Origin of the sequence: Amycolatopsis coloradensis, from assembly GCF_001953865.1 — a bacterium.
GTDB lineage: Bacteria > Actinomycetota > Actinomycetes > Mycobacteriales > Pseudonocardiaceae > Amycolatopsis > Amycolatopsis coloradensis.
On the sequence record NZ_MQUQ01000005.1, the window covers coordinates 114,678 to 171,051 of the forward strand.

Below are 56,374 nucleotides of genomic sequence, written 5' to 3' on the forward strand. Positions count from 1 at the left end.
GCCATGCCGACGACGCACGCCGCCGTCGCCGCCGGGTCCAGCCCGCCCAGCGCGCCGGTGATCGCGCTCGCGATCCGCGCCGCGGCTTCGGCGGGCGCGTGGGAGTTGGGATTCGCCCCGCCCGCGCGTCCGGAACCGAGGACGGCGCCGGAGGCGTCGAGCGCGATCGCTCGCGTCGACGTGCCTCCGGCGTCCACGCCTACACAGTGCCCACCGCCGCCTCCGCGGGGGAGAGCGCGTCGGCTGTGCGTCACCGGGTCTTGGTCACCTTGAGCAACCCGCGGGGGCTGTCCGGGTCACCGCCGCGCGCCAGCGCTAGGCCGAGCGCGATCCGCTGGATGGGCAGGATCTCCAGGATCGGGGCGACCTCTTCGGCCGAAGGGGCGACACCGATCCGCAGTGCCGCGGGGACGTCGGCCGAAGCGGAACCGACCGCGAGCACGTCCGCGCCGCGTTTGCCGACGGCCTCGAGAACCTCCTGCATCGCGCCAACGCCGTGTCCCTGGCTCGTCACGGCGAGCACCGCGGTCTCGCCGTCGACCGCGGCGACCGGACCGTGCAACAGGTCCGCGCCGCTGTACGCGCGGGCCGCGAGATAACTGGTTTCGGCCAGTTTCAGGGAACCTTCCAGCGCCGAGGCGTAGGAGTAACCGCGGCCGGTGGTGAGCACCCGGTCGACGAACCGGTAGCGGTCCACCGCGCGCCGCACGCCTTCGTCGGCGTTGTCGAGGGTCTGCTGCGCGAGTTCGCCCAGCTTCGCCGCGTCCTCGCCCTTGCCGCCGCGGACCGCGTCGATCAGCAGGTAAAGGGAGAGCAAGGTGGCCGAGTACGTCTTCGTGGCGGCCACGGCCTTTTCCAGCCCGGCACCGATGTCGACGCCGAGTTCGGCGGCGGCGCGCAACGGGGATTCCGGGGTGTTGGTGACCGAGACGGTCAGCGCTCCCTGGCGACGCGCGGTTTCGGTGACCTCGATGAGATCCGGGGATCCGCCGCTTTGGCTTACTGTGATGAAGAGAACGTCCCGCAGATCGGGACGGGCGCCGTACAAAGTCGCGGTGGAGGGCGAGACGAGACCGCAGGGGAGACCGAGGAGTACTTCGATCAGGTACTTCGCATACAGGGCGGCGTGGTCGCTGGAGCCGCGGGCGGCGAGCAGTGCGAACCTGGGCGGGCGCTTGGAGATGGCTTCGGCCACCTCGGCGATTTCGGCCTGTCGCTCCACGATTCCTGCCAGAATGGCGGGTTGCTGGGAGATCTCCGCGGCCATGTGCTCGCCGGGGCGCTGTTCGGTCATCTCGTTCCCTTCGACCGGGACGTACTTCGTCCCCCGAGTAGGTCTAGACCAATGCTAGCCCGAATGGACGTTTGTGGTGAAGGGTACGTTTCCTAGCGGGGACGGCGCGCGTTTGAGTGGGAAGGCTTAGGGAGTCGGTCATGCTGGAGACAACCACCGCGGGTGAGGCGGGCACGACGGCGGGGATGCGCGGGCAGCGCGAACCCAAGTATTGGGCGCTGAAACAGCATCTGCTCGATCTGCTCGACGCGTTGCCGCCGGGCTCGCCGATTCCGACGGAACGGGCGCTGGCGGGGGAATTCACCGTTTCGCGCACCACGGTCCGGCAGGCACTCGCCGACCTGACCGCCGAGGGCAGGCTCCACCGCGTGCAGGGCAAGGGCACTTTCGCCGCCGAGCCCAAACTCGCGCAGCGCCTGCAGTTGTCGTCCTACACCGAGGACATGCGCAAGCAGGGTCTCAAGCCGTCGTCGAAGCTCCTGGAGATCGACGAACTGCCGGTCGAGGCCGATCTGGCGAAACTGCTCGGAATCCGGGTCGGTGCGAAGATCCTTCGCCTTCGCCGTCTCCGGCTGGCCGATTCGCAGCCGATGGCGCTGGAGACCACGCATCTCCCCCTCGGCCGGTTCCGTGGTTTGCGCAAACATGTTTCCGCAGGTAGTTCGCTGTACGCGGTGCTGAGGGAGCACTACGGCGTGGAGCTGGAAAGGGCCGAGGAAACGATCGAGACAGCGCTTGCCGGACCGCACGAGGCGGAGATGCTCGGCGCCGACGTCGGAATGCCGATGTTGCTCCTTTCGAGGCATTCTTTCGCCACCGACGGAAAGCCGGTCGAGTTCGCTCGTGCGATCTACCGTGGCGATCGTTACAAGTTCGTCACGACGCTCTTGCCTTAAGGCGCGCTGACGGAAACGTTTCGCAGGGCGCTGGACCGAAGTGAACTCGCGGTGGTCTTGAAGGGCGTTTCCGGGGAGTCAGATCCGCCGGTTCCAGCGGCTTCGCTAGTTAATTCTCTGACGCGTCAGGTAATTGGAGGTGCGGTGGCTTGGTGGCGGCGGCCGTGATTCAGTCGTCCTATGAGTGACGGGGTGGCGGGTATCGGCTGGGGGACGCCGGTGGCGCGCGGCGTGCTCGCGACGACCATCGTGGGTTCGGGGATGGCGATGCTCGACGGGACGATCATCAACGTCGCCCTGCCGAGGATCGGCGAAGAACTCGAAGCCTCCGTCGCGGGCCTGCAATGGATCCTCGACGGCTACCTGCTCGCGCTCGCCGCGCTGATCCTCGTCGCCGGTTCGCTCGGCGACCGCTACGGGCGCCGCCGGATGTTCATCGTCGGCGTCGTCTGGTTCGGGATCGCGTCCGGGCTGTGCGCCGCCGCGTCGACGACCGAGATGCTCGTCGCGACCCGGATCCTCCAGGGGATCGGGGGAGCTTTGCTCACGCCCGGCTCGCTCGCGATCCTGCAAGCGTCCTTCGCCCACGACGACCGGGCCCGCGCGATCGGCGCGTGGTCCGGGCTCGGCGGGATCGCGGCGGCGATCGGCCCGCTGCTCGGCGGCGTGCTGGTGCAGGTGTGGTCGTGGCGGCTGGCGTTCCTGATCAACCTGCCACTGGCCGCCGTCTGCGTCCTGCTGGCCAAGCGCTACGTGCCCGAGTCCCGCGACGAGGAGGCCATCGGGCATCCGGACTTCACCGCGGCCGCCGTCGGCGCGATCGGGCTGGCCGGGCTGACCGGCGCGCTGGTCGAGGCGCCGGGACGCGGCATCGGGGACGTCGTCGTCCTGGTCTGCATCGTGCTCGGCGTCGCGGGGCTGGGGGCGTTCCTGGTGATCCAGCACCGCTCCGCCGATCCGCTGGTGCCGCCGAAACTGTTCCGCGACCGCACGTTCAGCCTCGCCAACGCGCTCACCTTCGTCGTCTACGCGGCACTCGGCGGCGTGATGATGCTGATGGTCATGCAGTTACAGGTGTCGCTCGGCTATTCGCCGACCGAGGCGGGGCTCGCCGGACTGCCGATCACCGTGATCATGCTGCTGTTCTCCGGTCGGTCGGGTGCGCTGGCGCAGCGCATCGGGCCGCGGGCGCAACTCGTCCTCGGCCCGATCCTGGTCGGCGCCGGAATGCTCCTGCTGATGCGGGTCGGGCCGGGATCGACGTACCTCGGCTCGGTGCTGCCCGCCGTCGTCGTGTTCGGTGCCGGGCTGGCGACGGTCGTCGCGCCGGTGACCGCGACCGTGCTCGCCGCCGCGCCGGACCGCTACGCCGGGGTGGCGTCCGGCGTCAACAACGCCATCGCGCGGTCCGGCGGGCTGCTCGCGATCGCGGTGCTGCCCGCGGTGGCCGGGCTGTCCGGCGCCGCCTACACCGATCCGGTGGCGCTGACCTCGGGCTGGCGGACGGCGCTGCTGGTGTGCGCGGCGCTGGCGATCGGAGGAGGGCTGATCGCGCTCGGCATCCACAACGGTGTTCTCGGCGCGCCTTCCAGCGACGACACCGAAGAAGCCGCGGACACGGCCGACGCCGACGAGTCACCCCACCCGGGTGAGTGTCTCCACTGCGGGGTCGACGCGCCGCCGACGCATGTCCGTCCCGCTAGTCGCTGAGGATCCCGGCCAGGGTGGCCGGGTCCAGGTTGCCGCCGGAGACGACGGAGACGACCTTGCCCTCGGGCAGTTCGCCGCGGTGGAACAGGTACGCGGCGGTCGCGGTGGCGCCGCTCGGCTCGGCGATCAGGCGGGCGCGGTGCGCCAGCGTCCGGACGGTCTCCCGGATCTCCTCCTCGGAAACCGTGATGACGTCGTCCAGCACCGACTGGAGGTGGGCGAAGGTCAGGTCCGACGGCTGGGCGCGCAGGCCGTCGGCGGTGGTCCGCGCCCGCAGGTCCATCGGCCATTCGATCCGCCTGCCCGCGCGCAGCCCCTCGGCGGTGTCCGCCGCGAGTTCGGGCTCGACGCCGACGACCTTCGCGCCGGGGAGCAGTGCCTTGATCGCCGTGCCGACGCCCGAGGCGAGCCCGCCGCCGCTGAGCGGGACGAGTACGACGCCGGCGTCCGGCAGGTCTTCGGCGATCTCCAGGCCGACGGTGCCCTGTCCGGCGATGACGTCGCGGTGGTCGAACGGCGGGATCATGGCGAGGTCCCGTTCGCCGGCGACGGCGAACGCGGAGGACTGCTGGCGGTCGATCGGGACCTCGATGACTTCGGCGCCGAGCGCTTTGGTCGCTTCGACCTTGGCGCGCGGCGCGACGTCCGGAACGATGATCACCGCGGGAATTCCGAACCGTTTCGCCGCGTAAGCGACCGCTTGCGCGTGGTTGCCGCTGGAAAACGCGACGACGCCGCGAGCACGCCGATCTTCGTCCAGTGCGGCGATCGCATTGTACGCGCCGCGAACCTTGAAAGCGCCGATCGGTTGCAGGCTTTCCGGCTTGAGCCACAATGGAGTCCACGACTGTTCCAGCAACGGCGTGCGTACGGCGGCGCCTTTGATCCGGCTCGCCGCGGCACGGATTTCCTCGAGTGAGACCAGTTCCATACCTCCGATTATGTCAAGGAATCGTGAACCATATACAGTCCTTTTTGGACAGACGGCGTGGTGTTCCTCACGTGTGGACAACGAAGGGAGCATCCCGCGCGCCTTGTTCGTTAGGACCGGTTGAGGATCGACTAGCTTGCAGAACGGGATTATGACCAAGGAGACCTCCGAGAAGGACACCGACAAGACGGAAAAGACGGAAAAGCAAGGGAGGATCGTCCAGGTGACGGCGGCCGCGCTGGCCGCGATCACCGCGGCGCTGCTGGGTTCCACGCTCGGTGTGGCGGGAACGGTGGCGGGTGCGGGGCTGGCGAGTGTCATCACCACGCTCGGCGGCGAGCTGTACCTGCGTTCGCTGCAACGCACGAAGGACGCGGCGCTGAAGGCGCGCGTCGTACTGACGGTGCCTGGACGGCGCCGGGTGCTCGACCCGTCGGAGCAGGAGACCGTCCGACTCACCCCGGCGGAGGACCAAGAGCCCGCCGAGCGGAAGTTCAAGCCGCGCTGGGCGGTGATCGCCGGGGTCAGCGTGGTGGCGTTCGTGGTGGCGCTCGTCGCGATCACCGGCTTCGAGGGCGCGACCGGGAAGACCTTCGGCGGCGGGACCGGGACGACCATAGGGAAGATCATCGACGGCGGGCACGCCCAGGAGCGGCAGGACAAGCAAGACGCTCCGCCTGCGACGACCCCTTCGGAAACTCAGGACAACCAGCCCGAGAAGACGCCTTCGAGCACGCCGACCCCGTCGACGACGCCGACGTCTCCGACGACCACCCAGTCGCCTCCGACGACGCCCTCGAAGACTCCGTCGACCTCTCAGGCGCCCCCGACGACCCCTTCGGCCCCCGCCTCCGGCACCCCCGCGCCCTGACCCCCTCCCCGCAATTCGTCCTCTAGTTGCGGTAGTTCGCACCGCCAACTACCGCAACTAGAGGACGAAACGCGGGCGTGGGGGTCAGGCGAGGGAGGCGCGAAGGGTGCGAGCGGCTCCCTGAGGGTCTTCGGCCTCGGTGATCGCCCGGACGACGACGATCCGCGACGCCCCCGCGTCGAGCACCTCGGGCAGCCGTCCGGCGTCGATCCCGCCGATCGCGAACCACGGCCGCGACGTCCCGAAAGCCGCGGTGGAACGCACCAGATCGAGCCCCGGCGCGGACCGGCCCGGCTTCGTCGGCGTCGGCCAGCACGGGCCGGTGCAGAAGTAGTCCACGCCCGGCTCCTCGGCGGCGGACTTGGCCTGTTCCGCCGAATGGGTCGACCGGCCGATCACGACGTCGTCGCCGAGAACGCGGCGTGCCAGCGGCACCGGGATGTCGTCCTGGCCCAGGTGCAGCACGTGCGCGCCGACGGCGAGCGCGACGTCGGCGCGGTCGTTCACCGCCAGCAGTCCGCCGTGCTTCTCGCACGCTTCCGCGAGCACTTCCAGCGCCGCGATCTCGTGTTTCGCCTCGATCGGGGCACCGCCGGTCTTGTCCCTCAGCTGGATGATGTCGACGCCGCCGGACAGGGCCGCGTCGGCGAATTCGGCGAGGTCGCCGCGGCCGGACCGGGCGTCGGTGCAGAGGTACAGGCGGGCATCCGCGAGCCGGGCGCGAATCTGTTGACCAGACAGGGTGGGCATGGCGGCGACGGTACCCGCGCGCTACGGTGGGGTGGTCCGCACGGGAGCCCGAGGACGGGCTGAGAGGGAGCCGAAACCGCTCCGACCGTGGAACCTGATCCGGGTCATGCCGGCGCAGGGAGCGCGCGTTCATGAAGGAACTTTCGGTAGTCGGCGGCGGGGTCATCGGTCTGTCGGTCGCTTGGCGCGCGGCCGTGCGCGGCCATCGCGTCACCGTGCACGACCCCGAGCCGGGGCGCGGCGCGTCGTGGCTCGCGGGTGGCATGCTCGCGCCGGTCACCGAGGCGTGGCCCGGCGAGGAGGACGTCCTCGTCCTCGGTGAGGCGTCGCTGCGGCGCTGGCCCGATTTCGCCCGAGACCTGGCCGAAGAGGGTGTCGACCCCGGCCTTTCGCCGCACGGCACGCTCGTCGTCGCGCTGGACAGCGCCGACGCGGGCAACCTCGAAATGCTCGCCGTGTACCTCACCGAACTCGGCCGCGAGGTCGAGCAGTTGACCGGCCGGGCGGCTCGCCGCGCCGAGCCCGGTCTCGCCGGATCCGTCCGAAGTGGACTGCTCGTACCCGGGGATCTGGCCGTGGACAACAGAAGACTCCTCCACGCGCTCGAACACGCCTGCGGCAGGCATGGAGTGGAGTTTCGCCACGAGACCGTCACCGGCCTCGATGGCTTCAGCCACGTCGTCCTCGCCGCGGGCGCTTGGACCGGACGACTGCACCCCGCGCTCGCCGGCGCCGTCCGCCCGCTGAAGGGTGAGATCCTCCGGTTGAGGCCGCGCCGGGGCTGCCTGCCGCCGCCGCGCCGGACCGTCCGCGCGATGGTCGAGGGCCGCCCGATCTACCTCGTCCCGCGCGAAGACGGCGAGGTCGTACTCGGCGCGACCCAGTACGAGGCCGGTTTCGATGAGACCGTCACCGCGCGCGGGGTCCGCGAGCTGCTCGAAGGCGCGGAACGCGTCCTCCCAGGTATCGCCGAATACGAACTTGTCGAGACCGCAGCCGGGCTTCGCGCGGCGAGTGTCGACACGATGCCCTTCATCGGTGAGCTCGGCGAAGGCGTCTTCGCCGCGACGGGCCACCATCGCAACGGCCTCCTGATGGCCCCGCTCACCGCGGACGCCGCGGTCGCGTGGCTGGACGGCGGGCCGTTGCCGGACGAGGTCGCGGCGGCCACGCCGTCGCGGCGAAGCGAGGAGCGGGTGTGATGGAGATCCAGGTCAACGGCCAGTGGCGCGAATTCCCCGACGGGACCACCGTCGAGGGCGTGCTCGAAGCGCTGGGCACGGCGGCGAAAGGGGTCGCGGTCGCGGTGGACGGCGTGGTCGTCCGGCGCGGCGAATGGCCGGAAGCGGTGGTGCGCAAGGGCGCCAGCGTCGACATCCTCACCGCTGTGCAAGGAGGCTGAAATGGACGGCGACCACCTCGTCATCGGCGAGCACAAACTCACGTCGCGGCTGATCATCGGCACCGGCGGCGCGGCGAACCTCGCCGTGGTGGAACGGGCGCTGGTGGCGTCCGGCACGGAACTGACCACCGTCGCGATGCGCAAGGCCGACGGCGAAGGCGGCTCCGGTGTCCTCGAACTGCTTCGGCGGCTCGGCATTCGTCTGCTGCCCAATACCGCCGGTTGCCGGACGGCCGCGGAAGCCGTCCTCACCGCCCAGCTCGCCCGCGAAGCGCTCGAAACCGACCTCATCAAGCTGGAGGTCCACGCCGACGACCGCACGCTGCTTCCGGACCCCTTCGAGACCCTCGAAGCGGCCGAACAGCTCACCGCGGACGGCTTCACCGTTTTGGCGTACACCAACGACGACCCGGTACTGGCGCTGCGGCTGGAGGAGGCGGGCTGTGCGGCCGTGATGCCGCTCGGCGCGCCCATCGGCACCGGTCTCGGTATCCGGAACCCGCACAACATCGAGCTGATCGTGTCGCGCGCGGGTGTCCCGGTGATCCTCGACGCCGGTATCGGCACCGCCTCGGACGCGACGCTGGCGATGGAACTCGGCTGCGACGCCGTGCTGCTCTCCACCGCCGTGACCAGGGCCGCGGACCCCGAACGGATGGCGTCGGCGATGCGCGCGGCCGTCACCGCCGGACGGCTGGCGGCGGGGGCGGGGCGGATCCCGCGGCGGTTCTGGGCGCACGCCTCCAGTCCGCCCCGATAACCCTTTTGTACGGTTCGCGGACTTGACGGCGAGTACGCACCGGAAGCCCGTATGGTTGACGGCACTCTCCGGCGGCGCACCCGCCGCCGTGTACCCAGAGGAGCCAGTGGTGACCACGTCAGCGGTCCAGGATGTTTCGGGCAGATTGTTCCTGGCGGTGGGCCGGTTGTCCCGGTCACTGCGCCAGGCGGGGGTGCCCGGACCAGGCCACGGTGCGATTTCCGCGCTCGCGACGCTCGTGAACTACGGACAGCTTCGGCTGGGTGATCTCGCGGCGAAGGAAGGCGTCGCCGCGGCGACCATGTCGAGGATCGTCGCTTCGCTGGTCGAAGCCGGCTACGTCAGCCGTGAATCGGACCCGATCGACAGGCGTGCCTGGCTCGCCGAGGCGACCGAAGAGGGCGAGAGGCTGGTTTCCGGCGTCCGGTCGACACGCGTGCACGAGTTGGGTATGCGCCTCGAACGGCTGACTCCTGAGCATCAGGCGGCGCTCGCGGCGGCTCTGCCCGCGCTTGAAGCGCTTATCGCTGACGAAGAGCGCTGACTTCGGCGCGAAGAGCCCGAAGCTCGTCTTCCATCCCGCTCACCACGACGGCGATGAAGAGATTCAGCACCGCCTCGCCCGTCATCACCCCCGCGACGAAGATGATCAGCGAGAGCAGGCCGGTGACGACCTTCCGCGTCGACGGCACGACCGAGATCAGCCGCGGAACCCGGGGGACGCGCAACGCCCGCGGCACCGCGAACGGACCGGTCGTCGGGATCACCGCGATGATGAAGTCCGACGACCTTGGCCACCGTAACCGGCCGTGTGCTCAGTGCTCCGGCGCAAGCCGCCAGAACGCCGAAACCGGACCGACCTTCGCGCCCATCGGGTAGGCGTTTTCGACCGCGTGTGAGACGAACCACTTGCCGTAGCGCGCGGCCTCCACGACGGACATGCCCTTCGCGAGTCCTGCCGTCAGCGCCGACGCCATCGTGTCCCCGGCGCCGTGCGTGTGCTGGGTCGCGAATCGCTCGCCGGGCAGTTCGACGAAGGTGGAGCCGTCGAAGAGCACGTCGACGCACTCGGGATCCGAAACGAGGTGGCCGCTTTTCACGAGTACGTACTTCGGGCCCAGCCGGTGCAGGACGACCGCCGCCTGGTGCATCTGCTCGCGGGTGGTCACGGTCATCCCGGTCAGCAGCCGGACCTCGTCGAGGTTCGGCGTCAGGACGGTCGCGCGAGGCAGGAGTTCGTCCCGCAGCGCCACCAAACCGTCCTCGTCGAACAGCGGATGTCCGTGCATCGACGCGGCGACCGGATCGACCACGAACGGCACCTTCCGGTCGCGCCCGATTTCGGCCTTGTCGCAAGCGGCGGCGACGGCGTGGATGATCTCGGCCGAGGCGAGCATGCCGGTCTTGGCCGCGTTGACGCCCATGTCGGCCGCGACCGCCTCGATCTGCCCGGCAACGATCCGCGCCGGGATATCGGTGCGGTCGTGCACGCCGAGGGTGTTCTGGACGGTCACCGCGGTCACCGCGACCAGGCCGTGCACCCCGCAGGTGAGGAACGTGCGCAGGTCCGCCTGCAGACCGGCGGCGCCGCCGGAGTCGGAGCCTGCGATGGTCAGCGCCGACGGCGGGCTCGGATTCTCGCTCATGGGTTCATTTTCCCGACTGGTCCTTGTGGTTCAACACCGGTTCGGCCGCCGTCCACCACGGTGGCACAGTGTGTGAGCCATTGCACTCCTCGCGTGCGAAAGGGCGTCACCTGCGATCCTCGAAGGACGCGGGCCGCGTCGGCGAGGCGCAGATCTTCCCGACGGTGCACGGCGCGGCGCCGGGCGACCCTCGGACGAAGTACGCCGACGCGGGGCTGCGGCCGTGGTTCGTGGTGTTTGACGGCGACGCGAGCGCGTTCCTGACGCGGAACGGGCCGGGTTGGTACGACGACAACCACTACTACGTGGTGATGACCGACGCGCACAACGTCGCGCCGGCCATCGACTCCCGTAACCCCACCGTGGCGCAGGCGAGCGAGCGGGCGGCTCTGCTGGCGAAGAACCACGCGTCGGTGCTCACCTCGGACTGGGCGGATTTGACCACTGTCCTGCCGAAGGTGCTGCCGCGCGGCTAGGTCGTGCCGGGCTGCGGTCCCGGCGGCCGGTGTCGCGAAAGCCACTTTCGGGACGTGTGGTGTCCTGAAAGTGGCTTTCGCGACGTGCAGGGACCGGAACACCTGCCTCGATACCGGTCCGCCCTAACCGTCCTCACCACTCATGAGTACCTAGACCGTCAGGACGAGCTTCCCGGTGACACGTCCGCCTTCGCCGACTTCGTGGGCCTTAGCGACGTCCTCCAGCGGGAAGATCTGGTCGACGTGGACACGCAATGCGCCCTTCTCGATCAGTTCGGTCAGCGCCAGCAGGCCGAGCTGATCGGGTTCGGCGAGCATCCCCGACGTCCGCACGCCCAGCTTCTCGGCCTTCGCGGCGACGGACTCGCTCACGCCACCGGGAACCGCGATGAGCAGGCCGCCCGGCTTCACCGCGTCCAGCCAGCGCAGGTCGCTCTGCTCGCCGACCAGCCCGAAGACGACGTCCACCTCGGACGCGGTCGCGTTTTCGTCGCGGTAGTCGATCGGTTCGTCGGCACCGAGTTCGCGGAGGAAGTCGTGTTTCCCGGCGCTCGCCGTGCCCAGGACGTACGCGCCGCGCGCCTTCGCCACCTGGACGGCGAGGTGCCCGACACCGCCCGCCGCCGCGTCGATCAGCACACGCTGTCCCGGCTGGAGGCCGGCGAGGTCCACGAGACCCTGCCACGCGGTGAGCCCGGCGAGCGGCAGTCCGGCGGCCTCCTCGTGGGTGAGGTTCGCGGGCTTGCGCACGAACTGGCGGGCGGGGGCCGTCACGTATTCGCCGTAGCCACCGGCCTGCCGGGGGAACCAGGGGAAGCCGAGGACCTCGTCGCCGACGGCGAACCGTGTCGTCCCGACGCCAAGCTCCTCCACCACCCCGGAGACGTCCCAGCCGAGGACGAACGGTGGCTCGCCCATGAAGACGCCGTACGCGCGGGTCTTCCAGTCGACCGGGTTGATGCCCGCGGCGCGCACCCGCACGAGCACCTCGGTCGGGCCGGGCGCCGGGCGGTCGGTCTCGGTCACCTCCAGCACTTCAGGGCCACCAAGCCGCTGCTGGGTCACGACACGCATCGAAAGCTCCTTATTCGTTCCGGTGGCTTCATTCTCGGCGCCTTGGTCACTTCTCACCAGAAGGCACTTACAGGTAAACTAGGTATATGATGGATACCACCTGTGAAGTGCCGGAATCGCCGTGGGACATCTACCTGCGGAACTGTCCGTGCCGAGACGTCCTCGATCTGCTCGCCAACAAGTGGACCGCGCTGGTACTCGGCGCGCTCTCGCGGCGGCCGCACCGGTTCGGTGAACTGCGCCGCGCCGTCGGCGGGATCAGCCAGAAGATGCTGACCCAGAACCTGCGTGCCCTCGAACGCGACGGCCTGGTCACGCGGACGGTGTACCCGACCACGCCGCCGACCGTCGAGTACGCGCTGACCGAACGCGGTTCGAGCGCGAGCACGTTGCTGATGGCGGTCAGCGAATGGTCGGTCGGCAACTTCGACGGGATCCTGGAATCCCGCAAGGCCTACGACTCACGCGTGTTGGAGCCCGTCGGCTGAAGTCCGTCCGGCGGGCACTTCATCGGGAAGTCGGTTCAGGGCACCAACTTGGCGAACAGTCGGTTCGAACAAGTTACCCGGAGGCTTTCGTGCGCAGAACGCTTTCCCTTCTGCCGGCCGTGGTGGCCGTCGCCGGGCTCAGCTCGGGCCTGACCGACAGCTTCGCGGCGGCCGAGGCGCCGAAGGTACTGGTCATCGGCCTGGACGGCACCCGGTTCGACAAGCTGATGGCCGCCGTGGACGCTCCTCGGGTCGCGACTCGCTTCAGGCCTCGCTGAGCCGCCAGAAGGGGGAAACCGGGCCCACGCCCGCCCCCAGCGGATACGACTCCGCCACACAACGCTCGATAAAGCGCTTCCCTTCACTGACCGCGGTAGGCACGTCGGAACCCTTCGCCAGCGAAGACGTGATCGCGGAAGCCATCGTGTCCCCGCCGCCGTGCGTGTTCCGCGTGTCGAACCGCGGCCCGCTCAGCTCGATCCACGTTTCGCCGTCGGACAGCAGATCCACGCAGTCCTGGGCCACGTCGAGGTGGCCGCCCTTCACCAGCACCCACGCGGAACCGAACTCCAGCAAAGCTTCCGCCGCTTCCCGCTGGGTCGCCGGGCCGGTGACGGCGACGCCGGTCAGCAGCCGCACCTCGTCGAGGTTCGGGGTGATCAGCGTGGCGCGCGGGAAGAGTTCGGTGCGGATCGCCTCCAGTGCCTCCTCGCGCAACAGCGCGTGCCCGGTCATCGAAGCGGCGACGGGGTCCACGACGAACGGCGTCGAAGTGTTCCGTCCGATGTGGACCTCGTCGAGCGTCTTGGCGACGGCGTTGATGATCTCGGCCGTCGCGAGCATCCCCGTCTTCGCGGCGTCGACGCCCATGTCGGTCGCGACGGCCTTGATCTGGCCGGTGACGACGTCGACAGGGATCTCGCTGAAACCCTGCACACCCAGCGAGTTCTGCACGGTGACCGCGGTGAGCGCGACCATCCCGTGCACCCCGTTGGCGAAGAAGGTCCGCAGGTCGGCCTGGATGCCCGCACCACCACCGGAATCGGAGCCGGCGATGGTGAGGGCGGTCCTGGGGGTTTCCGTCACTGATTGACCACCGGCAGGTAGACCTTGTTGCCCTGCTCGGCGAATTCGGTCGACTTCTCCGACATGCCCGCTTCGATCGCTTCCACAGTGGACAGTCCGTGTTCCTCGGCGTACTTGCGGACGTCCTGGGTGATCCGCATCGAGCAGAACTTCGGCCCGCACATCGAGCAGAAGTGCGCCGTCTTCGCCGGTTCCGCGGGCAGCGTCTCGTCGTGGTACGACCGCGCGGTGTCCGGGTCCAGCGACAGATTGAACTGGTCGTTCCACCGGAATTCGAAGCGGGCCTTGGAAAGCTCGTCGTCCCACTCCTGCGCGTACTGGTGCCCCTTGGCGAGGTCGGCGGCGTGCGCGGCGATCTTGTAGGTGATGACGCCGGTCTTGACGTCGTCGCGGTTCGGCAGGCCGAGGTGCTCCTTCGGCGTGACGTAGCAGAGCATCGCCGTGCCGTACCAGCCGATCTGCGCCGCGCCGATGGCCGAGGTGATGTGGTCGTACGCCGGTGCGATGTCGGTCGTGAGCGGGCCGAGGGTGTAGAACGGCGCCTCGCCGGTCAGCTTCTCCTCGAGTTCGACGTTCTCCTTGATCTTGTGCATCGGCACGTGACCGGGGCCCTCGATCATCACCTGGACGTCGTGTTCGCGGGCGATGTGCGTGAGTTCGCCCAGCGTCTCCAGCTCGGCGAACTGAGCGCGGTCGTTCGCGTCGGCGATCGAGCCGGGACGCAGACCGTCGCCGAGGGAGAAGGTGACGTCGTACTCGCGCAGGATGTCACAGAGTTCGGCGAAATTGGTGTACAGGAACGATTCCTTGTGGTGCGCGAGGCACCAGGCCGCCATGATCGAGCCGCCGCGCGAGACGATGCCGGTGACCCGGCGCGCGGTCAGCGGGATGTAGCGCAGCAGCACGCCGGCGTGCACGGTGACGTAGTCGACACCCTGTTCGCACTGTTCGATGATGGTGTCGCGGTAGATCTCCCACGACAGTTTTTCCGGTTCCCCGTCCACCTTTTCCAGCGCCTGGTAGATCGGCACGGTGCCGACCGGCACCGGCGAGTTGCGGACGATCCACTCCCGGGTCTCGTGGATCCGCTTGCCGGTGGAGAGGTCCATGATGGTGTCGGCGCCCCAGCGGGTGGCCCACACCATCTTGTCGACCTCTTCCTCGACGGAGGACCAGACGGCCGAGTTGCCCATGTTGGCGTTGATCTTCACCAGGAAGTTCTTGCCGATGATCATCGGCTCGCTCTCCGGATGCTTGCGGTTGGCCGGGATCACCGCGCGACCGCGGGCCACCTCGTCCCGCACGAACTCCGGCGTGCACCGCTCACGTGCCGCGATGTACTCCATTTCGCGGGTGATGACGCCCTGTTTGGCCCAGCCGAGCTGGGTGTTGTGCTCGCGCCCGTCGGCCCAGCCCGCGCGCAGCCGATGGAGTCCACTGTGGACATCGATCCGCGCGTCGTCGTCGGTGTACGGACCCGAGGTGTCGTAGACATCGAAATGCTCGCCGTTGGAAAGGTCGATCCGCCGGGCGGGCACCCGGAGACCGGATTCGGTCTGGTTGTAGATCTTGCGGGAACCGGTGATGGGCCCGGTGGTCACGGTCGGCGTGACGTTCTGGGCACCGTTCTCAAGCGTCGTCAACGACGTTCACTCCCTACGCCGGCATTACCCGGTCAGGTTCATGCGGTCGGCGGCGCCGGGTCCTCTGGAAAGACACCAGCCGCCCTCTCAGCCCGCCATGGCGCGAGCTCCCGCGGTTGTTTGGTTGTGCCCCGACCATGCCACGCGGAGGCTCCCGCAATCAACCCTCCAGGGGATCGGTCACTCCGAAGCCGCAAGTAGAGGACGGGTTGCGGTAGATGCGCGCGCATCTACCGCAACCCGTCCTCTACTTGCGTGATCGACAAGTCGACAGCGTTAGCGGTTCACCGGTTTGGAGCATGTGCTCGCGCGGGATTCACGACAGAATCCCGATGTTCTGCACCGTTACAGAAGTCTGGGGTGGTCATGCGGAAATTCATGCTCCCGGCGTTGGCAGGCGTGCTGATCGCCGGCCTGGTCCCGGCGGTGGCGGCGGCACAGGGCGGTGAGGCGCCCGGAGCCCCCGGCACCCATCCGAGCTGGCTCCCGGCGGACAAGACCGGCTTCGGCACCGCTCGCGACCGGGCGAGCAACGTCTGGTTCACCTTGCAGGGTGGCCGCCTCTCCGAGATCTACTACCCGGACCTGTCGACGCCGAGCGTCCGCTCCCTCGATCTGGTCGTCACCGACGGGAAGAGTTTCGCCGCCGTCGATTCCTCGGCCAGGTCGCAGCAGGTGCGCCGCACCGGCGGCCTCACCTACGAGCAGACCATCACCGACGATCAGCGCCGCTGGAAGCTCCGCAAGACCTACGTCACCGATCCGGCGCGCGCGAGTGTGCTGATCGACGTCGACTTCGTCTCGCTGACCGGCCGCCCGTACCAGGTGCACGCGGTCGCGGACCCCGATCTCACCAACGAGGGATCCGACGACTCCGCACGCTCCGATGGGGTGAACCTGGTTGCGTCCGACGCGAAGACCGCGGCCGCGTTGACCGCCGAACCGGCGTTCTCGCGCACTTCCGTGGGCTACGCGGGCTCGTCCGACGGCATCACCCAGCTGACGAAGTCCTTCACGCTCAAGGATTACGCAGGCGCGGCCAAGGGCAACGTGCTGCTGACCGGGCAGACCTCCGCCGATGGTGTCCGTTCGCGGGACTTCACGCTCTCGCTCGGCATGGGCGCGAGTGACTCTGAAGCCCTCGCCAATGCGAAAGCCTCGCAACGGCGGGGATTCGCCGATGCCGCCCGTGCCTACGACCGCGGCTGGAAGCAGTACCTCCGGCAGGTGAAGGACGTGCCGTCGTCGCTCAAGACCAAGCGGGAACGGGACCTCTACCAAGCGTCCGTGCTCATGCTCGCGGCGAGTGAGGACAAGATCCACCAGGGGGCGCTCATCGCTTCGCCGAGCATGCCTTGGCGCTTCGGCGACAACGATCCGGAATGGTCGCCGTCGGGCACCTACCACCTGGTCTGGCCGCGCGACCTCTACCAGATCGCGACCGGCCTGCTCGCCGCTGGCGACCGCGACGCCGCCAACCGGTCGGTCGACTACATGTTCGGCACGCAGCAGCTGCCGGACGGGCATCTGCCGCAGAACAGCCACGTCGACGGCACGCCGTACTGGAAGTCCGTCCAGCTCGACGAGACCGCGTTGCCGATCGTGCTCGCGCAGCAACTCGGCCGCACCGACGCGAGAACCTGGCAGGGTGTGCGCAAGGCGGCGGAATTCCTGTTGTCCTATAAGGCCGGCAACGGTCACGCGTCGCCGTACAGCCAGCAGGAGCGCTGGGAAGAACAGGACGGCTACTCGCCTTCGACGATCGCCGCGGTGATCGCCGGACTGGTCTGTGCGGCGGATCTCGCCAAGGCGAACGGCGCCGCCGCCGACGCGAAGCGCTATCTCGGCACCGCCGACGCGTTCAAGGCGAAACTTTCCCGGTGGACGGTGACCACGAACGGCCCGCTGTCGAAGGACCCGTACTTCGTCCGGCTGACCAAGGACGGCGACGCGAACAGCGGCACGAAGTACAACCTGGGCAATTCGAGCGTGACCATGGACCAGCGTGCCGTGACCGACGCCGGATTCCTTGAACTGGTGAGGCTGGGCATCTACCGGGCCGACGATCCGGTGATCCGGAACAGCGTCAAGGTCACCGACGCCGACATCGCGTTCACCACTCCGACGGGTCAGTTCTGGCACCGCTACACGAAGGATGGCTACGGCGAGAAGGCCGACGGCTCACCGTGGGACTACACGTTCCCGGCCGAGAGCCGGACCACTTTCGGGCGACTCTGGCCACTGCTCGCGGGTGAACGCGGCGAGTACGACCTCGCTGCGGGAGACCGGGGTACGGCCGCGAAGCGGCTTCGCGACTTGGGCCGCGTCAGCAGCTCCGGCGACACCATGCCGGAGCAGGTCTGGGACGAGAACGCGCCTTCGGGTCAAACGGGCTTCCCTGCGGGCAGGCCGACGGCGTCCGCGACGCCGCTGGCGTGGACGCACGCCCAGTACCTCCGGCTCGCCTGGTCGGTGGAGGCCGGGAAGGTGATCGAGCAGCCGCGGGTGGTGCGGTGCCACTACTTGAGTTGTTGATCGCGCCGGCCGTGATCGCGCTGCCAGGGCGCTCGTTGAGCTGGAACGTCACGTTCCAGCCAGGGGCGCCCTGCCATCGCGATCACGGGGCCTCGCGGCCAAAAAGGCGCGACTTCAAAGATCGACAGACCTCGGTCGCGTCAGCTGTGGTCACCAGAGGTCAGTCGTCGGCGGGTTCAGGCGCGGCTTCGGGCAGCCAGGAGTTGCCCGGGACGCCCCACTTGTTCGACTTCAGCATCTTCTTCGCCGCCCGCGCGTGGCGTCCGACGAGCCGGTCGAGGTAGATGAAGCCGTCCAGGTGATCGGTCTCGTGCTGGAGGCAGCGCGCGAAGTAACCGGTGCCCTCCACCTCGATCGGGCTACCGTCGACGTCGAAGCCGATGACCTTCGCCCACGAGGCGCGTCCGGTCGGGTACGACTCGCCGGGAGCCGACAGGCAGCCCTCCCAGTCGTCGTCCGGGTCCGGCATCGTCTCCGGGATCTCCGACGTCTCGAGCTTCGGGTTCACCACGACGCCCTTGTGGCGCGTGCCCTCGTCGTCAGGGCAGTCGTAGACGAAGACCCGCAGGTCGAGGCCGATCTGGTTGGCCGCGAGGCCGACCCCTTCGGCGGCGTACATGGTTTCGAACATGTCGTCGATGAGCGTGCGCAGCTTGTCGTCGAACTCGGTGATCTCCCGAGTCGGGTTGTGTAGCACGGGCTCGCCGGCGATCACGATGGGATGGACGGTCACGCGCGCAGTTTAGTCGGACCCTTCTGATACACCCTTACCCATGACGCGCCGACGCCGATATCGAGGCCGGGCGCCGGATCCGTGGTCTAATGGCGCCGCGGAATGACAAGCCTGTGGTTTCACGCCCGCCGAGCACTGACCTGATTGCGAGGAGTCGGATGGACGCCGCGGAGTCGATGGCTGAGCCCGACCAGCCGTCCCCGTCGGAGACCGTGAACGGCCTCAGCGAGCGCGAGCTCGACATGCTCGCTTTCGAACGGCAGTGGTGGAAGTACGCCGGCGCGAAGGAACAGGCCATCCGTGAACGTTTCTCGATGTCGTCGACGCGGTATTACCAGCTGCTGAACCGGCTGCTCGAGAAGACCGAAGCCATGCAGGCCGACCCGATGCTGGTGAAGCGCCTGCGAAAGACGCGAGCGGCCCGGCAGCGCAATCGCGCGGCCCGGCGACTGGGGATCGATCTCTCATGAGTCTGTTTTCGGGCCTGTCCCGGCCGATGAAAGCCGCCGGACTGGCCTTGGTCGGAGTCGCCGTGATCGCCGCCGTGATCGGCGGGATCACCCTCACCACCGGCGGCGGTGACTCGGATACGGCCACGCCGCCCGGCACCACGCCCACGACCTCGGACGGCGCGACCCCGCCGTCGTCCCCTGGAGCGAGTTCGCCTCCGGTCAGTTCGCCGCCCGCCTCGTCGGCGCCGCCGTCGAGCGCGCCCGCGAGTTCCGCGCCGCCCGGGAGCCAGCCGGGTCAGCCCGGGCAGACCGGCCAGCCCGGTCCCGGCCAGCCCGGCCCGGGGCAGCCCGGTGGCGATCAGCAGGCGTCGCACAAGTGGGTGACAGTCCGCGTCTACAACAACAGCACGATCCAAGGCCTCGCCGAGAAGGGCGCGAAAGACTTCCGCGCCTCCGGCTGGAACGTCACCGAAATCGGCCCCCATCAGGGCAGGCTCGAGAAGAGCGCGGCCTACTACCGGCCGGGCACCGACGAGGAAGCCGCCGCGAAGGCGTTGGCGCTGGAGTTCGGGATCGAAGCCCTGCCGAGGTTCGAGGGCATCCAGAACGCGGCCCCTGGGGTGATCGTCATCCTCACCAAGGACTACGAAACCAACGACAAAGCAGGCTCCTAGCCTGGTACGTGAAAGGCCCTCTTCCCACTACGAGGAAGAGGGCCTTTCACGTATTCACGCCTGGTTCTGCGCGTACGCCTCCAGGGCCGCGAGCTGCGCCGGGTCGAGTGACGGCCGGACAGCCTCGGCGGCCTTCGCCAGATGCGCGGCGGTGACCTCCTTGGCCTCCAGTGACTCCCGCATCGCGGTCAGCGCGGCCTCCCGGATCAGCGCCGCGCAGTCCGCCGCCGAGTAACCGTCCAAAGTGGTCGCGTACGCCGCCAAGTCCACATCGGACGCGAGCGGCGTGTTCTTGGCGCTGGCGGCCAGGATCGCCTCGCGGGCGTGCGCGTCCGGCGGGGGGACGTAGACGCGGCGCTCCAGCCGTCCCGGCCGCAGCAAAGCCGGGTCGACCAGTTCCGGCCGGTTCGTCGCACCGAGGACGACGACCTCGCGCATCGGCTCGACACCGTCCAATTCGGTCAGCAGGGCCGCGACGACCCGGTCCGACACGCCGGAGTCCGAGGACTGGCCGCGGCGCGGGGCGAGCGCGTCGATCTCGTCGAGGAAGATCAGCGACGGCGCGGCCTCGGCGGCGCGCCGGAAGAGTTCCCGCACCGCGCGCTCGGACTCGCCGACCCATTTGTCCATCAGTTCGGCGCCCTTGACCGCGAACACGTTCAGCGCGCCGGTGCCGGCGAGCGCGCGGACCAGGAACGTCTTGCCGCCACCGGGCGGCCCGTACAGGAGCACGCCGCGCGGCGGGTCGACGCCGAGGCGGGCGAACGAGTCCGGATAGCGCAGCGGCCACAGCACCGCCTCGGTCAGCGACTGCTTGACCTCGACCATGTTGCCGACGTCGTCGAGGGTGAGCCCGCCGGTGGCCAGATTGTCCGAAGTGGACATCGAGATCGGGCGGACGGTGGTCAGCGCGTCGAGCAGGTCCTGCTGGGAGATCCGCGGCTCGTCCGACTCGCGTTGCCGCAGCGCGGCGCGGAGGGCGGCGTCACGGCGGAGCGCGATGAGGTCGGCGGCCACGAAGCCGGGGGTGCGTTCGGCGATCGGGCCGACGTCGACGCCGGCCTCCAGCGGGGCGTCGCGCAGCAGGACACGCAGCAGTTCTGTGCGGGTCTTGGCGTCCGGCAGCGGCAGGCCGAGTTCGCGGTCGAGCAAGTCGGCCGCGCGCAGCCTCGGATCGGTCGACTCGGCCCGGCCGGTAGTGGCGATGACGGCGAAACCCTTGCTGCGCAAGGCCTTGCGCAGATCATCGAGGACAACCGTCGCGAGCGGCGGCGGCTGGGAAGCGGGCAGCAGCGCGTCGACGTCGGTGATCAGCAGGACGGCGGGAGCTTCGTCGCTCGTGGCCTGCTCGATCGCCGCACGCAGCCGCGCGGCGGCCACGTTCGGTTCGAGAACGGCGATGTTCGGCGCCGCGAGCGACACCACCCGCACCTTCTCGGCCTGTGCCACGGCGCGGACCAGCGTCGCCTTCCCGACGCCTTCCGGCCCGGACAGCAGTACCCCGAGATGCGCCGAGGTCCCGAGTTTGGCCAGCAGTTCCGGACGGTGGAAGGCCAGGTCGAACCATTCGGCGAGCTTGCGCGCGGCCGATTCGGAGCCGGCGAGATCGGACAAGGGAGGGACGGATTCCTCGGCCACCTCGTCGATCTGTTCGTCTTCGACGATCTCGGCGTCGATGAAGTCTTCGTGCGGGGAAGAGGGCGTGCTGCGCACCAGCGTGGTCCCGGCACGGGCCGGAGCGGCGGCGGGCGTGGCCTCGCCGGTGCGGGCCCCGTCCCGCCAGCTGACCACAGTGGACGGTCCGACGGCGACCGGGCCCGACGGCTCGGTGGCGGTGACGGTCAGCAGTTCGTTCGTCCAGGTCATGCCGATGGCGCGGGAGAGCTGGCCGCGGACCGCGGAGACGTCGGAGCCGGGCGCGGGCGCGAGATCCTGGGGGAGCAGGGAAACCGCGTCGCCGACGGTCAGCACCTTGCCGATCAGGGCGAGCCGCAGGGTGTGCGGGGAGAGCGACACGCTGGCCATCCGCGAGCCCGACACGGTGACCGTCTTCGCGGCCGACACCTCCGCCGGCGCGACGACCACCTCCGAGCCCTCGGTCACGCCGAGATTCGACATCGTGACGTCGTCGAGGAGGATCACGCCCGGGATCCCCTCAGCTTCCGAAGGCGCGGCCAGCGCCGAACTGACGCGCGCGCCGGTGAGGCGGACAGTGTCCCAGGCCATCAGGCCGAGCGCGTCGAGGACTTCGGGGTGCAGCCGGACGACGCCGCGGCGGGAATCCAGGGCGGACGGGGTGTGCCGGACGGTCAGCGTGATCTGGGGTGCGCTCACCCTGTCACCCTATCCAGGCTCAGGCCGCCCAGCCGTTGAAGTGCGCGATCCGGTCGAGTGGCGGCCGCTTGCCGGGCCGGAAGTCCCGTTCCAGCTGGATCTGGTGATCGGCGGGCTGGCCGCTTCGGCGCAGTGAGCAAGGGACCTTTGGTGTCGCCCTGGCGCCGCGTCAGTACATGAAGGCCCCCTTCCTTGCGTTAGGCGCAAGGAAGGGGGCCTTCATGTACCGAGCAATCCGGATAGAGCGACCCACGGCCGGTTCCAGGCCACTTGTCCCCAAGTTGTCCACAGGGTCACCTCATTGTGGACAACTCACCCCCTCGACCCCCGTTTCCCCAGGTCCCGTCGGTCAGTCCCGATACGCTGGGCGCGGGGCCGTCCCCCTGGGACGGGCGGGGGGTGGGGGAACGCGGGGTCAGCGTTTGCGGAGGCCGATCCGGCGCCAGGAGCGACGGCGGGGTCCGCGGCCGTTGTCGCGGTCCTTTTCGCTGGTGATGGTGCGCGGAGTGCGCGCGACGTGCTGTTCGCCCCGCTGAAGCCGGACACGCTGGGCGGCACCGGCCACCACGCGCCGCAGCGGCGGACGCAGGCCGAGACGGCGGCGGCTCGAAGAACGCCGGATCGCGCGCCGTTCCCGCGGCGGAGCCATCCACGCTTCCGGGTGTTTGGCGAGCCAGCGCTGCCGGTACACCGAGTACGGGATGTGCGCCAGGTACAGCACCAGCGCGATCGCCAGCGCCACCAGCGGGAACTGGATGATCGCGGCGGCCAGCAGGCCCACCCCGACCAGCAGCGGCGCGATCGCCTTCGCCGGCGCCTTCACCGTCTTCAGCGAAAGCGTCGGGATCCGGCTGATCAGCAGCGCGGCCACGGCGATCGTCCACACCCACACCACGTACTGATGCGACCACCAGCCCTGCCCGAACTGCAGTTCCAGGATCAGCGGCAGCATCGCCAGCAGACCACCGGCGGGCGCGGGCACGCCGACGAAGAACTCACCCGCGTACGGCGGCTGTGCGGTGTCCTCGATCAGCGTGTTGAACCGCGCCAGCCGCAAGATCATGCAGACTGCGAAGATCAGCGACGCGACCCAGCCGATCCGCTCACCTTCGGCGTGCCAGACGTATAGCACCAGCGCGGGCGCGACACCGAACGAGATGCCGTCGGACAGTGAGTCGAGTTCCTGCCCCATCTTCGACGTCGCGTCCAGCAGTCGCGCGATCCGGCCGTCGAGGCTGTCGAGCACCGCGGCGATACCGATCGACGCGATCGCCATCGGATAGTTGCCGATCAGCGCGAACTGCACCGACGACAGACCGGCGCACAGGGCGAGCACCGTGATGGCGTTCGGCAGCAGCCGGACGCCGGGAGTGGTCACGCGGACCATGGATCAGCCTTCCGGGTGCGGCGCCGTGGGCAGCTCGGCGATCGGGGTCTCGCCGCCGATCGTGCGCTGGCCCTTCGAGACGAGGACCTTGCTGCCCGGCGGCAGGTACAGGTCGACTCGCGAGCCGAAGCGGATGATGCCGTACGTCGAGCCGACGCCGACCTCGTCACCCTCGCGGATTTCACAGAGGATGCGCCGGGCCACCAGCCCGGCGATCTGCACCACGACGAGTTCGTGGCCGTCTTCGGTGCGCATGAGCACGGAGTTGCGCTCGTTGTCTTCGCTCGCCTTGTCCAGGTCCGCGGACAGGAACTTCCCCGGCCGGTAGGCGACCCGCTCGATCACGCCGGACGCCGGGATCCGCTGGACGTGCACGTCGAACACCGACAGGAACACGCTGACCCGCATCCGCGGCTCGGCGGGCAGCCCCAGCTCGGGCGGCGGCACGGCCTCTTCGATCAGCGAGACCAGGCCGTCCGCCGACGCGACCGCGAGACCGGACTGGGCGGGCGGAACGCGCTTGGGCTCACGGAAGAAGGCGGCCGTGGCGGCCGTCGCGAGCGCGCCGAGGACGCCGAGGCGCTTGGAGAACCTCCGCAGCACCAGCGTCGCGGCGAGGCCGCCGAACACGAACGGCCTGCCGGCCGGGTGCATCGGCGGGACGGTCTCGCGCGCCAGCTTCACGGCGTGCGCGAGGGGGTTGCCAGTGGCTTCCGGCCGGTTGCCGCTCATTGGTCGGGTTCACCGCAGTTCGTGTCGGGGGTTGGGCATGAAGAGCCACCACGCTACCGCCCTGTCCGGGGCCGGGCCGTGGCCTCCCCCGCAAGGGTTTCCCCGGTCCGGGTGGGAGGGGCCACATCGCGGTAACGGTAGGTGGAAATAAGCGATAACTCTAGGTAGTTGATGCCGATCGCCGACCTTGAGGACCCCGAATGCCCGCCAGCCCGGACCCCGCGGGCGAGCGCCTCGCCGAGTTGTTCCGAGCCTGGAAGAGGGACATTTCGGCGGTGCCGATGCCTTCGCTCGTCGACCCCGTTCGCGCCGCCTCGGTGATCGCCGAGGCCCGAGAAGCCGGATGCATATGCCCCCCGACGGCACATGCACCCGGCCGCGGCCGCTGGAACTGAACGAAAGTCCCACCTTAGATCGCCGGACGCCCGCGATCACCCGTCGCGAGTCAACCGTTACCAACGGTTACTCCGGTGGTCACCGATGACGGGGCGGCCGAGGATCGCGCCGCCCGGAGCCGCGCACCAGCCGCAGCAGGGCGAGCAGCACGATCGAGCCGAGGATGGCGACGCCGAAGCTGGGAAAGTCGAACTCGAAACTCCGCTCGGTGCCCGTCGCGAGGCGGTAGATGAAACCACCCAGCGCCGCGCCGAGTACGCCGATCAGGATGCTGAACAGGCAGCCGCTCCGCCGGTCCTGGCCGCCCACCACGACGTTGGCCAGCCAGCCGGCGATGGCGCCGAACACGATCCACGAGAAGAAACCCATGCCCCGAGATTACCGACGCGAATGGAGTAGCGCACAAGAAGACTTGTACAAGGGTTCTTGTGCAACTACTGTTGTGCGTTATGGCCGACCGTGAAGTGCGTGAAGTCCACGATTCGAAGGTGCTCGCCGCGATGTCGCATCCGCTGCGGCGCCGCCTGCTCGACGTCCTCCGGCTCGACGGCCCGTGCACCGCGTCCGTACTCGCTGAGCGGACCGGGCAGGCCGTCGGGAACGTCAGTCACCACTTGAAGGTGCTGGCCGCCAGCGACCTCGTCGAGGAGGCGCCCGAACTCGCCCGCGACCGGCGTGAGCGCTGGTGGCGCCGCGTCGGGTACGCGGTTTCCTGGTCACCCTCGGACTTCCCGGACGACCCGGTCGCGGCCGCCGCCGAATCCCTCGCCCTCGAACGCCAGGTCTCCATGGCGCGGCAATGGTTCGCCGAACGCGAGGCCTACCCCGAGCAGTGGCACCGGGCCGCTTTCGCGACCGACAGCTGGATGAAGCTGTCGGTCGCGGAAATGGCCGAGATCGAGGGCCGGATCCAGGCGCTGGTCCGGGAGTACAGCGATCGGGAACAGCCCGACGACGGCCAGGAACGCAGGCCGGTGTTCTTCTCCGCCCGAGCCGTCCCGGCCCGGCCGTGAGCGTCCGTGAACGCGGCGGATCGCTGCGCTCACGCGATTTCCGGCTGCTGTGGACCGGCGAGACGACCAGCGTGCTCGGCAGTTCCATCGCCGTCGTCGCGCTGCCGCTCGTCGCGGTGGTCACCCTGGAGGCGAGCACGTTCGCCGTCGGACTGCTGACCGCGGCCGCCTGGGTGCCGTGGCTGCTCATCGGCCTGCCTGCGGGCGCGTGGGTCGACCGCTGGCCGAAACGGCCGATCATGCTGGTGTGCAACACCTTCTCGATGCTGGTGTTCCTGAGCGTCCCGATCGCCGCCTGGTTCGGGCTGCTCACGATGCTCCACTTGATCGTCGTCGCACTGGCCGGCGGCGTCGCGAAGGTGTTCTTCAACGTCGCCTACCGCGCCTACCTGCCCTCATTGGTCTCGAAGGAGGAACTCCAGGAGGCGAACGAGAAACTGCAGGGCAGCGAGTCCGCCGCGCAGATCGCCGGACCCGGACTCGCCGGGCTGCTGGCCCAGGGATTCGGCGCCGTCGCCGGGGTGCTCGCCGACGCCGTCAGTTTCGGGATCTCCTTGCTGTGCCTGCGATCCATCCGCTACCGCGAGCCCAGCCGCGTGGTCACCACGCGGTCGCGGCTGCGGGACGAGATCCGCGAGGGCCTCGATTTCGTTCTCCGGGACCGGTTCCTGCGCGTCTTCGCGGTCTTCGGCGCGGTCTCGAACGTCGCGCTCATGGGGTATCAGTCGATCGAGGTCGTGTTCCTCGCCCGCGATCTCGGGGTGGGGCCGGGTGCCGTCGGGCTGGTGCTCGCGCTCGTCGGCGCGGGCGGCGTTTTCGGCGCCGCGTCGTCGGGCAGACTCGCCGCACGTATCGGCACCGCGCGAGCCTTCGTGCTCTGTGAGGGCTTCGGGGCGCTGATGATGTTGCTGGGGCCGCTCGCGCGGGGCGGCTGGGGGCTCGCGTTCTTCGTCGCCGCCGGGTTTTCGCTGAGCGCCGGGGTGGTCGGCTCGAACGTCCTCAACGCCACGTTCAAGCAGCGCTATGTCCCGGCGGCGATGTTCGGCCGGGTCACCGCGAGCATGTCCGTGCTGAGCTTCGGCGCGATCGCGCTGGGCGGCCTGCTGGGCGGGATCCTCGGCGAGACCGCGGGCGTGCGGCAGACGTTGTGGCTGATGGCCGGGCTCGAAGTCGTCGCCGTCGCCGCGCTGCTGTTCACGCCGATCGGCCGGTGCCGCGACTTCCCGATCGCGTCGCGTTGCCAGACCGCGTGAAGGAGCGCAAGTAGCCGGCTACTGGAGGAAGAGGGTCACAGCAGCAGGACGTCCACCTCGTCGCCCTGCTCGGCGGAGTCCACGTCCTCCGGCAGCACGATCAGGCAGTTCGCCTGCGTGAACGACGCCAGCAGATGCGATCCCGGCCCGCCGCGCGGCCCGACGATCCCGGTGACCTCGCCCTCGGCATGCGTGTAGAAGCCCCGCCGGAACTGACGCCTTCCGGCGGGGGACGTCATCGCCTCGGTCAGCCGGGCCCGCACCCGCTGCCGGTCGACCCCGGAATGCCCCATCGCCGACAGCAGCGCCGGCCGCAGGAACGCCTCGAAGGACACGAGCACGCTCACCGGATTGCCCGGCAGCGTCACCACCGGCACGCCGTTCCACCGTCCGCAGCCCTGCGGCCCGCCCGGCTGCATCGCGACCTTCCGGAATTCCACGCCCTGCCCGGTCAGCGCGTCCTTCACCACTTCGTACGCCCCCGCGCTGACCCCGCCCGAGGTCACCAGCAGATCCACGTCCGCCAGCCGCGGCTCGATCACCGCCCGGAACTCGGCCACGTCGTCGACGACACTGCGCACGACCTCGGCCTCGCAGCCGAGCGCGCGGATCGCGGACGCCAGCATGATGCTGTTCGACTCGTAGATCTGCCCGTGCCGCAAGGGTTCCGGCGCGTCGACGAGTTCGGTGCCGGTGGACACGACGAGCACCTTCAACGGCCTCCGCACCGGGACCTCGGCGAGTCCGACAGCCGCCGCGAGCCCCAGTCGCGCCGGGCCGAGCACGCTTCCGGCGGACAGCGCCACCGTGCCCTCGACGACGTCTTCGCCGAGATGTCTGATGTGCGCGCCCGGGACGGCTGTCCTGAGAATTCGGACGTCGGTCACGCCACCGTCCGTGTGCTCGACCATCACGACGGCGTCCGCGCCGGGTGGCAGCGGGGCGCCGGTCATGATCCGGTGCGCGGTCCCCGGCTCCAGTGTCCCGATCTCGACGCGGCCGGCGGGGATGTCGTCGGCGACCGGCAGCGTTACGGGCACTTGGGAGACATCGGCCGCGCGGACGGCGTAACCGTCCATAGCGGAGTTGTCGAACGGCGGCAGCGAAACCCCCGCGAGTACGTCCTCGGCCAGGACTAGCCCGGCGGCGGAGGCGAGCGGAAGGCTGATGACGGGGGCGTTTCCGAGCAGGCCGGTGACGGTCTCACGGTGGGCGTCGACGGAGATCACGACGACCATCCTCCCCGGTCGGGGGCCGCATGCAACACTCTGCGCGTCACAACGACCACCGGGGAGCAGAAGACATGCAGGTTCAGATCCGTCACCAGCCATCGTTCGCGGTGGCGAGGCTCATGCTCGCACCGGGTGAACCGGCGCAGGTCGAGTCGGGCGCGATGATGGCGACGAGCTATGGCGTGCAGGTCCAGTCCCAGGCGCAGGGCGGCATCATGAAGGGGCTCGGCCGCGCTTTCCTCTCCGGCGAGTCCTTCTTCATCTCCACCTACACCGCCCCGCAGAACGGCGGCTGGGTCGACGTCGCCGCGAACCTGCCCGGCGACATGCAGATCATCAACCTCGACGGCCGCACCGGCTGGTGCGTCACCCGCGGTTCGTGGCTCGCGTCCTCCCACGGCGTGCAGACCGAGACCAAATGGGGCGGGCTCAAGAACCTCGTCGGCGGCGAGGGCGGCTTCCTGACGCACGCGACGGGACAGGGCCCGCTGGTCGTGGCCTGCTACGGCGCGCTGGAGACGGTCACCCTCCAGCAGGGCGAGGTGATCACCATCGACACCGGGCACGTCGTCGCGTTCGCCGACACCCTGCAGTACCAGATCCGCAAGGTCGCCACCGGTGTCATCCAGTCGATGAAGAGCGGTGAAGGCCTCGTCTTCGACTTCGCCGGGCCGGGCCAGTTGCTCACCCAGACCCGCAACCCGTCGGCGCTGTCCGCCTGGGTGATCGCCCAGGTCCCGTCCCGCTGAGCGCATGCGCGTCCAGACAAGGCACACCCCGAACTTCGGGGTCGCACGCGTGCTGCTGTCCCCCGGCGAAGCCGTCCAGGCCGCCGGGGACACCATGCTGGCCAGCAGTTTCGGCATCACCGAAACCGTTCCCGCGCGCGGTGGTTCACGGGCGGGCAAGGCCGCTCCGTCGGTGTTCAACGCGCCGGAGGGCGGCGGCTGGATCGACTTCGCGCCGCTGACCGCCGGTGACGTCTACCCGCTGGAGTTCACCGGCGGCTCGGGCTGGTGCGTGAGCCGGGACGCGATCCTCGCCCGTCCGGCGACCATCAGGCAGGACCCCGGCTGGGCGCCGCTGCAGAAGCTCTTCGGGGCCGATTCCGGCTTTCTGGAGCACTACAGCGGAAGCGGCCCGCTCGTGCTGGCCGCGCAGGGCCCGGTCGACGCCTTCGAACTCACCGCCGGGGAACTCGTCACCGTGCGGCCGGACTTCCTGCTGGCCTACCCGGACACCGTGCAGTGCCGTCTCCGCGCCGTCGACCAGTCCGGTCCGCAGTCGGTCCGGACCGGCGAGGGGCTCGCGCTGGACTTCGCGGGACCGGGACGCGTCTTGGTGCAAGCGCGCAATAGGCGGCTTTCCCGCGGATGACCTTAGGGCGAATCGAGCATTGCCGACGCCGGTAATTCGGGTAGCGTGAACCGCACTCGAAACCGCCGTCCTGGCCAGAGAAGGCCGGCGGGTCCTGTGCTGAGGGAGGGCGCCGTGGCAGTCGGCACCGTCAAATGGTTCAACTCGGAAAAGGGCTACGGATTCATCGAATCCACCGAAGGGCCCGACGTCTTCGTCCACTACTCGGCCATTCAGGCCGACGGATTCCGGACGCTGGACGAGGGTGATCGGGTGGAATTCGAAGTCCAATCCGGACGAGACGGGCGGAGTCAGGCGGCGGACGTGCGCAAGGTCTAGCAGTCCATCCATGCCCCCGCCGCCACCCTCAACGGAGGCGCTGACGCGCCGCGGGGCCGGATTCCGGGCCGACCCCCGGCGGCCTCGGGAACTGGCGCGTTACGCTTCGCGGCGTGACAGGCGATGAGTCGGGGGACCTGACCGGTCGCCGGCTGGGCAACTACCGCATCGACGGTGTGCTCGGCAAGGGCGGCATGAGCGTGACCTACAAGGCCACGGACGTGCGGCTCGGACGCAAGGTGGCACTGAAGGTCATCGGTGATCACCTCGGGGCCGACGCCGAGTTCCGCGAGCGCTTCGTCGACGAGGCGCGGAACACGTCCGCGATCGACCATGCCAACGTCGTGCCCTTGTACGACTTCGGCGAGCTCGAAGGCATGCTCTACATCGCCATGCGGATGGTCGACGGCGGGGACCTCGCCGGGCTGATCTCCGGCGGCCCGATCGCGCCCGCCCGTGCGCTGACCATGCTCGACCAGGTCGCCGACGCGCTCGACACCCTGCACAACCGGGGTCTCGTGCATCTCGACGTCAAACCGGCCAACGTCCTGGTCACCAGCAAGGAGACCTCGCGCGAGCACGTCTACGTGGCCGACTTCGGCCTGACCCGCCGCGGCGCCACCGGGCACCGCACCCGCGGCGGCGACTTCCTCGGCTCGCCGACCTACGCCGCGCCCGAGCACCTGCGCGGTGAGCCGCTCGACGGCCGCACCGACCAGTACGCCCTCACCTGCGTCCTTTACGCCTGCCTGACCGGCAGCCCGCCCTTCAAGGGCGACGTGCAGACGGTCATCAAGGGGCATCTGAACGGAGAGCCCCCGGCCATCTCGCGGATCGTCGGCCTGCCCGCCGGGATCGACGAGGTCGTCCGCAAGGGAATGGCGAAGAATCCCGCCGATCGCTACCCGGACTGTGTTGAGATGATCGCGGCCGCCAGGCGCGCGTTGGGTCCGCTCGCCACGTCGAACGAGCCGCCGGGTCCGCCCGGGGCCGCGGCGCCGGTCCAGCAGGCGCCGCGGCAGAACACGCCGCCACAGGGAGAGGGGGGCCCCGTGCACCCGTACGGAGGACAGCAGCCCGGCTACGGCCAGCAGGGACCGGGACCGCAGGGTCCCCCGCCGCAGGGCCCGCCGCCCGGTTACGGTCCGCCGCCGCAGCAGGGTGGGTTCCAGCAGCAGGGCGGTTACCAGCAGGGTCCGCCGCCGGGCTACGGTCCGCCGCCGCAGCAGGGCGGGTTCCAGCAGCAGGGCGGTTACCAGCAGGGCCCGCCCCCTGGTTACGGTCCGCCGCCGCAGCATCAGGGTGGTTTCCAGCCGAAGAAGAGCGGCGGCGCCAAGTGGATCTGGATCATCGTCGGCGTCCTCGTGGTCGCCGGCGCGATCGTCGCCGCCATCTTCGTCTTCGGTGACTCGAGCAGCGGGAACGGCCCGCAGACCACCGCGCCGAACATCCCGGTGGGCCCCGGCGGCTCGCAGTCGCAGTCCCCGGAGTCGTCGCTGAAGGCTCCGCCGACCTCGATCTCCGTCAAACCGGGCACCTGACATCGCACCGCGCTGACCTGCGGTTCTTGCACTCGACCCTGGAGAGTGCTAAACACGGCATTAGCACTCGACGCCGTCGAGTGCCAGGCAAGCGGTCACCGACCGCTCGTCTGAAGGTCGGGACGGTGAGGCCGCACCCTTGAGTGGGTGGGTCGTCCGTCGCGGGCACCGAGCCTGGCCGAGGAAGAGTCCTGCTGCCGCCGCTGCTGAGACATTCACCAGCGCGGCGGTGGCGCCCAATACCGGAGGACCACACCGCAATGGCCAAACTGATCGCGTTCGACGAGGACGCCCGCCGCGGTCTTGAGCGCGGCTTGAACACCCTCGCCGAAGCCGTCAAGGTGACCCTCGGCCCGCGGGGCCGGAACGTCGTGCTCGAAAAGAAGTGGGGCGCGCCGACGATCACCAACGACGGTGTCTCCATCGCCAAGGAGATCGAGCTCGAGGACCCGTGGGAGAAGATCGGGGCCGAGCTCGTCAAGGAAGTTGCCAAGAAGACCGACGACGTCGCGGGTGACGGCACCACCACCGCCACCGTGCTCGCCCAGGCTCTCGTCCGCGAGGGTCTGCGCAACGTCGCCGCCGGGGCCGACCCCATCAGCCTGAAGCGCGGCATCGAGGCGGCCGTCGAGGCCATCACCGAGCAGCTGCACAAGATGGCCGTCCAGATCGAGACCAAGGAGCAGATCGCTGCTACCGCCTCGATCTCGGCCGCTGACCGCACCATCGGCGAGCTCATCGCCGAGGCGCTGGACAAGGTCGGCAAGGAAGGCGTCGTCACCGTCGAGGAGAGCAACACCTTCGGGCTCGAGCTCGAGCTCACCGAGGGTATGCGCTTCGACAAGGGCTACATCTCCGGTTACTTCGTGACCGACCCGGAGCGTCAGGAAGCCGAGCTCGAGGACCCGTACGTCCTCCTCTTCGGTTCCAAGATCTCCACCGTCAAGGACGTGCTGCCGCTGCTGGAGAAGGTCATCCAGTCCGGCAAGCCGCTGCTGATCATCGCCGAGGACGTCGAGGGCGAGGCTCTGGCCACCCTGATCGTCAACAAGATGCGCGGCACCTTCAAGTCCGTCGCCGTCAAGGCCCCGGGCTTCGGTGACCGCCGCAAGGCGATCCTGCAGGACATCGCGATCCTGACCGGTGGACAGGTCATCTCCGAGGACGTCGGCCTCAAGCTGGAGAACGCGGACCTTTCCCTGCTGGGCAAGGCACGCAAGGCCGTCATCACCAAGGACGAGACCACCATCGTCGAGGGTGCGGGCGACGCCGACCAGATCCAGGGTCGCGTCAACCAGATCCGCGCCGAGATCGAGAACTCGGACTCGGACTACGACCGCGAGAAGCTCCAGGAGCGGCTGGCGAAGCTGGCCGGCGGCGTGGCCGTCATCAAGGCCGGTGCCGCCACCGAGGTCGAGCTGAAGGAGCGCAAGCACCGCATCGAGGACGCGGTGCGCAACGCCAAGGCCGCCGTCGAAGAGGGCATCGTCGCCGGTGGTGGCGTCGCTCTCATCCAGGCCGCCGAGGCCGCCTTCGCCGGTCTGAAGCTCGAGGGCGACGAGGCCACTGGTGCCAACATCGTCAAGGTCGCCGTCGAGGCGCCGCTCAAGCAGATCGCGATCAACGCCGGCCTCGAAGGCGGCGTCGTGGCGGAGAAGGTCAAGTCCCTCCCGCAGGGTCACGGCCTCAACGCCGCCACCGGTGTCTACGAGGACCTGCTCGCCGCCGGCGTGCCGGACCCCACGAAGGTCACCCGCTCCGCGCTGCAGAACGCCGCTTCCATCGCGGCGCTGTTCCTGACCACCGAAGCCGTCGTGGCGGACAAGCCGGAGAAGGCCTCGGCCGCTCCCGCCGACCCGTCCGGTGGCATGGGCGGCATGGACTTCTGAGTTCGAGCCAGTAGCACCACCGGAAAGCCCGGACGCGCCTCGCGCGTCCGGGCTTTTCCTGTGTCCGGAGCCGGACCGGTCGGTTCGGCCGAGCCGCTGCCCCGGCGCCGGCGCCGGCGCCGGAGAGGCCGTGTCGCGAAAGCCACTTTCAGGACGTCAGATGTCCCCAAAGTGGCTTTCGCGACATCCCGGGCACGGCGAAAAGGCCCGGACATCCCCATGTCCGGGCCTTTTCACCCACCCCCTTGCCCCCGGCCCCCGTCGGGCAGGCGGACGCCGCGTCCCCTGCGCGCGGCGTCCGCTCTGGTTCAGGATTCGCCCGGCCGCTCCGGAGTCAGGAGCCACGCGGCGACGTAGACCGGGATCGCGAACCCGGCGGTGAAGAAGACACCGGCCACGAGGGCGATGCGCAGGATCGCGGCGTCGACGCCGAGGTAGGCGGCCCAGCCGCCGGCGACGCCCGCGAGCATCTTGTCGGTCCGGCTGCGGTAGAGCTTCTTGGTGGCCTGGGGGGTGTACACGCTGTTCGTCATGGCTCCATATTCGCCCCGGATCGGCACCCGGCACATCGGGGAACGGCCCGGAGCCGACCCTGGAATCCGACCCCTGGGGGTCGGCGCGGCCGAGTTGGTGCGCGCCTGCCTCAGGGCGTGGAAAATGCCTCGATGACGATCAAGGCGAAAGCACTCATCTTCGGGGTCGCGGTACTGACCGTGCTGGGAATCGGCACGGCCGGTGCCGCGCCCGAAGGCCATGGCGCGCAGAGCAGGCTCGACGTCGTCCAGTCCCGCGGCGAACTCCGCGTGTGCTCGACGGGCGACTATCGCCCGTTCACCTATCGCGACGCCGCGGGCGCGTGGAGCGGGATCGACATCGACCTCGCGGACGACCTCGCCCAGCGGCTCGGTGTCCGCCTCAGTTTGGTCCAGACCACGTGGAAGTCGATCGCCGACGACGTCGGACGGAAGTGCGACCTGGCGATGGGTGGCGTGTCGGTGACGTTGGACCGCGCGAAGAAGGGCTTCTTCACGTCACCCTATCTTCGTGACGGCAAGACGCCGATCACCTTGTGCGAGAACGAAAAACGATTCCAGACACGCGAGCAGATCGATCAACCGGGTGTCCGGGCGATCGTGAATCCGGGCGGTACCAACGAACAGTTCGCCGACGCCACCCTCAAGCGGGCGACCATCGTGCGGCATCCGGACAACAACACGATCTTCGCCGAGATCCTGGCAGGCCGTGCCGACCTGATGATCACCGACGCGACCGAAACCCGTTGGCAGGCAAAGCGGAACCCGCGCCTGTGCGCGGTGCACCCCGACGCGCCGTTCACCTTCTCGGAGAAGGCGTACCTCCTGCCGCGCGACGTCGTGTTCAAGGAGTGGGCCGACCAGTGGCTGCGTCTCGTGCTGAACGACGGGACCTACGCGCGGATCGCGAAACCCTGGCTCGGCTGAACTCGGTTTGAACCACTTTCGTCAACCGGCCGTGTCTCCAGACGCGGGTGAGGAGGAACCAGACCGGAGGAAACACGGATGATGAACAGCGCCGGGAAACACCGCGGCGATGTTCGCGGTCGGCACTCCGGACGGACAGGCCGCGGAAAGCTGCCAGGGACTCGACACCGCCCTCCGGAACAACCTCGACTTCACCGCCGCCCAGCAGGCGGACCCGGACGACCTGGCCGAGGCGCGGATCGCGAACCGGCAGGCCGTCGTCGACCTCATCCGGCAGCGCCGTCAGACGGCGGGCTGCGCCGGGAACGGGCAAGCCGACGGCGAGAAGCAGGAGCAGAGCCAGGCGAGGTCACCGGTGTTTCCGGCACCTGCGCGCTGCTGAACAACGCGGTCTTCGACCAGGTCCGCGAACCAGGGAAGTTCCTGATCCGCCGGGCGATCATCGAACGGGCCGGCTGAGCGACGGGCCCTTCCGGACCCCTCGGCCGGGAGGGCCCGTGTTCGTTTGTATCTCACTTGTACGCCCTTTCGGGACGCTTCTCGCGAAACGCCGAGAAAGGACATCCGATGAGATTCAGACGAGTGGTCACCGCGGCCGCGACCGCGTTGCTGGGCATGGCCGGGCTCGCGATCACCGTGACGTCGGCCGAAGCCGCCGTCGGTCCGCGTCCCAACTTCCAGCTCCCGTTCCCCTGCGACCAGGTGTGGAACGGCGACAACGACAACAGCAGTGCGCACCGGGCCTACGAAATCGACTTCAACCGCGGCAGCTCCGCGGGGGCGGACCTTGGTGACACCGTCGTCGCGGCGGCCGCGGGCAAGGTGGTCACCTCGGCGCATCAGGGTTCGGCGAACGGCTTCGGCAACCTGGTGAAGATCGACCACGGTGGGGGATGGTCGACCTACTACGCGCATCTGAAGGTGCGTTCGGTCGCGGCCGGTGCGCAGGTCGCGCAGGGGCAGAAGATCGGCGAGGTCGGCAACACCTCCAAGCCGGGCAACAACATCAGCCCGCACCTGCACTACGAAGTCCGCACCAACGACGCCTCGTGGCCCGACAACATCAAGCCCGCGTACTTCAACGGCGTGAAGTTCGGCTACCCCAACGCCAACGTGACCTCCAAGAACACGTGCGGCGGCAACGGGAACCCCAATCCGTACGACGCCGTCGAGGTGTGCGGCGACGGCTACAAGGTGATCGACTCGCAGGCGCTCGGCACCGCCGCGACCACGTACCTGCTGTACAACGGCACGAACAAGAACAACTGCGTCACCACCATCAAGGCCACGTCGGTCGGTGCGGCCAGCGCGGTCTCGGCGTTCCTCGAAGTGGAAGGCGCGGCGAGGAAGAGCGACTCCGGCAGCTTCGAGTACTACGCGGGCCCAGTGAGCGCGGCCGCGGGCGCGAAGTGCGTCAGGTGGGGCGGCTCGGCGGGGTCCTCCAGCTACGAATCCCCGCTCGAACACTGCGGCTGACCCCTGCGGGAGCGTGAGATGAAGGACGCTCTCCTAGCGAATTTCGCCAGGAAAGCGTCCTTCATCTCATCGGAGGTGGGCGCGGACGCGGGTGAGGCGGGTCTCCCAAGCGGCGCGGACGTCCGGAGCGGCGGCGTGCGCGCCGAAGAGGTCCGGTGCCGGAGCGCTACGGGGGACCGGCAGTCGACCGTCCACAGGGGACAGTGACTCGCCGCAGACGTCCCCGGTCAGCAACGACATCGTTCCCAGTCCGCACGCGAAGTCCAAAGTGGGCAGTGCGCCCGCGAGCGCCAGTCCGGCGGCGAGCCCGACACTCGTCTCGACGGCGGACGACACCACGCACGGCAGGCCACAGGCTTCGGCGACCTCCAGCGCGCGCCGGACCCCGCCCAGTGGCGCGACCTTCAGCACGGCCACGTCGGCCGCGCCCGCCACCGCCACCTTGAGCGGGTCTTCGGCCCGGCGGATCGATTCGTCCGCGGCGATCCGCACCTCGACGCGGCGCCGGACGTCAGCCAGGTCCCCGATCGATGGGCACGGCTGCTCGACGTACTCGAGTCCGCCCGCCGCGCGGTCCAGTTCCCCGATGGCCTTGACCGCGGTGTCCACGTCCCAGGCCATGTTCGCGTCGACGCGGACAGCGCCGGACGGGCCCAGCGCCGCCCGCACCGCCTCCACCCGCGCGCAGTCCTCGGCCAGGCTCACCCGCGGGTCGGCGACCTTGACCTTCGCCGTGCGACAGCCCGAAGCGGCCACGAGTTCATACGCCTTCTCCGGCGACACCACCGGTACGGTCGCGTTCACCTCGACGCTGTCCCGCACCGGCGAAGGCCATCCGCGTTCGCTCGCCTCCAGCGCGGAGGCGAGCCACGGCGCGCTTTCGGCGTCGGAATAGTCGGAGAACGGGCAGAATTCGCCCCAGCCCGCTTCACCGCGGATCAGCAGTCCTTCACGGACCGTGATGCCGCGGAACCGGGTCCGCAGGGGGATCGCGTAGACGTCCATCGACGCCGATCATGCCACCGCTGGAATCAGGTGCCGTTTCACGCCGTTCCGGACAGAATGAGCGATGTGGCACTCGACTTTCGCGTGCTGGGGCCCACCGAGGTCACGGCGGACGGGCTGCCGGTGCCGTTGGGCGGCAGCAGGCCGCTCATCGTGCTGGCAGGCCTGTTGCTGCGCGCGAACAAGGTGGTGCCGGTCGAGGAACTGGGCCGCTGGCTGTGGCCGGACGACCGGCGGCGGTCCAAGGGCGCCCTGCAGACCTACATCCTGCGGGTGCGCCGCGCGCTCGGCGACGAGGTCACCATCCGCACCGAACGCGGTGGCTATCTGCTCGAACTCGACGAGAGCCTGCTCGACCTCGCCCGCTTCCGCGCACTCGCCGCCGCGGGCGCGGAGGCCGCGGCGGAGGGCGACCTGCGCCGGGCCGCGGATCGGTTCGCCGCCGCGTTGTCCGAATGGCGGGGCCCGGCGCTACAGAACGTCCACTCCGAAGCCTTGCTCCGGGACGAAGCCGACCAGCTGGGCGAAGAGCGGCTCCGCGTCCGCGAGCAGTGGGCCGACACGCTCATCGCCCTCGGCGATCACGCCACGGTCGTTCCCGAGCTGACCAGGCTGTGCCGCGAGAACCCGCTGCGGGAGCGGCTGCACGAGCAGCTCATGATCGCGCTCTACCGCTCCGGCAGGCAGGCCGAGGCGCTGGCCGTCTACCGCGGGATCGGCGCGGTGCTGGCCGAAGAGCTCGGCCTCGACCCCGGCACGTCGCTGCAACGCGCGCACCAGGCGATCTTGACCGGCGAAGAGGCCGTCGAGACCACATTGGACTCCGAGCTGACGCGGTACCGGCTCGGCGCCGAACCGCTGATCCCGCGTCAGCTACCGGCGGATCTCCGGGTGTTCTCCGGCCGTCAGCGCGACCTCAAGGCACTGCACGAGCTGGTCCCCGAAGCGCTGGACACCGAGAGGTCGACGTCCATCGCTTCGATCGAGGGCATGGGCGGCATCGGCAAGACGACGCTCGCCGTCCATTTCGCGCATGAGGTCGGGGAGCGGTTTCCCGGTGGGCAGGTGTATCTCAACCTGCGCGGATACGGTCCCGGTGACCCGGTCGAACCCGCCACCGCGCTCGAAACCATGCTCGCGTCGGTCGGTGTCCCCGCCGACCGGATCCCCGCCGGCGTCGACGGTCGCGCGGCCACCTGGCGCACCTACAGCGCCGGCCGCCGGATGCTGATCCTGCTCGACAACGCCGCGAGTACCGAGCAGATCCGGCCACTGCTGCCCGGCCCCGGCTGCCTGGTGCTGGTGACCAGCCGCTGGCAGTTGCAGGCGCTCGTGGCGACCCACGGCGCGCGGCGCGTCGCGCTGGAGGAACTGCCCGACGAGGACGCGACCGCCCTCGTCGCCTCGACGATCGGGCTGGACCGGGTCATCGAGGATCCCGAGGCCACCGAACGGTTCGTCCGGTACTGCGGCGGGCTGCCGCTGGCGATCCGGATCCTCGCGGTGCGGGCGGCGCAGTTCCCGGACCTTTCGCTGCGGGAGTTCGTCCGGCTGCTGGAGGCCGAACAGGACAGGCTGGGTTCGTTCGATCTCGCCGACGGCGACGAGACGAACATCCGGGCCGTCTTCTCGTACTCGTACCGCTCGCTCGACGAGCGGGCCGCGCGGATGTTGCGGCTGCTCGGCCTGCCGACCGGTGGCGACTTCAGCGTGCCCGTGGCCGCGGCGGTGGCCGGGGTCGACATCGCGGAAGCGCACGCGGACCTGGCGAAACTGGCTTCGGCGCACCTGATCGCGCGGTCGCGGCCCGGCCGGTACCAGTTCCACGACCTGATCCGCGCGTACGCGGCCGAACTCTCGGCGAAGGTGGACGGGCCCGAAGTGCGGACGGGAGTGCTGGACAGGCTGCTCCACGCGTCGCTGTCGTCGGCGCTGAACGCGTCCCGGCTGCTGCGCCCGGAGCGCCACTACCGGCTGATCGAGCCCGAACGGTTCGCGGGCGCGGGGCTGAAGTTCGGTCACTACGACCAGGCGCTGGACTGGTTCGACGAGGAATGCGGGAATCTCATCGCCGCGGTGAACGTCGCGTACCGGGAACGAAGGCATCGGGAGTGCTGGCAACTCGCGTGGCTGCTGCAATCCTTCTTCATCGTGCGGGCGCGGCTGGAGGACTGGCGTTCGGTGTTCGACGTCGCGCTGCGGGCCGCGCGTGAAGCGGGTGACCGGCCAGGTGAGGCCGCGATGCTGAGCGGGCTCGGTGTCGCTTGCGGGGTGGCGCGCCAGTACGAGGACAGCGTCGCCTACCTGAAGCAGGTGGTCGAATTGCAGCGGCTGGTGGGCGACCGCGAGGGCGAGGCGCGTGGTCTGTACAACCTCACGCTGGCGAGCCGGAACGTCGAAAGCGCCCAGATCGCGTGGGAGTACGGGACCCAGGCCCTGCGGTTCATCCGGGAGCACAACGTCGGTGCCGGTATGGAGGCCGACGCGTTGCAGGCGCTCGGCGACATCTGCACCGGCGACGGACGGTACGGCCAGGCGCTCGACCTCGTCGACCAGGCACTGGCCCTGCGGGCGCACGCGTTACCCGACGAAGCCCGTTTCGCCTTCCACACCAAGGGCATCGCGCTCGTCGGCCTCGGCCGCAACGACGAGGGTGTCGACTGCATGCGGCGGGCCGTCGAGATGTTCTTCACCCACGGCGAGCTTTACGAGGCGGCCGACGTGCTGGCCCAGCTCGGCGCGATCCATCTGCGGCTCGGTGATCCGTCTTCGGCGCGGGAATGCTGGCTGCGTTCGGTACGGGTGCTGACCGAGCTTTCGCATCCGGACGCCGACGACGTCCGGACGAAGCTCGCCTCGCTCATCTCCGGCCAAAGCTGAAACGAGGCACGGGCGCCCGGCGTGCCGACCCCCAGTCGCAGCACGCGAGTACGCCCGTGACCTCTTCTGCTACCTAACAGGAAACCGCTCACTGTGCGCTGACTGTGCAGCGTGAGCGCCTCACCCGAGGAGCTTCGCGATCGCGATCGCGTTCTTCGGCGCCTCGACCTTGACGTCGTTGTCGAAGTAGACGTACGTGTCGCGGCCCCAGCCCTCGATCTTGCGCGCCCACTTCTTCAAGGCCTTGTCGCTGTACCCGCTGACATACAACTCCTCGTCGCCGTGCAGGCGGACGTACGCGAACTCGTCGCTCGTCAGCTCGTCCACGAACGGGAACTTGCCGGCGGTGTCGGCGATCACGAGCGCGATGCCGTGTTTCCGGAACAGCTCAAGGCTTTCGGGCTCGGCGAAGCTCGGATGCCGCACCTCGACGGCGTGCCGGAGCTTCCGGCGCGGCTTCGGATCGGTGTGCGCCTCGGCCTTGAGCTTGTCGTCGTGCTTGCTCGCGAGCTTGGCGGCGGCGTGGCTGGTGCGCGGCAACAGCTCGAAGAAATCCTCGACGCGCCCGGCGTCGAACGCCAGCCGCGGCGGCAGCTGCCAGAGGAACGGCCCCAGCTTCCGGCCGAGCGCCAGCACCCCGGACGCGAAGAAGTTCGCCAGCGGCGTCTCGACGTCGCGCAGTTGCTTCAGATGCGTGATGAAGCGGCCGCCTTTGACGGCGAGGACGAAGTCGTCCGGTGTCTGCTCGGCCCACGCGCGGTACCGCTCGGGACGCTGCAAGGAGTAGAACGAGCCGTTGATCTCCACGGAGTTCATCCGGCTGGACAGGTATTCCAGCTCGCGCCGCTGCACCAGGCCACGAGGGTAGAAGTCCCCGCGCCAGGGTGGGTAGCGCCAGCCCGAAGTGCCGATCCTGATCTCGGCGACGTTGATCACCGCCTTCTATTCGCCGTGCTGGTTCCCCCTTTCTTCCCGGCGCAAACGCCCGCTCAGGCCCACGAGAACCGCCAGCGGCGGGTCTGGACCAGGCTGGAGGCGAACTCGCGCAGATTGCCCGGCTGACCGGCGAACGCGGGCAGGCAGAACGAGCGGTGTTCGGCGGCGACCGTGAGCGCGCGACCCTGGGTGCGCGGCGGCGCGGCCACCGACAGCTCCATCGAGTCGAAGCCCAGCACGGTGAGCGTCGCGCCGAATCGGTCTTCCCAGCTGCGCAGCACCGCGGACAGCTCGTGGACCTGATCGGTCGCCTTGATCATCCCCGTCCAGCCCAGGATCGCCGGGATGTCGGCGGGCCGCTCCGTCTGCACCAGCGCGAGCCGGTGCGGTCCGCGCGCGGCCAGTACCGACCCGGTGTTGCCCGCCTCGGCCAGCGGATCCGCCCGGCGCGACGGACGGCGGGCGAGGCCGGGGAACTTCGCGCCGAACGGGCGCAGGCAGGCACCGTCGCAGCAGGACGTGTCCCACCAGCGGGCCAGCACTTCGGCCGGGTCCACCGAGGAGATCCGGTGGTCGGCCGGGGCGAGCCTGCCGCGATCGTCGATCCAGTCCTCGCCGTTGGCCGCGAACCGCTGGTCGTGCGGGATCAGCACCGGCCACAGCCCGGACCGGTCGAACTCGGCGACGCAGCCGGTATAGCGCTCCGGCCTGGCCAAAGGCAGGTCGGAAACCCAGATCCGGCCGTGCCACCGGCCGGGCGGCAGGGTCTGGACGGGCGGCGTACCTGGACGGAACGGTGCGATCGTCATCGGCTTCCCCTCGAACTGGTGTTCGGTCAACTCTACCCGAACACTAGTTCGAAGCACCGACAGTTTTCGATACCCCGTTCGCGGGATCTCAGGGTCGCCCAGGTGGAGGGCCGGAAATTTCGCGGCGCACCGATTTCGGCCGACGTCCCACGTGTCCCTGACGTCACACCAGAAACATCGCGATGTCCACAGTGGACTAACGCGTTCGCGTTTCGTCCTCTGGTTGCGATCGTGAGTGGCGAAGAGGAGTACTGCCAGGTGTGTCTTAGGTGCCTTCGCCGCGTGCGATTGAGCGCGGGTCGGTCCGTGAGCCCAGTGGCGACACCCGGAAGGGCTGGGCGGGTTCGCGGTGAGCCCGGTCGAGGTACATGAAGGACTCCTTCATGTACCTAGGCGCAAGGAAGGGGTCCTTCACGTACTCGCGCCCGGCCACGACCGAGCGCGTTTCGTCCTCTAGTTGCGGTAGTTGCGTGTGCAAGGACCGCAACCAGAGGACGAAACGCGGGGGATCACATCGGGCGCAGCAGGTCGTCCGCGTCCACGATCCGGTACGCGTATCCCTGCTCCGCGAGGAAACGCTGCCGGTGCGCCGCGTACTCCGTGTCGACGGTGTCCCGCGAGACGACCGAGTAGAAGTGCGCCTGCCGTCCGTCGCCCTTCGGCCGCAGCAGCCGTCCGAGCCGCTGCGCCTCCTCCTGCCGCGAACCGAACGTCCCGGAGATCTGGATCGCCACCGAAGCCTCCGGCAGATCGATCGAGAAGTTGGCGACCTTCGAAACGACCAGCGTCTTGATCTCGCCGCGCCGGAACGCGTCGAACAGTTCCTCGCGTTCCTTGTTCCGCGTCGCGCCCTGGATCACCGGCGCGTCCAGCTCATCGCCGATCATCTCCAGTTGGTCGAGGTAGGCGCCGATGACCAGCGTCGGCTCGCCCGGATGCCGGTCCACCAGCGATTTGATCACTTTGGTCTTGGTGTCCGCGGTCGCCGCGAGCTTGTACCGCTCCTCGGCCTCGGCCGTCGCGTACGCGAGCCTCTCGGCGTCGGTCAGCGTCACGCGGACCTCGGTGCATTCCGCCGGTGCGATCCAGCCCTGCGCCTCGATGTCCCGCCACGGGACGTCGTAGCGCTTCGGGCCGATCAGGGAGAACACGTCGCCTTCGCGGCCGTCTTCGCGCACCAGGGTCGCGGTCAGCCCCAGCCGCCGCCGCGATTGCAGGTCCGCGGTCATCCGGAACACCGGCGCGGGCAGCAGGTGGACCTCGTCGTAGACCACCAGGCCCCAGTCCCGCGAATCGAACAGGTCCAGATGCCGGTACTCGCCCTTGGTCTTGCGCGTGACCACCTGGTACGTCGCGATGGTGACCGGCCGGATCTCCTTCTTCTCGCCGGAGTACTCGCCGATCTCCTCCTCGGTCAGCGAGGTCCGCGCGATCAGCTCCCGTTTCCACTGCCGCCCGGCGACGGTGTTCGTCACCAGGATCAGCGTCGTCGCCTTCGCGTGCGCCATCGCCGCGGCGCCGACCAGTGTCTTGCCCGCGCCGCACGGCAGGACGACGACGCCGGACCCGCCCGCCCAGAACGCCTCGGCGGCCTTGCGCTGGTAGTCGCGCAGCTCCCAGTCGACCTCGGCCAGCTCGATCGGATGCGCCTCACCGTCGACGTAGCCCGCGAGGTCCTCGGCGGGCCAGCCGACCTTCAGCAGCGCCTGCTTGAGCCGTCCGCGTTCGGACGGGTGCACGAGGACGGTGTCCTCGTCGATGCGCGCGCCCAGCATCGGGCTGATCTTCTTGTGCCGGAGGATCTCCTCCAGCACCGCCCGGTCGATGGTCGACATGACCAGGCCGTGCGCCGGGTGGTTGGCGATCTGGAGCCGCCCGAACCGGCCCATCGTGTCCACGATGTCGATGAGCAGCGGCTGGGGAACGGGGAACCGCGAGTACGTCGTCAGCGCGTCGACGACCTGTTCCGCGTCGTGGCCGGCCGCGCGGGCGTTCCACAACGCCAGTGGCGTGATCCGGTAGGTGTGGACGTGCTCGGGCGCGCGTTCCAGTTCGGCGAACGGCGCGATGGCGATCCGCGCGTCGTCGGCCTGGCTGTTGTCGACCTCGAGGAGCACGGTCTTGTCGGACTGGACGATCAGCGGGCCATCGGTCACATCCTCCTTTATACGTTCCGGCCACACTGGCCCCCGCCGCGGCACCGCTGGTGTAAGGATGTGCGACAGGTGACTGGAGGGGATCTTGACGACTACACCGACCGGCGGGGCGCCCGGATACGACCCGTTCAACGCGCCCGCGCCACTACCCTCGATGCCGGACGTCGGCATGCCGACGCCGTTCCCGAAGCCACCGCCGATCAGCGTGCCTGCCAAGGTCGCGATCGTCTTCGGCGTCGTCGCCGCGCTGGGCCTGGGGAGCCTGGTCGCCTGGGGGCTCTCGCGGTCGGGCGAGTTCGCGTCGGTGGAGGCGGGAAAATGCCTGTACCTGACCGACGAGGCCGGTGGCGCCCAGAGCTACACGACGGCCAGCTGCACCTCGAGCCGTGCGACCTTCCGGGTCGACCAGGTGCGCACCGGTTCGTCCGAATGCCGCGGCTCGGATTACGTCCAGTTCGAGCTGTACGGGAGTTCTTCCAGCCGTAAGGCCGAGAAGACGCTCTGCCTGGCGCTGAACGTCGAGACGGGGGACTGCCTTCGCGACGTCGTGCACGAGACGCGGATCGCGAAGGTCCGCTGCACCGACATCTCCGCCGAGGCGCGGGCGGTCGTGATGCGGGGATCGTCGGAGAGCGTCTGTTCGCCGGACGACACCGCCCTGCGCTACACCGGGCCGCCCGAGCGCACGGTGTGCCTCAGGCCGACCGGGGAGAACATCTAGATGAGTGAGTGCGTGAAGTGCGACCTTGAGGGAGCGCCTCGCTGAGCTTCACGTGATGCTCACGGAATCAACCGTCTAAGACCGCGGCACCATCGGCTGGACGTCGAGCCTCGCGCCGACCATGCCGGAGTTGTGCATCAGGTCGGCGACGCGCTGGAGCCGGATGCCGTTGAGGGAGACCGGGTACGCCCCGAGCGAGACCAGCGACGCCGTGGTCCGGTCGATGTCGGAGAACGACGGCAGCGCGTCGCGGACGACGACCGGGTCGGCCGCTCGCACCTGCGCCTCGCCGAGCACCTTCCGGAAGACCGCCAGCGCGCGGGCGTTGCCCTGGCCGAAGGCACCGGTCGAAACGTAGGAAGACAACGGGAAGTCCAGCGTCGCGCCGCGAGCGCCGTCGGCGAGGATGCTCGCCCCGAGTTCCTTCTCGGCCCTGGTGATGTACGGCTCGACCATCCACGCGGCGTCGACCTCGCCCGCCTGCAACGCCTGCGGCATCCGGTCGAACGCGTGCTGCTTGAACTGGATCTTGTTCACTTCCACCCCCGCGGTCCCGAGTACCGAACGGGCCGCGAGCACGCCGACGTCGTCGAGCATGTTCACCGCGATCTTCGGCGACTTCTTGAGGGTCGGCTCGGTGTAGTCGGAGCCGGGGAGTGTGACGAGCGCCATGGTGTTGCGGCCGGCGGTGTACGCCTCGCCCTGCAATTGCAGCGCCGTCCCGGCCGCGGCGGCGCGGAAGATCGAGACGTCACTGGCGAACGCGATGTCGATCTCGCCCGCGGAAAGTTTGGTGATCGCCTGGTCGGGGGGAACATCGGCGAGGGTCACGGAAAGACCGGCGGCGGTGAACCTCCCGTCGGCGACGGCGACCCTCAAGGGGGCCGTGTCGATGGGGCTTCCGACGCCGATGCGCAGCTCGGTTCGTTCGAGTGGGGCGTCCGCGCTCGGGTCACCACCGGAAAACACTCCGCAACCGGCCATCGCCAGCAGAGCCGCTACCAGCGGAATCGCCAGAACGCGCATCATCGCCTCCGCCCACCTACCGAGAGAATGTGCTCTCCTTCTGGATCGTATGGTCCAGGCCCCATACGATCGCCTGCGGGAGACGCCGCACCAGCGCGGCTTTCGATCGTTCTCGAACCTTGTTACTCTACAGTAGGTTCGGGCTTTCATCCCCGATATCAGCCACGGGAAAGGGTCCCGTGGTGGGAAAAGGAAACCAGGTGGCCCGTCGCGACAAGCGTCCCCGTGGGGGCGACGCGGCGGAACGGCATCCCCGTGTCGGAGGACGCTGGCGGCTGCGCAACTGGCACCTGCGTACCAAACTTTTCGTGGTACTGCTGATTCCCGCCCTCGCGGTGGTCGCACTCGTCGGGCTCCGCGTCAACTCGGATCTTCGGGATGCCCGGCAACTGGCCGAATTCGCCACCCGCGGCCGGGTCGACAGCACCGTCGCGGAGGCGGTGCACCAGCTTCAGCGCGAACGCGACCTCACCGTCCGGTTCGTCGCCGGTGACCGCAAGGGCGACCTCTCCGAACTGGCCGAGCAGCGCAAGCGCGTCGACGGGTCCATCGGCACGTTCGACCGCACGCTCGGCGAGAGCAAGAGCAGACTCGGGGACAAGGCCGCGACCAGCCTCCAGCTGACCAGCGACCGCCTGCGCGTGCTGGCCGGACTGCGGTTTTCCGCCGAACACTCCGCTTTTCCCGCCGACGCGGTGCTGCGCTCCTACAGCGAACTGATCTCCGGCCTGCTCGACATCAGCGATTCCACCGCCGCCGACGTCTCCGATCCGGATCTGGGGAAGCTCCGCCTCGCGGGCAACGCGCTCGCGCGGATCAAGGACCAGATGTCGGTCAAACGCGCGATCATGGCGGCCGCCCTCGCCCAAGGCGGCCTCAACCGGGACCGGGCCCGTGCCCTGCTCGGCGCGGAGGCCGAACTCGCCGCCGCCCGCAACGACTACCGCACTTTCGCGACGCCCGAACAGCAGCGGATGTACGACGACACGGTGATCGGCCTGATCGTCGACATCGGCAACGGCATGGTGGAATCCGCGCTCATCAGAGCGGAGAACGACCAGGGGCTCGGCGGGCTGGACCCGAACCAGTGGGACACCGCCGCCACCTACACGGTCAATCTGGCCCATCAGGTGCAGCAGGCGGTGCTCGTCCAGCTACAGGAACGCACGGACACCCTTGCCGCACAAGCGAGAACGTCCGCCATCTGGGACGGCGGCATCGTCCTCGCCGTACTGCTCGTCGCCGGTGTGCTGTCGGTGATCATCGCGCGTTCGCTGTTGCGGCCGCTGCGGATCCTGCGCCGCAGCGCGCTCCAGGTCGCCGAACACCAGCTTCCCGCGGCCGTCCAAGGCCTGCTCAGCGATCCCGAGCCGCAGCCGGAGAACCTGCGGCGACGACTGGCCGTCGCGCCGGTCCCGGTGTTCAGCCGGGAGGAACTCGGCCAGGTGGCGCGGGCGTTCGACGCGGTGCACGGCGAGGCCGTCCGGCTCGCCGGGGAACAGGCCATGCTGCGGGAGAACATCAACGCGATGTTCGTGAACCTGTCGCAGCGCAGCCAGGATCTCGTCGAGCGGCAGCTTTCCGTGTTGGACCGCATGGAGGCCGACGAACAGGATCCCGACACACTCGCCGGCCTCTTCGAACTCGACCACCTCGCGACCCGGATGCGGCGCAACAGCGAGAACCTGCTGGTGCTGTCCGGAACCGACGTCGTCCGCGAGGACGGTGGCGCCGTCGTCGCCGACGAGATCATCGGCGCCGCGCTCTCGGAGGTCGAGCACTACCAGCGCATCGAACTCGGTGCGGCGCCGCGGATCGCGGTCCGCGGCGAGGCCGTCAACGACCTCGTGCACGTGGTCTCCGAGTTGCTGGAGAACGCGACCCGCTATTCGGATCAGAGCACGATGGTCCAGGTCGAGGGCCACGCGACCGAACGCGGCGAGTGGCAGATCGAGATCACCGACCACGGCGCCGGGATGCCGCAGGCGGAGATCGACCGGACCAACACCCGGCTGGCGAACCCGCCGGACGTCGACGTCGAGGTTTCGCGGCGGATGGGCCTGTTCGTGGTCGCGACGCTGGCCGTCCGGCACCGCATCGACGTCCGGCTGCGGTCCGCCGACGGTGGCGGGATCACCGCGGTGGTCGTCGTGCCGTCCGCCCTCATCGTCGACGCGCCGCGGCCCGCGCCGCTGCCGGAACCCCCGCCCGTCGCCGTCGCGCCCGAGCCGGAACCCGAACCGCCGCTGGAAGTCCCGCCGCTGCCCGAGCCGGAGGAGAGCGGCGAAGAGTCGCGGTTCGCGCCCGTGCTGGACCCCGGGCCGCTGCGGCGCGCGCCCGTCGTCGAGCGTGAGACCCAGCCGGAGTGGCCGTCGGCGGACGATGACGACGGCAACCATCTCGAAGTGGACTCCCCGACCGAGCGGATGCCCAAGTACCAGAGCGTGCTTTCGCAGTGGTTCGACCACGGCGGCCCGCGCGAAGGACCTTCGCCCGCCGAGCCCGGCCCGCCTTCCAAGCCGTCGTTCGAGCCGGTGAAGCCGCCGGAGGAGACCGCCGCGGGCGAAGCACCCGCGCAGGATCCGGACGAACCGACCGAGCCGACGCTGAAGCCGGTGGCGCCGAAGGCTCCGGTGCCGAAAGAAAGGGCGCCGGGACCCGAACCCGAGCCCGCTTGGCCGACGTCCGCCGAGCTGGAGCAGGAGGACGGGGCGGAGGAAACCTGGCCCGTGCTGCCCGCGGTCGTTCCCGAGGCGCGGTCGCAGGACGACAGGCCGGAGAAGCCGCGAGGGGAGAGGCCGATACTCTCACTTTCCCCCGAAGCGGTCCGCGAACGGATGACCAGCCTGCAAGGCGGGTTCCGGCGCGGTCGCCACGCCAGGGGTGACGACAACCCCTCGGCTTAGCGCCAGTCGGCGGAGCTGAGATCTATCCGGAAAGTGACCACACGGGTGAACCCGCCCTGGCCGAAGGCGCCGCTGTCGCGGTGGCAGGACCTCCTGCCGACGTCGATCGCGGACGCGGGTCACCAAGGGGCACAAAGCGAATTGGAAGGTCCATGAGTTCGAAAACCGGCCTGCTGGAAGTGATCGCGCTGACTGCGGCGGACGCGGAGCGCGCACAGGAGGGCGGGGCCGATCGCCTCGAACTGGTCAGCGACATGGCCAGCGACGGTCTCTCGCCGTCGGTCGAGACGCTGCGCGAAGTGCTCGCCGCCACCGACCTCCCGGTGCGGGTCATGTTGCGCGACAACATGTCCTTCGCCGCCGGCGACCTCGACGGGTTGCGCGCCGACACCGGGCGGCTGCTCGACGCGGGCGCGCGGGAGTTCGTTTTCGGTTTCCTGGACCTGGAAAGTGAAATCGACGTCGACGCCTGTGAAACACTGGTCAAGGAGCTCGACGGGCTGCCGTGGACCTTCCACCGGGCCATCGACCGCGCGCGGGACCCGTTGCGCGCCTACGACCAGCTGGCCGCGCTCGGCTGCGACACGGTGCTCGCGGCCGGGCATCCGCACGGGGTGGCGCACGGCCTTTCGGTGCTGCAACGGCTCGCCCGCCGCACGGACGGGCCGCGGCTGCTGGTCGGCGGCGGCCTGCGGGCGCAGCAGGTGCATCTGCTGCGGGCGGGCGGGGTGCGCGCGTTCCACATCGGAAGCGCGGCGAGGCCCGGCGGCTGGGAGTCCGATGTGGACGCGGCCGCCGTCCGCGAATGGGCGGCACTGGTCAAGGACTAGGCCAAGGCCGTGCGCGAGCGGTCAGGTCCAGACCACACACGGTGATTTGAGGTTGCATCTTCAACTATCGGGACAGGACCAGCTAGCGTGTGGGCCATGGCTACCCGCACCGTACGTGACGCGACCAGGGAACTGCTGCGTGACCTTGGCCTGACCACGATTTTCGGCAATCCCGGCACGACCGAGATCGCGTTTCTCACGGAATGGCCCGACGACTTCACCTACGTGCTCGCGCTTCACGAGGCGTCGGTCGTCGCGATGGCCGACGGGTACGCCCGCGCCTCGCGACGCCCGGCGCTGGTGAACCTGCACTCCGCGGGCGGGGTCGGCCACGCGCTCGGGCATATCTTCACCGCCTACCGCAACAACGCGCCGTTGATCATCCTCGCCGGTCAGCAGACCAGGTCGCTGCTGCCGGACGATCCCTTCCTCGGCGCCGTCGAGGCGGCGAACTTCCCCAAGCCGTACGTGAAGTGGAGCTGCGAACCGGCCAGGGCCGAGGACGTCCCGGCCGCGCTGGCGCGGGCGTATCACATCGCGACGCAGGCGCCGATGGGTCCGGTGTTCGTCTCGGTGCCGGTGGACGACTGGGACGTCGAGACCACGAAACCGGTCGTCTCCCGGTCGATGATCCGCGGTTTCGCGCCCGATCCGTCCGCTTTGGACGAACTGGTGTCCGCCTTGGACGCCGCGAAGAACCCGGCGATCGTGGTCGGCCCCGGCATCGACGGTGAAGGCGCCGTGCCGGACGTCGTCGCGCTGGCCGAGAAGGTGGGCGCCGGGGTCTGGGCGCCGCCGATGGGGGCGCGCTGCTCCTTCCCCGAGGACCACCCGCAGTTCTTCGGTTTCCTCCAGCCGGAGCGGAAAGCACTCGCGAACGCGCTGGTCGAGCACGATCTCGTGGTCGTCATCGGCGCCCCGGCGTTCACCTACCACGTGTACCGGGGCGAGTCGGAAACCGCGCTGCCCCCGCTGTTCCTGGTCAGTGACGACGAGCAGATCCTCGCCAGGGCCGCGGAGGGCACCGGGATCCGCGCGACACCGAAGCTCGCGATCCGCGCCCTGCTGGACCGCGCCGCGCCGCGGGAAGCGCCGAAATCCCGTACCCGGCTGGAAAAGCCCGCCGCGGTCACCCCGATCACACCGGACTTCGCCTACGCCACGATCTCGGAAGTCCTGCCGGACAACGCCATCGTCGTCGAAGAGACGCCGAGCCACCGCAACGAACTGCACGACCACCTGCCGATCAGGTCGACCGACACGGGCTTCCTCACCGTCGCCAGCGGCACCCTGGGCTACGGCCTCCCCGCCGCCGTCGGCGCCGCGCTGGCCCGCCCGGACCGCAAGGTCGTCGCCATCCTCGGCGACGGTTCGAGCATGTACTGCGTCCAGGCACTGTGGACGGCGGCGCAGAACAACCTGCCGGTGACGTTCGTGATCTTCGACAACTCGCAGTACGCCGCCGTGCGCATCCTCGGTGAGGCCGCGGGCGGCGAGAAGGTGCCGGGCGTCGACCTCGGCGGTATCGATTTCCCTGCGCTGGCGAAGAGCCTGGGCCTGAACACGTCGGTCGTCGAGAAGGCCGAAGACCTCAAGCCGACGCTGGAGGCCGCGCTGCCGGACACGCGCCCGCACCTGGTGCACGTCCGCATCGACGCGAACCCGCGCACGCTGTACTGAGCGGTCTCCCCGCTACTTGGGGAAGGCGTGAAGGCCCCCTTCCCTCGGCTCAGCCGAGGGAAGGGGGCCTTCACGCGCCGCCGTTGTGGCTGGTGATGTCGCTGAGGCTAGATGTGCTGTTCCGAGGCAGGTAAGGGGAACTTTAAGGGACCTGAGCCCCTCAAGGAGTCCTTCACGGACCTTTGGCTTCGAACGACACAGGACGAAACGCTGCTTTCATAGCACTTCAGGAGGTCTTCGCGCGGGCCTCGGCCTCAGCGTCGGCCGCGACCTGCTGCGCGAGTTCGTACTCGGCCGCGTCGGAGGCGGCGGTGACGGCCTCGGGAGCGCCACCGTGCAGCAGCCGCGCGACCTCGCCGCGCAGCGTCACGAACTCGGCGGACTCGCGCGTGGTGATCTGGTTCCGCTCCGCGGGCAGCCCCACCGGGAGGTCCGCGACGATCTTGGCCGGTGACTTCGACAGCACCAGCACCCGGTCCGACAGGTAGACGCTCTCGTCGATGTCGTGCGTGACCACGAGGACCGTGCTCCCGTTCTCGCGCTGCACGCGGCGGGTCAGGTCCTCGAGTTCGAACCGCGTCTGCGCGTCGACCGACGCGAACGGCTCGTCCATCAGCAGCAGCGCGGGACGGCTGGCCAGCGCCCGTGCGATCGACACACGCTGCTGCATACCGCCCGAGAGCTGCCACGGGAACTTCGCGCCGACCCCGGACAGGCCGACCGACTCCAGCGCCTCCTGCGCCCGCGTCCGCCGCTCGGCGCGGCTCAAGTCACGCCACCGCAAGGGGAATTCGACGTTCTTCGCGACCGAGAGCCAGGGGAACAGCGAGCGGCTGTAGTCCTGGAACACCACGGCCAGGTCCTCCGGCACGCCGGAGACGTCGTCGCCGTGCAGGCTGACCCGTCCGGACGTCGGCTTGACGAGCCCGGCGATGCAGCGCAGCAGCGTCGACTTGCCGCAGCCCGACGGGCCCACGATGCTCGCGAGCTGTCCCGCTTCCACGGTGAACGACAGGTCGTTGACCGCGATGTGCGCCTTTTCTCCCGCGCCGTACCGGTGGTTCAGCCCGGAGACTTCGAGCATGGTTGACATCTTGCTGACCCTTCGAAAACTAGATACGGCCGTTGCGGGTGGGCTGCCAGCGAAGCACTCTCTGCTCCACGGCGAGGAAGGCCGCGTTGAACCCGAAGCCGAGCAGCCCGAGCAGGACCAGCCACGACCACATGAGCGGGAAGTCGAACGCCTGCTGTGCGTCCATCAGGGACCGGCCGATGCCGTTGTAGGAGCCGACCAGTTCCGAGATCACCATCAGCAGCAGCGAAATGGACAGGCTCAGCCGCAGGCCCGCGAAGATCTTCGGCCCGGCCGCGGGCAGCACGATCGAGCGCACCCAGTACGACCGAGGCGTCCGGAACGACTTCGCGGTGTCGACCTTCACCTGGTCCACCGACCGGACGCCGTCCACCGTGTTGAGCACCACCGGCCAGATCGCGCCGAAGATGATCGATCCGGTCTGCATCCCCGGTCCGAGTCCGAAAAGGACGATGAACACCGGGATCAGCGCGGGCGGCGGCACCGAGCGGAAGAACGCGAAAAGCGGTCCGACGTAGTCCATCCCGGTCTTGGACCGGCCCAGCGCGACACCCAGCGCGACGCCGACGACACCGGCCAGCAGCCAGCCACCGAGTGTGCGGCCGAGGCTCGGCAGGACGTTGTCGAACACCGTGTCGGTCAGGAACAGCTGTGACGCCGGACCGCTGAACCACAGCTTCACCGACGCGGACACGATCTCGGTCGGCGGCGGGAAGAACGGGCTCTCCGCGAGCCGGGTCGAGAGTTCCCAGATCCCGAGCAGGGCGAAGAACAGCAGCCAGTTGCGGGCCAGGATGCCGAGGCCCCGGCCGACGCGCCTGGACAGCGTGAGGGTCGTCACGAGACCGCCTCCCGGTCGACCGTGCTCCAGCGGAAGGCCCGCCTGCCGATCATCTCCAGCCCGCCGTTGATGAGGAAGCCGAGCAAGCCGACCACCACGGTGCCCGCGAGCACGAGGTCGAACCTGGTCGAGCCGGTGCTGGCCTGCATGATGAAGTTGCCGATGCCGAGTTTGGCCCCGGCCAGGAATTCGGTGCTGACCACCGCGATCAACGCGATGTTGGCGGACAGCCGGACTCCGGTGAACACGAACGGCGCGGTATGCGGCAGCGCCACCGACGTCAGCGTCCGGAACTTGCCCGTGCCGCAGGCTTTCGCGGTTTCGAGCAGGACGGGGTCGATCTCGCCGAGCGCGTAGATCGTGTTGAACATGATGGGCCACAACGACGCGTACACGGCGAGCGTGATCTTCGCTTCGGGGCCACCGCCGATCAGCAGGAGCACCAGCGGGATCAGCGCGACGGCGGGGATCGGCCGCAGGAACTCGACGACCACCGCGGTCGCGGTGCGCAGGCCGGGGATGCTGCCCAGCAGCAGACCGGCGGGCACGGCGATGGCGACCGCGATGAGCAGCGCGATGGCCCACGCGAGGAACGTGGCGACCAGATCGCGGATGAACTGCGTCTCGCCGAACTGTTCGAAGATCGTCACGAGGACGACGGACGGCGGGGGGAGGAACTCTTTACGGACCAGGCCGGCCTGGACGATCACTTCCCAGAGGAGGAAGAAACCGGCCAGACCGGCCAGGGCACGGAGAAGTCGTGGCACCTTGACCTTTATCCAGCTTGAGGGGCGAGCATCGGGGCGGCGTCGAGTTTGGCGGTGATCACGCCGGTCTGCAGCAGCAGATCCGGCACGCGCTGCAGGCGACGGGCGTCCAGGGTGGCCCCGAACGTCGGCAGCGTGAGCAGTGAAGCGGTTTCGGCATCGACCTTCGCGTACTTGACGATCATCGGTTCGATCTTGGAACGGTCGGCCGAGTCGCGCACGGCCTTGGCCAGCGCGCGCTGGAACGCGGCCAGCGTCTTCGGGTTCTTGTCCACAAAGGAACCGAGCGCGCCGAAGCCCGCCAGGGGGAAGTCCGTGGTGGCACCGGTGGCGATGTCGACGACCGGGGTCGCGCCGACCACCTTGGACGCCTGGGTCAGGAACGGCTCGGGCAGGTAACCCGCGTCGACCTGGCCCGACGACAGGGCGGCGGCGATGTTCGGCAGCTGCATGGGCACCCACTGCACCTTGCTGGTGTCGACGCCGTGGTCCTTCATCACCGACACGGTGAGCAGGTGGGACGCGGTGTTCTTGTCGGTGATCGCGATCTTCTTGCCCGCGAGGTCGTTGATCGTCTTGACCGAGGAGGTCGGCACCGTGACGACCGCGTTGCTCTTGGGACTGGCCGAAACGGAGTCGGCGACGAGCCGGATGTCGGCCGCGTTCTTGCTCTTCGCGACGAAGAACGGCATGTAGGTGGAGAAGGCGATGTCGACCTCGCCGCCGATCATCTTGGTCATCGCCTGCTGGCCGCTGGGCGCGTCGACCGCTTCGACCTCCAGGCCCTCGGCCTTGAAGTAGCCGCCTTCCTGCGCCAGCCGCAGGGGCGCGAGGTCGACGACGGGCAGCAGGGCCACCTTGATCTTCGGCTTCTCCACCGCGCCGTCACCACCCGACGCCTTGGACGTGTCGTCGCCGCCGAGGGCGCCACAGGCGCCCAATGTGGCCAGCATGAGGGCGCTCAGGGCGACACCGATGGCGCCCCGTCCTCTGCCGGCACCGCTCCTGCTCAAGGCGTTTCGAAACAAAGCCAGCTCCTCGGAAACAATGAATCACCGTTGTGGTTTTTTCATCCGTGTCGTGGCTTCATTTCGCCCGGCACGCGGTCACCTTAGAGATTTGCCCACCTGCTCACAATGGGTGCCGTGAGCGGGTGATCATTTTAGGCCGTTCGCCTGATCGCGTGATCACCCGCTTGGACAACACTACTTTTAGTGATCGAATTACTGGTGGGGCGACAATTCGGGGTAACCGCGTGTCATCAGCTCGTGGTCTGGGGCGCGATCATCGGGCCGACGTCGATCTTGGTCTGGATGGCGCCCATCTGCAGGAGCAGGTCCGGGACCCGCTGGATGCGGCGGGGGTCCAGGGTGGACTGGAAGGTCAGCAGCGTGGTCAGCGCGGCGGTGTCCTGGTCGATCTTCGCGTACTTGACCAGCAGCGGCTCGATCTTGGAGCGGTCGGCCGCGTCGCGGGTGGCCTTCTGCATGGCGCGCTGGAAGGCGGCCACGGTCTTCGGGTTCTCGTTCACGAACTTGCCGAGCGAGCCGTAGCCGGCGGTGGGGAAGTCCTGGGTGGCGCCGGTGGCGGTGTCCACGACCGGGACGGTGCCCGCCAGCTTCGCGGTCTGGGTGATGAAGGGCTCGGTGAGGAAACCGGCGTCGATGTCGCCGTTCTTGAGCGCGGCCCCGACGTTCGGCAGCTGGATCGGCACCCACTGCACCTTGCTGGTGTCGACGCCGTGGTCCTTCATGACCGACTTGGACAGTGTGTCGGACACGGTGTTCGGCGCGGTGATGCCGATCTTCTTGCCCGCCAGGTCGGCGACGCTCTTCACCGACGACGTCGGCAGCGTGACCAGCATGGTGCTCTTCGGGCCCGCGGAAGAGGCGTCCGCGACCAGCTTGATGTCGGCGGTGCCCTTGCTCATCGCGATGAAGAACGGCGTGTAGCTCGCGTAGGCGATGTCGACCTCGCCGCCGATCAGCTTGGTCAGCGAGATCTGACCGGTGCCCGCCTCGACCGCTTCGACGTCGAGGCCCTCGTTCTTGAAGTAGCCGCCGTCCTGCGCGAGCCGGAGGGGGGCGAGGTCGATGGTCGACATCACGGCGACCTTGATCTTCGACTTCTCCAGGTTCCCGGAGCCGCCGGAGGAGGACGACGAATCGTCCCCGCCGAGCAGGCCGCAGCCGCTGACCGATACCGAAACGACGGCCGCCATCGCGAGGGCGAGGGCTCCACGCCGACCTTGGCTGACGCTCAAGGCCTTCTTCGAGCTTGCAGAGCCAAGCAAGTGGTGCTCCTGATCAAGGGGAGGGACACGTGACGACGTGGCCTGATGTGGAATTCGGAAGTGACTCTTTGTCTCAAGTCACGGGCCCACTGTAGAGAACCGACAACGTGCTCACAATGGGTGGTCATCCTATGATCCCCAGTGGTAACGATCACCCGAACAGGTTGTTTGTCAAAAGTGAACACAACTCGGCGTGTTCGTTGAGTCGATCGGCGAGAGTTTGTTGCCAACTGAGCGACAACAGGTCAAGGGCCGTCCGGTGGGACTTCCCACGTCTTGTCCGAAGGGTTACATCTGGGCCATCCGTTCGCTACCCTCATGCACCGGTAGTGAGGTGTGGACCACTGATGTAGTGAAAGAGAGTGCCTTGGATGGCCGAACGCTCTGGACCTTTCCCGAGGTGCAAGGCACTCTGTGTTGACCGAACGAGTGTCGAACACGACCGTGCTTCACTGGTGCGTGCCCGCGCACTGGCGGGTTAGGCCGAACAGACCAATGATGCCAGGCGGGAATTCGGCCAAGTGCACCTGAGAGACTGCGTCAAAGACGATTTCCTCATCCGTCAGAGTGAGCACTCGCTTCGTATGTCCCCCTGCCGGGTG

General features: G+C 69.1%; 54 protein-coding genes and 1 riboswitch (1 of these 55 running past the window's edge). Of the genes, 28 read left to right on the plus strand and 26 right to left on the minus strand.

From position 1 onward, the window contains the following. Together BS329_RS10065 and BS329_RS10070 are read right to left on the minus strand one after the other, a co-directional pair. A protein-coding gene (locus BS329_RS10065) for an N-acetylglucosamine kinase (RefSeq protein WP_084749554.1) crosses the window boundary here: on the minus strand, positions 1 to 197 show its start. 736 nt of this gene lie to the left of the window's left edge; only the first 197 of its 933 coding nucleotides appear in the window; it begins with the start codon at positions 195 to 197; its stop codon lies beyond the left edge, outside the window. 53 nt (positions 198 to 250) lie between these two features. After that, on the minus strand, positions 251 to 1,294 hold the full coding sequence (locus BS329_RS10070) for an SIS domain-containing protein (protein ID WP_076158512.1): 1,044 nt from the start codon (positions 1,292 to 1,294) through the stop codon (positions 251 to 253). A gap of 140 nt (positions 1,295 to 1,434) precedes the next feature. On the opposite strand from BS329_RS10070, the gene BS329_RS10075 reads away from it, so the two are divergent. Together BS329_RS10075 and BS329_RS10080 are read left to right on the plus strand one after the other, a co-directional pair. Further along, entirely contained in the window at positions 1,435 to 2,190 is a 756-nt protein-coding gene (locus tag BS329_RS10075) for a GntR family transcriptional regulator (protein WP_076158514.1), read from the plus strand. Positions 2,191 to 2,370: 180 nt separating this feature from the next. Further along, positions 2,371 to 3,900, plus strand: coding sequence for an MFS transporter (locus BS329_RS10080; protein WP_076158517.1), 1,530 nt, complete (start codon positions 2,371 to 2,373; stop codon positions 3,898 to 3,900). Here BS329_RS10080 and BS329_RS10085 read toward each other — a convergent pair. Then, positions 3,890 to 4,831: a threonine ammonia-lyase gene (locus tag BS329_RS10085; RefSeq protein ID WP_076158519.1), complete on the minus strand. Its 942-nt coding sequence runs from the start codon at positions 4,829 to 4,831 to the stop codon at positions 3,890 to 3,892. The genes BS329_RS10080 and BS329_RS10085 overlap by 11 nt on opposite strands. Positions 4,832 to 4,982: 151 nt before the next feature. Here BS329_RS10085 and BS329_RS10090 point away from each other — a divergent pair, with 151 nt between their 5' ends. Further along, on the plus strand, positions 4,983 to 5,702 hold the full coding sequence (locus BS329_RS10090; protein ID WP_076158522.1) for a hypothetical protein: 720 nt from the start codon (positions 4,983 to 4,985) through the stop codon (positions 5,700 to 5,702). Between the two features lie 84 nt (positions 5,703 to 5,786). Here the strand turns inward: BS329_RS10090 and thiE are convergent, their stop codons facing one another. Beyond that, positions 5,787 to 6,452, minus strand: a complete 666-nt coding sequence (gene thiE / locus BS329_RS10095) for a thiamine phosphate synthase (protein ID WP_076158525.1) — start codon at positions 6,450 to 6,452, stop codon at positions 5,787 to 5,789. A gap of 30 nt (positions 6,453 to 6,482) precedes the next feature. Further along, a riboswitch (TPP riboswitch) is annotated at positions 6,483 to 6,590 on the plus strand. On the opposite strand from thiE, the gene thiO reads away from it, so the two are divergent. The 4 genes from thiO to BS329_RS10115 all read left to right on the plus strand — a co-directional run bounded on the left by thiO (position 6,584) and on the right by BS329_RS10115 (position 9,158). After that, on the plus strand, positions 6,584 to 7,654 hold the full coding sequence (thiO, locus tag BS329_RS10100; RefSeq protein WP_076160106.1) for a glycine oxidase ThiO: 1,071 nt from the start codon (positions 6,584 to 6,586) through the stop codon (positions 7,652 to 7,654). Its footprint overlaps the riboswitch before it by 7 nt. Then, a complete protein-coding gene (thiS, locus tag BS329_RS10105) occupies positions 7,654 to 7,854 on the plus strand; it encodes a sulfur carrier protein ThiS (protein ID WP_076158528.1) in 201 nt (66 codons plus the stop codon). Before thiO ends, thiS begins: the two co-directional genes overlap by 1 nt. Position 7,855: 1 nt before the next feature. Next, positions 7,856 to 8,614, plus strand: coding sequence for a thiazole synthase (gene thiG / locus BS329_RS10110; RefSeq protein WP_076158531.1), 759 nt, complete (start codon positions 7,856 to 7,858; stop codon positions 8,612 to 8,614). A gap of 109 nt (positions 8,615 to 8,723) precedes the next feature. Continuing rightward, positions 8,724 to 9,158: a MarR family winged helix-turn-helix transcriptional regulator gene (locus BS329_RS10115; protein WP_076158534.1), complete on the plus strand. Its 435-nt coding sequence runs from the start codon at positions 8,724 to 8,726 to the stop codon at positions 9,156 to 9,158. On the opposite strand, the gene BS329_RS10120 is transcribed toward BS329_RS10115, so the two are convergent. Together BS329_RS10120 and thiD (BS329_RS10125) are read right to left on the minus strand one after the other, a co-directional pair. Next, on the minus strand, positions 9,136 to 9,381 hold the full coding sequence (locus tag BS329_RS10120) for a hypothetical protein (RefSeq protein WP_076158537.1): 246 nt from the start codon (positions 9,379 to 9,381) through the stop codon (positions 9,136 to 9,138). The two genes, BS329_RS10115 and BS329_RS10120, sit on opposite strands and share 23 nt — an antisense overlap. Positions 9,382 to 9,429: 48 nt before the next feature. Continuing rightward, a complete protein-coding gene (thiD, locus tag BS329_RS10125) occupies positions 9,430 to 10,260 on the minus strand; it encodes a bifunctional hydroxymethylpyrimidine kinase/phosphomethylpyrimidine kinase (protein WP_076158540.1) in 831 nt (276 codons plus the stop codon). A 68-nt stretch (positions 10,261 to 10,328) separates the two neighbouring features. On the opposite strand from thiD (BS329_RS10125), the gene BS329_RS10130 reads away from it, so the two are divergent. Next, the gene (locus BS329_RS10130) at positions 10,329 to 10,736 is read left to right on the plus strand and encodes a PI-PLC domain-containing protein (protein WP_244197097.1); all 408 of its coding nucleotides are present in this window, start codon (positions 10,329 to 10,331) and stop codon (positions 10,734 to 10,736) included. Between the two features lie 150 nt (positions 10,737 to 10,886). On the opposite strand, the gene BS329_RS10135 is transcribed toward BS329_RS10130, so the two are convergent. Beyond that, positions 10,887 to 11,810 carry an NADP-dependent oxidoreductase gene (locus tag BS329_RS10135; RefSeq protein WP_076158542.1) on the minus strand — a complete coding sequence of 308 codons (924 nt, stop codon included), beginning with the start codon at positions 11,808 to 11,810 and terminating at the stop codon, positions 10,887 to 10,889. Between the two features lie 89 nt (positions 11,811 to 11,899). Between BS329_RS10135 and BS329_RS10140 the strand changes: the two genes are divergently transcribed. Beyond that, complete coding sequence (locus BS329_RS10140) at positions 11,900 to 12,298, plus strand: winged helix-turn-helix transcriptional regulator (RefSeq protein WP_208619200.1); 399 nt, start codon at positions 11,900 to 11,902, stop codon at positions 12,296 to 12,298. A gap of 89 nt (positions 12,299 to 12,387) precedes the next feature. Continuing rightward, complete coding sequence (locus BS329_RS10145; RefSeq protein ID WP_076158545.1) at positions 12,388 to 12,576, plus strand: hypothetical protein; 189 nt, start codon at positions 12,388 to 12,390, stop codon at positions 12,574 to 12,576. Here the strand turns inward: BS329_RS10145 and thiD (BS329_RS10150) are convergent. Further along, positions 12,563 to 13,384, minus strand: a complete 822-nt coding sequence (thiD, locus tag BS329_RS10150) for a bifunctional hydroxymethylpyrimidine kinase/phosphomethylpyrimidine kinase (protein WP_076158548.1) — start codon at positions 13,382 to 13,384, stop codon at positions 12,563 to 12,565. The genes BS329_RS10145 and thiD (BS329_RS10150) overlap by 14 nt on opposite strands. Next, positions 13,381 to 15,027: a phosphomethylpyrimidine synthase ThiC gene (thiC, locus tag BS329_RS10155; RefSeq protein WP_076160112.1), complete on the minus strand. Its 1,647-nt coding sequence runs from the start codon at positions 15,025 to 15,027 to the stop codon at positions 13,381 to 13,383. Before thiC ends, thiD (BS329_RS10150) begins: the two co-directional genes overlap by 4 nt. A gap of 366 nt (positions 15,028 to 15,393) precedes the next feature. Between thiC and BS329_RS10160 the strand changes: the two genes are divergently transcribed. Continuing rightward, on the plus strand, positions 15,394 to 17,562 hold the full coding sequence (locus tag BS329_RS10160) for a glycoside hydrolase family 15 protein (protein ID WP_076160115.1): 2,169 nt from the start codon (positions 15,394 to 15,396) through the stop codon (positions 17,560 to 17,562). Between the two features lie 160 nt (positions 17,563 to 17,722). On the opposite strand, the gene BS329_RS10165 is transcribed toward BS329_RS10160, so the two are convergent. Continuing rightward, positions 17,723 to 18,295: a peptide deformylase gene (locus tag BS329_RS10165; RefSeq protein WP_076158550.1), complete on the minus strand. Its 573-nt coding sequence runs from the start codon at positions 18,293 to 18,295 to the stop codon at positions 17,723 to 17,725. A 158-nt stretch (positions 18,296 to 18,453) separates the two neighbouring features. Here BS329_RS10165 and BS329_RS10170 point away from each other — a divergent pair, with 158 nt between their 5' ends. Both BS329_RS10170 and BS329_RS10175 read left to right on the plus strand, forming a co-directional pair. Continuing rightward, a complete protein-coding gene (locus BS329_RS10170) occupies positions 18,454 to 18,765 on the plus strand; it encodes a DUF3263 domain-containing protein (RefSeq protein WP_005160574.1) in 312 nt (103 codons plus the stop codon). Next, a complete protein-coding gene (locus BS329_RS10175; protein ID WP_084749556.1) occupies positions 18,762 to 19,421 on the plus strand; it encodes a LytR C-terminal domain-containing protein in 660 nt (219 codons plus the stop codon). Before BS329_RS10170 ends, BS329_RS10175 begins: the two co-directional genes overlap by 4 nt. A gap of 54 nt (positions 19,422 to 19,475) precedes the next feature. Here the strand turns inward: BS329_RS10175 and BS329_RS10180 are convergent, their stop codons facing one another. The 4 genes from BS329_RS10180 to BS329_RS10195 form a co-directional block, all read right to left on the minus strand. Then, positions 19,476 to 21,755 (minus strand): AAA family ATPase, encoded by a 2,280-nt coding sequence (locus BS329_RS10180; RefSeq protein WP_076158553.1) that lies wholly within the window; start codon positions 21,753 to 21,755, stop codon positions 19,476 to 19,478. Positions 21,756 to 22,170: 415 nt separating this feature from the next. Beyond that, positions 22,171 to 23,142, minus strand: a complete 972-nt coding sequence (gene pssA / locus BS329_RS10185) for a CDP-diacylglycerol--serine O-phosphatidyltransferase (RefSeq protein ID WP_076158555.1) — start codon at positions 23,140 to 23,142, stop codon at positions 22,171 to 22,173. Between the two features lie 3 nt (positions 23,143 to 23,145). Further along, entirely contained in the window at positions 23,146 to 23,874 is a 729-nt protein-coding gene (locus tag BS329_RS10190) for a phosphatidylserine decarboxylase (protein WP_076158558.1), read from the minus strand. A 474-nt stretch (positions 23,875 to 24,348) separates the two neighbouring features. After that, entirely contained in the window at positions 24,349 to 24,639 is a 291-nt protein-coding gene (locus tag BS329_RS10195; protein ID WP_076158560.1) for a GlsB/YeaQ/YmgE family stress response membrane protein, read from the minus strand. An 80-nt stretch (positions 24,640 to 24,719) separates the two neighbouring features. Here BS329_RS10195 and BS329_RS10200 point away from each other — a divergent pair, with 80 nt between their 5' ends. Further along, positions 24,720 to 25,283: an ArsR/SmtB family transcription factor gene (locus BS329_RS10200; RefSeq protein ID WP_076158563.1), complete on the plus strand. Its 564-nt coding sequence runs from the start codon at positions 24,720 to 24,722 to the stop codon at positions 25,281 to 25,283. Then, a complete protein-coding gene (locus BS329_RS10205; RefSeq protein ID WP_076158565.1) occupies positions 25,280 to 26,536 on the plus strand; it encodes an MFS transporter in 1,257 nt (418 codons plus the stop codon). The genes BS329_RS10200 and BS329_RS10205 overlap by 4 nt, the downstream gene beginning before the upstream one ends. Before the next feature lie 35 nt (positions 26,537 to 26,571). Here BS329_RS10205 and moeA read toward each other — a convergent pair whose 3' ends face one another. Beyond that, complete coding sequence (moeA, locus tag BS329_RS10210) at positions 26,572 to 27,765, minus strand: molybdopterin molybdotransferase MoeA (protein ID WP_084749619.1); 1,194 nt, start codon at positions 27,763 to 27,765, stop codon at positions 26,572 to 26,574. Between the two features lie 74 nt (positions 27,766 to 27,839). Here moeA and BS329_RS10215 point away from each other — a divergent pair, with 74 nt between their 5' ends. The 5 genes from BS329_RS10215 (at position 27,840) to groL (ending at position 32,893) form a co-directional block, all read left to right on the plus strand. Further along, a complete protein-coding gene (locus BS329_RS10215) occupies positions 27,840 to 28,517 on the plus strand; it encodes a TIGR00266 family protein (RefSeq protein WP_034308282.1) in 678 nt (225 codons plus the stop codon). A gap of 4 nt (positions 28,518 to 28,521) precedes the next feature. Then, positions 28,522 to 29,145, plus strand: coding sequence for an AIM24 family protein (locus tag BS329_RS10220; RefSeq protein ID WP_076158571.1), 624 nt, complete (start codon positions 28,522 to 28,524; stop codon positions 29,143 to 29,145). A 114-nt stretch (positions 29,146 to 29,259) separates the two neighbouring features. Continuing rightward, positions 29,260 to 29,463, plus strand: coding sequence for a cold-shock protein (locus BS329_RS10225; protein ID WP_076160121.1), 204 nt, complete (start codon positions 29,260 to 29,262; stop codon positions 29,461 to 29,463). A 113-nt stretch (positions 29,464 to 29,576) separates the two neighbouring features. Beyond that, entirely contained in the window at positions 29,577 to 31,004 is a 1,428-nt protein-coding gene (locus BS329_RS10230) for a serine/threonine-protein kinase (protein ID WP_076158573.1), read from the plus strand. A 260-nt stretch (positions 31,005 to 31,264) separates the two neighbouring features. Then, positions 31,265 to 32,893: a chaperonin GroEL gene (gene groL / locus BS329_RS10235; protein ID WP_076158576.1), complete on the plus strand. Its 1,629-nt coding sequence runs from the start codon at positions 31,265 to 31,267 to the stop codon at positions 32,891 to 32,893. Between the two features lie 308 nt (positions 32,894 to 33,201). On the opposite strand, the gene BS329_RS10240 is transcribed toward groL, so the two are convergent. Beyond that, a complete protein-coding gene (locus BS329_RS10240) occupies positions 33,202 to 33,426 on the minus strand; it encodes a PspC domain-containing protein (RefSeq protein ID WP_076158579.1) in 225 nt (74 codons plus the stop codon). Positions 33,427 to 33,558: 132 nt separating this feature from the next. Here BS329_RS10240 and BS329_RS10245 point away from each other — a divergent pair, with 132 nt between their 5' ends. The 3 genes from BS329_RS10245 (at position 33,559) to BS329_RS10255 (ending at position 35,829) form a co-directional block, all read left to right on the plus strand. Continuing rightward, complete coding sequence (locus BS329_RS10245) at positions 33,559 to 34,353, plus strand: transporter substrate-binding domain-containing protein (protein ID WP_076158581.1); 795 nt, start codon at positions 33,559 to 33,561, stop codon at positions 34,351 to 34,353. Between the two features lie 109 nt (positions 34,354 to 34,462). Beyond that, positions 34,463 to 34,735: a hypothetical protein gene (locus tag BS329_RS10250; RefSeq protein ID WP_076158584.1), complete on the plus strand. Its 273-nt coding sequence runs from the start codon at positions 34,463 to 34,465 to the stop codon at positions 34,733 to 34,735. Positions 34,736 to 34,920: 185 nt separating this feature from the next. Further along, positions 34,921 to 35,829, plus strand: coding sequence for a M23 family metallopeptidase (locus BS329_RS10255; RefSeq protein WP_244197098.1), 909 nt, complete (start codon positions 34,921 to 34,923; stop codon positions 35,827 to 35,829). 66 nt (positions 35,830 to 35,895) lie between these two features. On the opposite strand, the gene BS329_RS10260 is transcribed toward BS329_RS10255, so the two are convergent. Next, a complete protein-coding gene (locus tag BS329_RS10260; protein WP_076158589.1) occupies positions 35,896 to 36,834 on the minus strand; it encodes an o-succinylbenzoate synthase in 939 nt (312 codons plus the stop codon). A 66-nt stretch (positions 36,835 to 36,900) separates the two neighbouring features. Here BS329_RS10260 and BS329_RS10265 point away from each other — a divergent pair, with 66 nt between their 5' ends. After that, positions 36,901 to 39,714, plus strand: a complete 2,814-nt coding sequence (locus tag BS329_RS10265) for an AfsR/SARP family transcriptional regulator (protein WP_435818636.1) — start codon at positions 36,901 to 36,903, stop codon at positions 39,712 to 39,714. Positions 39,715 to 39,834: 120 nt separating this feature from the next. Here the strand turns inward: BS329_RS10265 and BS329_RS10270 are convergent, their stop codons facing one another. The 3 genes from BS329_RS10270 to BS329_RS10280 form a co-directional block, all read right to left on the minus strand. Then, positions 39,835 to 40,650, minus strand: coding sequence for a DUF72 domain-containing protein (locus BS329_RS10270; RefSeq protein WP_143252965.1), 816 nt, complete (start codon positions 40,648 to 40,650; stop codon positions 39,835 to 39,837). Positions 40,651 to 40,703: 53 nt separating this feature from the next. Next, positions 40,704 to 41,459: a DUF4253 domain-containing protein gene (locus BS329_RS10275; RefSeq protein WP_076160126.1), complete on the minus strand. Its 756-nt coding sequence runs from the start codon at positions 41,457 to 41,459 to the stop codon at positions 40,704 to 40,706. Between the two features lie 509 nt (positions 41,460 to 41,968). Next, positions 41,969 to 43,615, minus strand: coding sequence for a DNA repair helicase XPB (locus BS329_RS10280; RefSeq protein ID WP_076158594.1), 1,647 nt, complete (start codon positions 43,613 to 43,615; stop codon positions 41,969 to 41,971). An 85-nt stretch (positions 43,616 to 43,700) separates the two neighbouring features. Between BS329_RS10280 and BS329_RS10285 the strand changes: the two genes are divergently transcribed. Further along, positions 43,701 to 44,336: an LppU/SCO3897 family protein gene (locus BS329_RS10285; RefSeq protein WP_076158597.1), complete on the plus strand. Its 636-nt coding sequence runs from the start codon at positions 43,701 to 43,703 to the stop codon at positions 44,334 to 44,336. A 75-nt stretch (positions 44,337 to 44,411) separates the two neighbouring features. Here the strand turns inward: BS329_RS10285 and BS329_RS10290 are convergent, their stop codons facing one another. Continuing rightward, on the minus strand, positions 44,412 to 45,362 hold the full coding sequence (locus tag BS329_RS10290) for an ABC transporter substrate-binding protein (protein WP_076160129.1): 951 nt from the start codon (positions 45,360 to 45,362) through the stop codon (positions 44,412 to 44,414). 200 nt (positions 45,363 to 45,562) lie between these two features. Between BS329_RS10290 and BS329_RS10295 the strand changes: the two genes are divergently transcribed. From BS329_RS10295 to mdlC, 3 genes are all read left to right on the plus strand, one after another. After that, complete coding sequence (locus tag BS329_RS10295; RefSeq protein WP_076158599.1) at positions 45,563 to 48,268, plus strand: sensor histidine kinase; 2,706 nt, start codon at positions 45,563 to 45,565, stop codon at positions 48,266 to 48,268. 152 nt (positions 48,269 to 48,420) lie between these two features. Further along, entirely contained in the window at positions 48,421 to 49,098 is a 678-nt protein-coding gene (locus BS329_RS10300) for a copper homeostasis protein CutC (protein ID WP_076158602.1), read from the plus strand. Between the two features lie 96 nt (positions 49,099 to 49,194). Further along, on the plus strand, positions 49,195 to 50,778 hold the full coding sequence (gene mdlC, locus BS329_RS10305) for a benzoylformate decarboxylase (RefSeq protein ID WP_076158605.1): 1,584 nt from the start codon (positions 49,195 to 49,197) through the stop codon (positions 50,776 to 50,778). Positions 50,779 to 51,004: 226 nt separating this feature from the next. Here mdlC and BS329_RS10310 read toward each other — a convergent pair whose 3' ends face one another. The 5 genes from BS329_RS10310 to BS329_RS10330 all read right to left on the minus strand — a co-directional run bounded on the left by BS329_RS10310 (position 51,005) and on the right by BS329_RS10330 (position 55,700). Beyond that, a complete protein-coding gene (locus BS329_RS10310; RefSeq protein WP_076158607.1) occupies positions 51,005 to 51,871 on the minus strand; it encodes an ABC transporter ATP-binding protein in 867 nt (288 codons plus the stop codon). A 19-nt stretch (positions 51,872 to 51,890) separates the two neighbouring features. After that, on the minus strand, positions 51,891 to 52,712 hold the full coding sequence (locus tag BS329_RS10315; RefSeq protein WP_076158610.1) for an ABC transporter permease: 822 nt from the start codon (positions 52,710 to 52,712) through the stop codon (positions 51,891 to 51,893). Next, entirely contained in the window at positions 52,709 to 53,479 is a 771-nt protein-coding gene (locus tag BS329_RS10320; protein ID WP_076158612.1) for an ABC transporter permease, read from the minus strand. Before BS329_RS10320 ends, BS329_RS10315 begins: the two co-directional genes overlap by 4 nt. An 8-nt stretch (positions 53,480 to 53,487) precedes the next feature. After that, positions 53,488 to 54,432, minus strand: a complete 945-nt coding sequence (locus BS329_RS10325; protein WP_076158615.1) for an ABC transporter substrate-binding protein — start codon at positions 54,430 to 54,432, stop codon at positions 53,488 to 53,490. Between the two features lie 308 nt (positions 54,433 to 54,740). Beyond that, positions 54,741 to 55,700: an ABC transporter substrate-binding protein gene (locus BS329_RS10330; RefSeq protein WP_076158617.1), complete on the minus strand. Its 960-nt coding sequence runs from the start codon at positions 55,698 to 55,700 to the stop codon at positions 54,741 to 54,743. Between the last annotated feature and the right edge of the window lie 674 nt (positions 55,701 to 56,374).

Excerpts from the sequence above, each read along its gene's own strand:
- BS329_RS10070 (WP_076158512.1), bottom strand. The coding sequence starts at position 1,294 with ATGACCGAACAGCGCCCCGGCGAGCACATGGCCGCGGAGATCTCCCAG.
- BS329_RS10075 (WP_076158514.1), top strand. The coding sequence starts at position 1,435 with ATGCTGGAGACAACCACCGCGGGTGAGGCGGGCACGACGGCGGGGATG.
- BS329_RS10080 (WP_076158517.1), top strand. The coding sequence starts at position 2,371 with ATGAGTGACGGGGTGGCGGGTATCGGCTGGGGGACGCCGGTGGCGCGC.
- BS329_RS10085 (WP_076158519.1), bottom strand. The coding sequence starts at position 4,831 with ATGGAACTGGTCTCACTCGAGGAAATCCGTGCCGCGGCGAGCCGGATC.
- BS329_RS10090 (WP_076158522.1), top strand. The coding sequence starts at position 4,983 with ATGACCAAGGAGACCTCCGAGAAGGACACCGACAAGACGGAAAAGACG.
- thiE (WP_076158525.1), bottom strand. The coding sequence starts at position 6,452 with ATGCCCACCCTGTCTGGTCAACAGATTCGCGCCCGGCTCGCGGATGCC.
- thiO (WP_076160106.1), top strand. The coding sequence starts at position 6,584 with ATGAAGGAACTTTCGGTAGTCGGCGGCGGGGTCATCGGTCTGTCGGTC.
- thiS (WP_076158528.1), top strand. The coding sequence starts at position 7,654 with ATGGAGATCCAGGTCAACGGCCAGTGGCGCGAATTCCCCGACGGGACC.
- thiG (WP_076158531.1), top strand. The coding sequence starts at position 7,856 with ATGGACGGCGACCACCTCGTCATCGGCGAGCACAAACTCACGTCGCGG.
- thiD (WP_076158540.1), bottom strand. The coding sequence starts at position 10,260 with ATGAGCGAGAATCCGAGCCCGCCGTCGGCGCTGACCATCGCAGGCTCC.
- BS329_RS10135 (WP_076158542.1), bottom strand. The coding sequence starts at position 11,810 with ATGCGTGTCGTGACCCAGCAGCGGCTTGGTGGCCCTGAAGTGCTGGAG.
- BS329_RS10140 (WP_208619200.1), top strand. The coding sequence starts at position 11,900 with ATGGATACCACCTGTGAAGTGCCGGAATCGCCGTGGGACATCTACCTG.
- BS329_RS10160 (WP_076160115.1), top strand. The coding sequence starts at position 15,394 with ATGCGGAAATTCATGCTCCCGGCGTTGGCAGGCGTGCTGATCGCCGGC.
- BS329_RS10170 (WP_005160574.1), top strand. The coding sequence starts at position 18,454 with ATGGACGCCGCGGAGTCGATGGCTGAGCCCGACCAGCCGTCCCCGTCG.
- BS329_RS10175 (WP_084749556.1), top strand. The coding sequence starts at position 18,762 with ATGAGTCTGTTTTCGGGCCTGTCCCGGCCGATGAAAGCCGCCGGACTG.
- pssA (WP_076158555.1), bottom strand. The coding sequence starts at position 23,142 with ATGGTCCGCGTGACCACTCCCGGCGTCCGGCTGCTGCCGAACGCCATC.
- BS329_RS10190 (WP_076158558.1), bottom strand. The coding sequence starts at position 23,874 with ATGAGCGGCAACCGGCCGGAAGCCACTGGCAACCCCCTCGCGCACGCC.
- BS329_RS10195 (WP_076158560.1), bottom strand. The coding sequence starts at position 24,639 with ATGGGTTTCTTCTCGTGGATCGTGTTCGGCGCCATCGCCGGCTGGCTG.
- BS329_RS10200 (WP_076158563.1), top strand. The coding sequence starts at position 24,720 with ATGGCCGACCGTGAAGTGCGTGAAGTCCACGATTCGAAGGTGCTCGCC.
- BS329_RS10215 (WP_034308282.1), top strand. The coding sequence starts at position 27,840 with ATGCAGGTTCAGATCCGTCACCAGCCATCGTTCGCGGTGGCGAGGCTC.
- BS329_RS10220 (WP_076158571.1), top strand. The coding sequence starts at position 28,522 with ATGCGCGTCCAGACAAGGCACACCCCGAACTTCGGGGTCGCACGCGTG.
- groL (WP_076158576.1), top strand. The coding sequence starts at position 31,265 with ATGGCCAAACTGATCGCGTTCGACGAGGACGCCCGCCGCGGTCTTGAG.
- BS329_RS10240 (WP_076158579.1), bottom strand. The coding sequence starts at position 33,426 with ATGACGAACAGCGTGTACACCCCCCAGGCCACCAAGAAGCTCTACCGC.
- BS329_RS10245 (WP_076158581.1), top strand. The coding sequence starts at position 33,559 with ATGACGATCAAGGCGAAAGCACTCATCTTCGGGGTCGCGGTACTGACC.
- BS329_RS10250 (WP_076158584.1), top strand. The coding sequence starts at position 34,463 with ATGTTCGCGGTCGGCACTCCGGACGGACAGGCCGCGGAAAGCTGCCAG.
- BS329_RS10255 (WP_244197098.1), top strand. The coding sequence starts at position 34,921 with ATGAGATTCAGACGAGTGGTCACCGCGGCCGCGACCGCGTTGCTGGGC.
- BS329_RS10260 (WP_076158589.1), bottom strand. The coding sequence starts at position 36,834 with ATGGACGTCTACGCGATCCCCCTGCGGACCCGGTTCCGCGGCATCACG.
- BS329_RS10275 (WP_076160126.1), bottom strand. The coding sequence starts at position 41,459 with ATGACGATCGCACCGTTCCGTCCAGGTACGCCGCCCGTCCAGACCCTG.
- BS329_RS10290 (WP_076160129.1), bottom strand. The coding sequence starts at position 45,362 with ATGCGCGTTCTGGCGATTCCGCTGGTAGCGGCTCTGCTGGCGATGGCC.
- BS329_RS10300 (WP_076158602.1), top strand. The coding sequence starts at position 48,421 with ATGAGTTCGAAAACCGGCCTGCTGGAAGTGATCGCGCTGACTGCGGCG.
- mdlC (WP_076158605.1), top strand. The coding sequence starts at position 49,195 with ATGGCTACCCGCACCGTACGTGACGCGACCAGGGAACTGCTGCGTGAC.
- BS329_RS10310 (WP_076158607.1), bottom strand. The coding sequence starts at position 51,871 with ATGTCAACCATGCTCGAAGTCTCCGGGCTGAACCACCGGTACGGCGCG.
- BS329_RS10325 (WP_076158615.1), bottom strand. The coding sequence starts at position 54,432 with ATGCTGGCCACATTGGGCGCCTGTGGCGCCCTCGGCGGCGACGACACG.
- BS329_RS10330 (WP_076158617.1), bottom strand. The coding sequence starts at position 55,700 with ATGGCGGCCGTCGTTTCGGTATCGGTCAGCGGCTGCGGCCTGCTCGGC.